We start from the raw sequence: 57,671 nt of genomic DNA, 5'->3' as shown, positions 1-57,671 counted from the left end.
CCGCCCGGCCCCGGCAGCGAGGAACTGGACCCATGACACTGCCGCACGGACCGGACCACCCGTCCCGGGCCCTGCCCGACCCGGCCACCGTGGACCCCGCGGTGCTGGCCACCCTGCTCGCCCGGCACGGCTGGGTCCGACGCGGCGGCCCCGCCGCCCGGTACGGACGCTGGACCCCGCCGGACGACGAACCCGGTACCAGCCTGCTCGTCCCCGCCGGCGACGGCTTCGACGACGCCGTGGAACTCCTCACCGACGCCGTCACCGCCCTCTCCCGCTCCCGCACCCCCTCCGCCCGCTCGATCCTGCTCGCCCTCGCCGTCCCCGGCGACGAACTGCGCTGGCGCCGCGAACTGCCCGGCCCCCTCGATGCCACCCCCTGGGACGACGCCGAGCGGCTCCAGCGGGCGGCGCGCGCGATGCTCGCCGCCGGGGCCAAGGCCGGCCGGACCACCGCCGCCTACTTCGGCGCCCGGCTGGACGGCCTCGCCGGGGACTTCCTGGACCGGGTCCTGGTCGTCGAACAGGGAGTCGTCGAGCAGGGCGCCGCCCTGACCGCCTACACCCCCGCCCCCGAGGGCCGGGCCGCCGTCACCACCCTGGTCCGCGCCTTGGAGGCGCTGCGCGAGGCCGTCGACTACCGCCGGGTCAGCGGCGGGCCCGAGGCCCTCGAGAACGCCGTCCAGTCCGGGGTCAGCCGCGAACTCGTCCAGGCCGTCGAGGATCTGGTGCGCGGCGCGACCGCCGCCCGGCTCACCGTCGCCTGGTCGCCCGCCGCCGGAACTCCGGGCGGATTCGGCGACCGCCGGATCGACCTCGACTTCTCGCCCGGCGACCTGCCGGCCCTGGCCGAGGCCGCCGACCTGCTGGAGCGGATCGAGCCCGCCGTCGACGTCACCGTGGTCGGCGTGGTCGTCCGGCTCAAGCGCGCCGACCTGTCCGGTCCCGGCGCGGTCCGGCTGCGGGTGCTCGGCGGCGCCGACGTCCGCGAACTCAAGCTGCGCCTGCCCGACCCCGACTACCGACTCGCCGCCGAGGCCCACCTCTCCGGTGTCCCGGTCCGGGTCTGCGGCCGGCTGGAGCGGCGCGACGGCTTCCGCCGGCTGACCCGGGCCCACGGCCTTGAGCTGTGCGGTTGGGAGGAGGGCGACCGCGAGCAGCTGCTGAAGGGGCTCCAGGACGGGGGAGAGCGGACGTAGGTGCGCGGTGCGGGTGGCGCTCTCGGTACCATCGTCACGCGCAGCGCAGTGTTGCGTCCTCTGAATCCAGCACGTCAGGAGAGACCGGTGACGGACGTCCGGGTAATCATCAGCCGCGAACCCGATCGGGAAGAGCGCGTGGTGACGACGGGCACTACGGCCGCCGAGCTCTTCGCCGACGACCGCTCGATCATCGCCGCCCGCGTCGGCGGCCAGCTCAAGGACCTCGCCTACGTCCTCCAGGACGGCGACGAGGTCGAGCCGGTCGCGATCGGCAGCAAGGACGGCCTCGACATCCTGCGCCACTCCACCGCGCACGTCATGGCCCAGGCCGTGCAGCAGCTCTACCCGGAGGCCAAGCTCGGCATCGGCCCGCCGGTCAAGGACGGCTTCTACTACGACTTCGACGTCGAGAAGCCCTTCCACCCCGATGACCTCAAGGCCATCGAGAAGAAGATGCAGGAGATCATCAAGCGCGGGCAGAAGTTCTCCCGCCGCGTGGTCACCGACGAGGCCGCCCGCGAGGAGCTGGCCGCCGAGCCGTACAAGCTGGAGCTGATCGGCCTCAAGGGCTCCGCCGCCACCGCCGGCGAGGGCGCCGACGTCGAGGTCGGCGCCGGCGAACTCACCATCTACGACAACCTGGACGCCAAGTCCGGCGACCAGTGCTGGGGCGACCTCTGCCGCGGCCCGCACCTGCCCAGCACCCGGCACATCCCGGCGTTCAAGCTGATGCGCAACGCGTCCGCCTACTGGCGCGGCAGCGAGAAGAACCCGCAGTTGCAGCGCATCTACGGCACCGCCTGGCCGACCAAGGACGAGCTGAAGGCCCACCTGGACTTCCTCGTCGAGGCCGAGAAGCGCGACCACCGCAAGCTCGGCAACGAGCTCGACCTCTTCTCCATCCCCGAGGAGATCGGCTCCGGCCTCGCCGTCTTCCACCCCAAGGGCGGCATCATCCGCCGCGCCATGGAGGACTACTCGCGCAAGCGGCACGAGGAAGAGGGCTACGAGTTCGTCTACACCCCGCACGCCACCAAGGGGAAGCTCTTCGAGAAGAGCGGCCACCTGGACTGGTACGCGGACGGTATGTACCCGCCCATGCAGCTCGACGAGGGCGTGGACTACTACCTCAAGCCGATGAACTGCCCGATGCACAACCTGATCTTCGACGCGCGCGGCCGTTCGTACCGTGAACTGCCGCTGCGCCTCTTCGAGTTCGGGACGGTGTACCGCTACGAGAAGTCGGGTGTCGTGCACGGCCTGACCCGTGCCCGCGGCTTCACGCAGGACGACGCCCACATCTACTGCACCCGTGAGCAGATGGCGGAGGAGCTCGACTCCACGCTGACCTTCGTGCTCAACCTCCTCCGCGACTACGGTCTGACCGACTTCTACCTGGAGCTGTCGACCAAGGACCCGGTGAAGTACGTCGGCAGCGACGAGACCTGGGAGGAGGCCACCCGCGTCCTGGCGAGCGTGGCCGAGAAGCAGGGCCTGCCGCTGGTTCCGGACCCGGGCGGCGCGGCCTTCTACGGCCCGAAGATCTCGGTGCAGGCGAAGGACGCCATCGGCCGCACCTGGCAGATGAGCACCATCCAGCTCGACTTCAACCTGCCGGAGCGCTTCGACCTGGAGTACACCGCGGCGGACGGCTCGCGTCAGCGGCCGGTCATGATCCACCGCGCACTGTTCGGCTCGATCGAGCGCTTCTTCGCGGTGCTGCTGGAGCACTACGCCGGTGCCATGCCGCCGTGGCTGGCCCCGGTCACCGTGACCGGCATCCCGATCACCGACGAGCACGTGCCGTACCTGCTGGAGGTCGCGGCCGAGCTCAAGAAGCACGGGATCCGGGTCGAGGTGGACACCTCGGACGACCGCATGCAGAAGAAGATCCGCAACGCCCAGAAGAGCAAGGTTCCGTACATGCTCATCGCCGGCAACGACGACGTCGAGGCGGGTGCCGTCTCCTTCCGCTACCGCAACGGCGAGCAGAAGAACGGCGTTCCGGTGGCGGACGCGGTCCAGGAGATCATGGACGCGGTGAAGAACCGCATCCAGGTGTGACGCCGTAGTCGGACCATCACGCGCGAGGCAGGCTCTCGAAGAGTCTGCCCCGCGCGGCTTTGCAACCACGGTTGGGCGAATATGCTGATCAGCATGACGACTGAGCCGGAACTGCAGCGGGGCGTCGGTGAGCCGGACGGCTTCCGCCGCCTGTGGACCCCCCATCGGATGGCGTACATCCAGGGTGAGAACAAGCCCACCGGCCCGGCTCCGGACGACGGTTGTCCGTTCTGCTCGATCCCGTCGCTGAGCGACGAGGACGGGCTGATCATCGCCCGGGGGAGTGCCGTGTTCGCGGTGCTGAACCTGTACCCGTACAACGGCGGGCACCTGATGGTGGTCCCGTACCGGCACGTGGCCGACTACACCGACCTGGACGAGGCGGAGACGGCCGAGCTGGCCGATTTCACCAAGAAGGCGATGACCGCGCTGCGGGCCGCCTCCGGGGCACACGGGTTCAACATCGGGATGAACCAGGGGACGGCGGCGGGCGCCGGGATCGCGGCGCACCTGCACCAGCACGTGGTGCCGCGCTGGGGCGGGGACACCAACTTCATGCCGGTGGTCGGCCACACCAAGGTGCTGCCGCAGCTGCTGGCGGACACCCGGAAGATGCTGGCCGAGGTCTGGCCGCAGGACTGAGCCGGACGCCCGCACGAAAGCCCGTACGAAAGGGGCCTGCCACCGAACTCCTCGGTGGCAGGCCCCTTTCGGTACGTCGAGGCCGGGATCAGTCGGCGCTGAACTCGTCGACCTTGTACGGGCGGCTGCCCTGCGCCTCGGACTTGATGATCGAGGTGCGGTTCTTGAAGAAGCGGTCCGCGTCCAGGTCGTGCTCCTGGAGGAACTCCAGCGTCGCGGTGTGCACCGCGTTGAGCACCGGGACGGAGGCGTTGAGCGCGTTGTCGACCATGGAGCGGTTGTTCCAGGCGGTGGCGACCCAGGAGTGCCGCAGTCCGAAGGGTTCGGGCAGGCCGAGGCCGCCGCCGAGCCAGCCGAGCAGGCCGGGCATCCGGTAGAAGGGGGCGCGGACGGCCTGGCGGACCACCTCGTCGTTGTCGATCAGCGGGAGCTTGACGGTGCGCTCCTCCCAGAACTTCACCGTCTTGGCGACCGACTTCTCCTTGTCCTTGGGCTTGTCGAAGAAGACGCCCTTGACCGGGCCGAGCGCGTAGCCGGCCACCGAGATGCTCAGCACGTTGGCCAGCAGGGTCACCGTGACGGTGAACGTGATGACCAGCTTGCCGTCGTGGGTGATGAACTGGGTGGCCAGGTAGTGCCGGGGGCCGCCGGGGAAGGTCTGCTTGTCGGCGATGCTCTGCACGGCGAAGTCGCGCATCCGGTCGCCGTCCATGTCGGCGCTGCCGGGACGGCTGATCTCGTCGGCGCCCTCGCTGATGTCGAAGACCACCCACTGCTTGATGTTGACGTTGGGGATGCCGCTGTTGGCGACGTGGCTGACGCCGAGGCCCTTGAGGTGGGCGGAGATCCGGCGGACCAGGTCCCAGGGGTGGAAGGCGCGGAAGTCGACGTGGCCCTCGGCGGGGTGCAGGGTGTCGGCCAGGCGCCACTCGCCCCAGCGGCGGCCGGCGCCGAGGATGCCCTTCGGGCCGGCGTAGTGGTGGACGTTGGTCTCCTGCTCGGCGTCCAGGCGGCCGAGCTTGTCGCGCAGGTCGTTGGCCTTCTTGTCCAGGTCGTCGCGGGGGACGGCCTTGGCCACGGTGGCGGCGACCGCGCTGCCCTCGACCAGGTCCTGCCAGCGGGTGCGCAGGTCCTTGGCGAAGCGTTCGACGATCCGGCGGGCGAGGTACCAGCCGATCACCGGGGCGAGCATGGTGATCCGCAGATAGATGCCCAGGGCGCCGGCCGCCGGCGGGCGCAGCACGAGCAGGACCGCGAGGGCGGCGGCCGCGATCAGGGCGAGGCCGCCGTAGACGTCGGCGCCGCGGGTGTTGTCCCGCTTGAGCCAGGCGCGCAGTTGGAAGGCGCCGAGCCAGATCAGCGCGCCGGGGAGGAAGAGCAGGCCGGTGACCACGGTGACGGTGCTGAGCTGCCGGTCGCGGGCGGTGCGCAGTTCCTCGGCGGCCAGGCAGTGTTCGACGACCTGGCGGGAGTCGACACCGAAGGAGGGGACGAGGGGCTTGCGGTCGCCGCCGAGGGCGCGGGAGATCAGCGCCTTGCTGAAGGCCTCGCCGAGGTTGGGGCGGAGGAGGGCGAAGCGGCCCTTCTTCGCCGTGACGTCGGTGACGGCCGTGACGAAGTCCTTGATCTCGCCGTCCCGGTAGGCGGCCGAGGAGAGCGCCTGGGTGACGGCGGTCTGCGGGCCGGCGTCGGTCCGGGGTATCTGCGCACCCGGGGTCATGTCGAGTGTGGTCACGGTGGCGTCCCCTCCTCCCCTTGTCAGCGGCAGGTTACCGTGCCGCGGCACCCCTGCGCGGATGATCGTCTGAAGTACCGTCACAAACCGTCACGATCGAGCCGTACCCGGCCTGAGAGGCATGATGCCCAGCTTCGGCCTGGTCGATACCCGCCCGGACCGAGCGTGTCGGGCTGGTGCAGGATGGACGGTGACGCCGATGAAGGGGGTTGCCGTGAGGGATCCGGTGCTGGTGTTCGACGGGGACTGCGCGTTCTGCTCGTCCTGCGTGCGGTGGGGGGAGAAGTACCTGCGGCAGACGCTGGCCTCGGGGGGCTGGGAGGCGGTGCCGTTCCAGTTCGCGGAGCTGTCGGAGCTGGACGCGCTCGCCGGCGGCCTGGGCGAGGTGTCGGCCGAGCGGGCCGAGCGCGAGGTGCTGTGGGTGACGCCGACCGGCCGGGTGTACGGGGGCGCGCAGGCGGTGGCGCGGTTGCTGATGCGCTCCGGGGGCGCGTGGGCGTACCTGGGGGCGGTGCTGACCCTCGCGCCGGTGCGGCCGGTGGCGGCCCTGGCGTACCGCTGGGTGTCGCGCAACCGGCACCGGATGCCCGGGGGCACGGCGGCGTGCGCGCTGCCCAACCGCAAGGCGGTCGCGCACCCCTAGGGCGCGCCCTCAGTCCGTGTAGCGCCCGGCCAGGGCGGTCGGCATGGGTTCGTGGCGCAGGTAGGCGCGGGAGAACTCGGCGGTGCCGTGGGTGAGCGAGCGCAGGTCGATCGGGTAGCGGACGAGTTCGAGTTCGGGGACCTCGGCGCGCAGCAGGGTGAGGTTGGGCCCGCCCGTCTCCGTGCCGAGGACCCGGCCGCGGCGGGCGGAGAGGTCGCCGAGGACGGCGCCGAGGTACTCGTCGGGCAGCAGGACGCTGACGGCGGCGACGGGTTCGAGCAGCCGGATGACGGCGTGCTCGGCGGCGTCGCGCAGGGCGAGGGCGGCGGCGTTCTGGAACGAGGCGTCGGAGGAGTCGACGGAGTGCGCCTTGCCGTCGGTGAGGGTGACCCGGACGTCGACGAGCGGGTAGCCGGTGGCGACGCCCTTGGCGAGTTGGGCTCGGACGCCCTTCTCGACGGAGGGGATGAAGTGCTTGGGGACGGCGCCGCCGACGACGTGTTCCTGGAACTCGAAGCCGGAGCCGGCCGGCAGCGGTTCGACCTCCAGGTCGCAGATGGCGTACTGGCCGTGCCCGCCGGACTGTTTGACCAGGCGGCCGTGGCCGGCGGCGGCGGTGCCGAAGGTCTCGCGCAGGGCGACCTTGGGTTCGACGGTGTCGACGTGGACGCCGTGGCGGGTGCGCAGCCGGTCGAGGACGACCTCGGCGTGGGCCTCGCCGGTGCACCAGAGGACGAGCTGATGGGTGTCGGGGTTCTGTTCCAGGCGTAGCGCCGGGTCCTCGGCGGTGAGCCGGGTGAGGGCCTGGGAGAGCTTGTCGTCGTCGGCCTTGCTGTGGGCTTCGACGGCGATCGGCAGGAGCGCCTCGGGGAGGGTCCAGCCGTCGAGTTCGACGGGGTGGCCGGGGTCGTGGACGGTGTCGCCGGCCCGGGCGGTGGTGAGTTTGGCGGCGCAGACGAGGTCGCCGGCGATGGCGTGCGGGACGGGGCGCTGGAGCTTGCCGAAGGGGCTGGTGAGGGCGGAGACGCGTTCGTCGCCGTCCTGGTCGGCGGTGTGGGCGGGGCCGACCAGGTGGATCTTGGTGTCGGGGCGCAGGGTGCCGGCGTACAGGCGCAGCAGGCTGATCCGTCCGACGTAGGCGTCGCCGGTGACCCGGACGACCTGGGCCGCGAGCGGGGCGTCGGGGTCGCAGTCGGGGGCGGGGCGGGTGCGTTCGGTGGGGTCGGGGAAGGCGTGCGCGATGAGGTCGAGGAGTTCGGCGGCGCCGAGGCCGCTCTCGCTGGTGGGGACGGCGGGGTGGAGGGTGCAGGCGAGGACTTCGCGGCGCATGCCGGCTTCGAGGGAGTCGGGGTCGAGGGTGTCGCCGGCCAGGTAGCGCTCCATGAGGGCGTCGTCCTGGCCGGAGATGGCCTCGACGAGGCTGTCGTGGGCGGGGCCGGTGTCGGGGAGCGGGGCGGCGTCGCCGTAGGTGTCGCCGGTGAGCAGGTCGACGCTGCCGTCGGGGTGTCCGTCGTGGAGGACGGGCAGGAAGAGCGGGCGGAGGGTGTCCGGGCCGAGCTCGAAGGCGTCGTGGCAGGCGGTGAGGATGTCGTCGAAGCCGGTGCGGGCGAGGTCGAGCTTGGCGACGGCGACGGCGCGCGGGATGCCCTCGGCGGCGCACTCGCGCCAGAGGGCACGGGTGGGGGCGGTGACCGGGTCGGTGGCGGAGACGACGAAGACGGCGGCGTCGGCGGCGTGCAGGGCGGCGCGCAGGTCGGCGGTGAAGTCGGGGTGGCCGGGCGGGTCGATCAGGTTGATCTTGACGCCCTTCCATTCGAGCGGGAGCAGCGAGAGCTGGACGGAGCGCTGCTGCTGCTGCTCGATCTCCTCGTGGTCGGAGACGGTGGTGCCGTCGGCGACGCGTCCGGCGCGGCCGATGGCGCCGGCGGCGATGGCGAGGGATTCGGCGAGGGTGGTCTTGCCCACACCGCTGGAGCCGATGAGGACGACGTTGCGCAGGTCCCGGGGGCCGGTGACGGCGGGCGCCTGGCCGGCACGTGCCGTGCTGCGGTCGGGCATCGGGGTCTCCTCCCGTAGCGCCGAGGCTGTCCTTCGCAGTCTAGGCGTGCCGTGCGGATCAGGCCGGACGAGCCTGCGGCGTCCGGGTGCGTGCATCGCCGGGCGGAGGGGGGAGCCACCGCGGAGCATCGGCGACCGACGACAACGCGGCGAGGTGCGGGCCCGGGCGTCGTGGGCCCGGCCCGGTCTGCACGGGGCGCCTGTGGTCGGGTGTCGCGCCGGAGCGTGTCTCCGGCGTGGCTACGATGGGTGCGCCGGGCGGGCTCATTCGTCCGGCCGTCTGCCGCGCGTGCTGCGCCAGGCGGGTACCTGGGAGATCGGAGCGGCTGGGAAGGCCATGCTCAACAAATACGCGCGTGCCTTCTTCACACGTGTCCTGACCCCGTTCGCCGCGTTCCTGATCCGCCTGGGTGTGAGCCCGGACGCCGTGACACTGATCGGTACCGCCGGTTCGGTGGCCGGTGCGCTGGTGTTCTTCCCGCGTGGGGAGTTCTTCTGGGGCACCATCACGATCACGCTGTTCATCTTCTCGGACCTGGTGGACGGCAACATGGCCCGTCAGCTGGGCCGGAGCACCAAGTGGGGGGCCTTCCTGGACTCCACGTTGGACCGGGTCGCGGACGCGGCGATCTTCGGCGGCCTGGCGATGTGGTACGCGGGCAAGGGCGACGACAACCTGCTCTGCGCGGTGGCGATCTTCTGCCTGGCGAGCGGTCTGGTGGTGTCGTACACCAAGGCGCGGGCGGAGAGCCAGGGCCTGCCGTGTGATGTGTCGGGGCTGGTGGAGCGGGCTGAGCGGCTGGTGGCCAGCCTGGTGGCGGCCGGGGTCGCGGGTCTGCACACGTTCGGGGTGCCGTACGTGGAGTGGCTGCTGCCGGTGGCGCTGTGGCTGGTGGCGGTGGGCAGCCTGGTGACGGTGTTCCAGCGGATGCTGACCGTGCGCCGGGAGGCGTTCGAGGCCGACCGAGCGGCGGCCGGGAGCTGATGGGGGGCGTTCTGCGGTGACGGACCGACTGGTGTACTGGGCGTACGCGCTGGGGTGGGCGGTGCTGAAGCACCTGCCGGAGCCGGTGGCGCGGGGGCTGTTCGACCGGCTGGCGGACTACGCGTGGCGTCGGCGCGGCAAGCGGGTGCTCCAGCTGGAGGCGAATCTGCGCCGGGTCCGTCCGGAGCTGGACGAGGCCGCGATGCGGTCGCTGTCACGGGCCGGGATGCGCTCGTACCTGCGGTACTGGATGGAGTCCTTCCGGCTGCCGGTGTGGAGCCGGGCCAGGGTCGCCCGGGACGTCCGGGTGGAGGGCTTCGAGAACCTGCGGGGGCCGATGGAGGCCGGGCGGGGCGCGGTGATAACGCTGCCGCACATGGGCAACTGGGACCTGGCGGGCACCTGGGTGGCGCAGCAGGGATACCCGTTCACCACGGTCGCCGAGCGGTTGAAGCCGGAGCGGCTGTTCGACCGGTTCGTCGAGTTCCGGGAGGGCCAGGGCATGGAGGTCCTGGCGCTGACCGGCGGTTCGGTGAACGTGATCGGCACGCTGGCGCGGCGACTGCGTGAGGGTCGGCTGGTCTGCCTGGTGGGGGACCGGGACCTGTCGGAGGCGGGCATCGGGGTGTCCTTCTTCGGTGAGGCGACCCGGATGCCGGCCGGGCCGGCGGCGCTGTGCCAGCGGACCGGGGCGGCGCTGTTGCCGGTGACGCTCTGGTACGACGGCCCGGTGCTGCGGGCGCGGATCCACCCCGAGGTGGTGGTGCCCGAGGAGGGCGACCGCAAGGAGCGGACCCGGGCGATGACCCAGGAGATGGCGGACGTGTGGGAGCGGGGGATCCGCGAGCACCCGCAGGACTGGCACATGCTGCAGAAGTTCTGGCTGGCCGACCTGCCGGTCCGTGAGACGGTGAGGACGCCTTCCGCGGTGCGCGCGGAGGCCGCCCCGGAGGCGGCGCCGGAGCCCGCGGCGGAGGCCTCCGGGTCCTGACCCGGAGTGGGGACCTCCGGGTCCGAGCCCGCGCCCGTACGACCAGTCCGAAGGAGCTTGAGGAACCCGTGAAGATCGGCATCGTCTGCCCGTACGACTGGGACGTCCCCGGTGGGGTGCAGTTCCACATCCGGGACCTGGCCGAGCACCTGATCGGTCTGGGCCATCGGGTCTCGGTGCTGGCGCCGGCCGAGGACGACGAGGCGCTGCCGCCGTACGTGGTCTCGGCCGGGCGGGCGGTGGCGGTGCCGTACAACGGGTCGGTGGCGCGGCTGAGCTTCGGCATCCTGTCGGCGGCGCGGGTGCGGCGGTGGCTGCGCGAGGGCCGTTTCGACATCCTGCACGTGCACGAGCCGTCCTCGCCGAGCCTGTCGATGCTGGCCGCCTGGTCGGCGACCGGGCCGATGGTGGGCACCTTCCACACCTCGAACCCGCGCTCGCGGGCGATGATCGCGGCCTCGCCGATCCTGCAGCCGGGCCTGGAGAAGATGCGGGCCCGGATCGCGGTGTCGGAGTACGCCCGGCGGACCCTGGTGGAGCACCTGGGCGGGGACGCGGTGGTGATCCCGAACGGCGTGGACGTCGGCTTCTTCGCCGGCGCCGAGCCGGACGAGCGCTGGATCGGCGGCGCGGCCGCGGGGGAGCCGGGCACGATCGGCTTCATCGGCCGGATCAACGAGCCGCGCAAGGGCCTGCCGACGCTGCTGGCGGCGCTGCCGGGGATCCTGGCCGAGCGGCCGGGGGTGCGGCTGCTGGTCGCGGGCAAGGGCGACGAGGAGGAGGCCGTCTCGGGTCTGGCGCCCGAGGTCCGCAAGCAGGTGGAGTTCCTCGGCATGGTCTCCGACCGGGAGAAGGCCCGGCTGCTGCGCAGCGTGGACCTGTACGTGGCGCCGAACACCGGCGGCGAGAGCTTCGGGATCATCCTGGTCGAGGCGATGTCGGCGGGCGCGCCGGTGCTGGCGAGCGACCTGGACGCGTTCAAGCAGGTGCTGGACGGCGGCGACGCCGGCGAGCTGTTCCCGGTGGAGGACGCGGACGCGCTGGCCCGTACGGCGCTGCGGCTGCTGGGCGACCCGGCCCGGCTGGAGGAGCTGCGCAAGGCGGCCTCGCGGCACGTGCGGCGGTTCGACTGGTCGACGGTGGGCGCGGACATCCTGGCGGTGTACGAGACGGTGACGGCCGGGGAGGCCGCGGTGGTCGAGGAGGACGTGCGCAGCGCCCCGAGTCGAAGGGCGCGCCGGTGACGAAAGCGATGAGTGACCAGCGACCGACGAAGGGGGGAGCGCCGGAGCGAAGAGCGTCGGCGCCGGGTCCGGAGCGCCCGGAGGCGAGCGGGCGAGTCACGTCCGGCGCGGCCGGTTCGGTCTGGCCAGGGACTGATCCGCGGACTGAGGGCGGGCCGGTCGGCGGACCGTCCGGCGGGCTGATCCGCAGCGGCGGGTCCCGCGGCCGGGCCGGATGTTCGTGGCGTTAGGGTCGGGCGACCGCACCACCGCGATTCATGGGGGCAAGGATGCCGCAGATCTCCGTCGACTACTCGTCCAGCCTGGCCGGCACCTTCGACCGGGTGCCGCTCGGCCTGGCGATCAACCGGCTCGCGGAGGAGACCATCGACGCGAAGCCGGAGTCGTGCAAGACGGTGTTCCGCCGGAGCGAGGTGCTCGTCGTGGGGACCACCGGGACTCCGGCCGACGCGCAGGTCTTCGTCGAGTTCCAGATCTTCCCCGGCCGCACGCCGGAGGCGAAGGCGGCGCTGAGCGAGGGTGTCCTGGCACTGCTGGCCGAGCACGTGAAGCCGGGGCCCGGTGTGCGGCTGTTCACGGCCGTGAACATCGCGGACATCGACCGGGAGAGCTACCGCAGCGCGACCGCCCAGGGGTGAGCCGGTGACACCCGGTAACGTAGCGGCCCGTGACTACCTGGATCTGGGCCGGCGTGGCCGTGGTGCTCTTCGGCATGTACCTGAGTTGGACGGCCGGCCGCTTGGACCGGCTGCACGCCCGGATCGACGCCGCGCGGGCGGCGCTGGACGCGCAGCTGGTCCGTCGGGCCTCGGTAGCGATGGAGCTGGCGACGTCCTCGCTGCTGGACCCGGCGGCCTCGCTGCTGCTGCTGGACGCGGCGCACGCGGCCCGGCAGGCGGAGGACGAGCAGCGCGAGGTGGCGGAGAGCCAGCTGAGCCTGGCGCTGCGGGCGGTGTTCGAGGAGCCGGAGCAGGTGGCGGCGCTGGTGGCCGAGCCGGGTGGCGAGGACGCCGTTCGTGATCTGACGGCCGCGGTGCGCCGGGTGCCGATGGCCCGCCGTTTCCACAACGACGCGGTGCGGGCGGCGCGGGCGGTGCGGGAGCACCGGCTGGTGCGCTACTTCCGGCTGGCGGGGAAGGCGCCGTTCCCGTTGGCCTTCGAGATGGACGATGCTCCGCCGCCCGCCCTCACCCCCGAGGGAGCGCCTGCTTAGGCTGTTCCCGGATACGGCCCGATTGTCGCATCCCGTCGTCCAGGCTGGACTTGGTGGCAGATGGAGGGGCCACCTGTTCCGCCTACCATAGGGCGATAGCACTGGTTTATCTTCGAGTGAGGTCTCACGTGTCCACCACCCCCACCACCGCAGACCAGCCGCAGATCGGTACCGCCCGGGTCAAGCGCGGCATGGCCGAGCAGCTCAAGGGCGGTGTGATCATGGACGTGGTCAACGCCGAGCAGGCGAAGATCGCCGAGGACGCCGGCGCGGTGGCCGTCATGGCGCTGGAGCGGGTTCCGGCCGACATCCGCAAGGACGGCGGCGTGGCCCGCATGTCCGACCCGAACATGATCGAGGAGATCATCGCCGCGGTCTCCATCCCGGTGATGGCCAAGTCCCGCATCGGCCACTTCGTCGAGGCCCAGGTCCTGCAGTCGCTCGGCGTCGACTACATCGACGAGTCCGAGGTGCTGACCCCGGCCGACGAGGTCAACCACTCCGACAAGTGGGCCTTCACCACCCCCTTCGTCTGTGGCGCCACCAACCTTGGTGAGGCCCTGCGCCGCATCGCCGAGGGCGCGGCCATGATCCGCTCGAAGGGCGAGGCCGGCACCGGCAACGTCGTCGAGGCCGTCCGCCACCTGCGCCAGATCAAGAACGAGATCGGCCACCTGCGCGCTCTGGACCACAACGAGCTGTACGCCGCCGCCAAGGAGCTGCGCGCCCCGTACGAGCTGGTCAAGGAGGTCGCCGAGCTCGGCAAGCTGCCGGTCGTGCTGTTCTCCGCCGGTGGCGTGGCCACCCCGGCCGACGCCGCGCTGATGCGTCAGCTGGGCGCCGAGGGCGTCTTCGTCGGCTCCGGCATCTTCAAGTCGGGCGACCCGGCCAAGCGCGCCGCCGCCATCGTGAAGGCCACCACCTTCTTCGACGACCCGAAGATCATCGCGGACGCCTCCCGCAACCTGGGCGAGGCCATGGTCGGCATCAACTGCGACACCCTCCCGGAGACCGAGCGCTACGCCAACCGCGGCTGGTAATCGCTCTCCTCGCTTCCGGGCCGGCCCGCCGCAGCGCCTCGGCGCGCGGCGGGCCGTGCCGCGCACTCCCGTAGTAACGATCGATTGAGGTTGAAGACCGTGAGCACTCCAGTCATCGGCGTCCTCGCCCTGCAGGGCGACGTCCGCGAGCACCTGGTGGCGCTGGCCGAGGCCGACGCGCTCGCCCGTCCGGTGCGCCGTGCCGAGGAGCTGGCCGAGGTCGACGCGCTGGTGATCCCCGGCGGGGAGTCCACCACCATGTCCAAGCTGGCGCTGCTGTTCGGCGTGATGGACCCGGTGCGCGAGCGGGTCGCCGCCGGGATGCCGGTCTACGGCACCTGCGCGGGCATGATCATGCTGGCCGACAAGATCCTCGACGGCCGGGACGACCAGGAGACCGTCGGCGGCATCGACATGACGGTGCGCCGCAACGCCTTCGGCCGTCAGAACGAGTCCTTCGAGTCCGGGATCGCCTTCAAGGGCCTGGACGACGCACCGGTGCAGGGCGTCTTCATCCGCGCCCCCTGGGTCGAGGCGGTCGGCGCGGGTGTCGAGGTGCTGGCCGAGCTGCCCGCCGCGGACGGTCCGGAGGCCCGGATCGTGGCGGTGCGTCAGGGCAACCTGCTGGCCACCTCCTTCCACCCGGAGCTCACCGGCGACCACCGCGTGCACGCCTACTTCGTGAAGATGGTCGAGGAGCACCTCGCCGCCCGGTAGGGCACCGGTAGCCGTGTGCGTCTTACCGGTGACGACACCGGTAAGATCTCATCTGTTTCATTTCCATTTGGCGACGTAAAGGAGCTGGCGATGTCCGGCCACTCTAAGTGGGCTACCACCAAGCACAAGAAGGCCGTGATCGACGCCAAGCGCGGCAAGCTCTTCGCCAAGATGATCAAGAACATCGAGGTGGCGGCGCGCACCGGCGGTCCCGACCCGGCGGGTAACCCGACCCTCTACGACGCCATCCAGAAGGCGAAGAAGAGCTCGGTCCCGATCGACAACATCAACCGCGCCGTCAAGCGCGGTGGCGGTCTGGAGGCCGGCGGTGCCGACTACCAGACCATCATGTACGAGGGCTACGGCCCGAACGGTGTCGCCGTCCTGATCGAGTGCCTCACCGACAACCGTAACCGCGCCGCCTCCGACGTGCGCGTCGCGATGACCCGCAACGGTGGCTCGATGGCCGACCCGGGCTCGGTGTCGTACCTGTTCACCCGCAAGGGCGTCGTGATCGTCCCCAAGGCCGACGGCGTGGACGAGGACAAGCTGTTCGAGGTCGTCCTCGACCAGGAGCCGGAGGAGATCAACGACCTCGGCGACTCCTTCGAGATCGTCTCGGAGGCCTCCAAGATGGTCGCCGTGCGCACCGCGCTGGTCGACGCCGGCGTCGACTACGACTCGGCCGAGGCCAACTTCCTCCCGAGCATGCAGGTCGAGCTGGACGTCGACGGCGCCCGCAAGATCCTCAAGCTGATCGACGCGCTGGAGGACAGCGACGACGTGCAGAACGTCTTCGCCAACTTCGACATCTCCGACGAGGTCGGTGCGCAGCTCGACGCCGAGTGATCACTGCGCAGTGATCGTCGGTGGGTGATCGTTCTCACTGCCCGGCCCGGTGGTCCCAGGACCGCCGGGCCGGTGTCGTCGGCGGGGTTGTCGGACCCGGACGGTAGCCTTCGCGCAGATCCTTCGCTGCGGGCCGAAGGGCGCGCCGGTGCCGAAAGCGACGAGCGACACGCGACGAAGGAGCGCCGGAGCGTGGGGGCACCTCCCAGCCGCCGGGCTGGGGGAGGGCGTCGGCATCGGGTCGGAGCGCCCGGAGGCGAGTAGCGAGTCACAGAGAGGCAGGGCGTGACGTGCGGGTGCTGGGTGTTGACCCGGGGCTGACCAGGTGCGGGCTCGGTGTGGTCGACGGCGCGCCGGGCCGGCCACTGCGGATGGTCGGGGTGGGCGTGGTGCGCACCCCCGCCGAGGCCGGGATCGGGCAGCGGCTGCTGCTGGTCGAGCAGGGGATCGAAGGCTGGCTGGACGAGCACCGGCCCGACCTGGTCGCGGTCGAGCGGGTCTTCGCCCAGCACAACGTCCGGACCGTGATGGGGACGGCCCAGGCCAGCGCGGTCGCGATGCTCTGCGCCACCCGGCGCGGCATCCCCGTCACCCTGCACACCCCCAGCGAGGTCAAGGCCGCCGTCACCGGCTCCGGACGGGCGGACAAGGCGCAGGTCACAGCCATGGTGCAGCGGCTGCTGCGGCTGGACGCCCCGCCCAAGCCCGCGGACGCCGCCGACGCGCTGGCGCTGGCCATCTGCCACATCTGGCGCGGTGGGGCGACGAACCGCCTGGAGGCCGCCGTCCAGGCCGCCCGCTCCACCTCCCGTTCCATGCCCCTGAAAGCCCGCTCCACTTCCGTGAAAGGCAGCATCCGGTGATCGCCTTCGTGCAAGGCCCTGTGGCGGCCATCTCCTCCGGCGTCGCGGTGGTCGAGGTCGGCGGGGTGGGCATGGCCGTGCAGTGCACCCCGAACACCCTGGCCGGCCTGCGACTGGGCGAGCCCGCCCGGCTGGCCACCTCGCTGGTGGTCCGGGAGGACTCGCTGACCCTGTTCGGCTTCGCGGACGACGACGAGCGCTCGGTGTTCGAGATCCTGCAGGCCGCGCCGGGCGTCGGCCCCAAGCTGGCGCAGGCGATCCTCGGCGTGCACAGCCCCGACGCGCTGCGCGCCGCGGTCGCCGGTGGGGACGAGAAGGCGCTGGTCGCCGTTCCGGGCATCGGCAAGGCGAAGGCCGCCAAGCTGCTGCTGGAGTACAAGGACAAGCTGGGCGCCCCGCACGGTGCGGTGCCCGCGCAGAAGCCGATCGCCAGCGGCCCGGCGCCGTGGAGCGAGCAGCTGCACTCCGCGCTGACCGGCCTCGGCTACGCCCCGCGCGAGGCGGACGAGGCGGTCGCCGCCGTCACCCCGGAGGCGGAGGCGCAGCAGAGGCCGGACGTCGGAGCGCTGCTCCGGCTGGCGCTGCGCGGCCTCAACCGCGCTCGCTGAATCCCCTGACGATCTGTCCTTTTGTCGACACCGGAGACTCTGGAGCCCGCGAGGATGTACGACTCGGAACCTGCGGACCGGCTGGTCACGGCCGCCGCCGACGGCGAGGACCAGGCGGTCGAGGCGGCGCTGCGCCCCAAGCTGCTGGAAGAGTTCATCGGCCAGGAGCGGGTGCGTGAGCAGCTGTCCCTGGTGCTCCAGGCGGCCCGCAAGCGCGGCAGCGCGCCCGACCACGTGCTGCTGAGCGGGCCGCCCGGGCTCGGCAAGACCACGCTGTCCATGATCATCGCCGCCGAGCTGGGCGCCCCGATCCGGATCACCTCCGGCCCGGCCATCCAGCACGCGGGGGACCTCGCGGCGATCCTCTCCTCGCTCACCGAGGGCGAGGTGCTCTTCCTCGACGAGATCCACCGGATGTCCCGGCCGGCCGAGGAGATGCTCTACATGGCGATGGAGGACTACCGGGTCGACGTGATCGTCGGCAAGGGCCCGGGTGCCACCGCCATCCCGTTGGAGCTGCCGCCCTTCACCCTGGTCGGCGCCACCACCCGGGCCGGCCTGCTGCCGCCCCCGCTGCGCGACCGCTTCGGTTTCACCGGGCACATGGAGTTCTACGCCCCGAACGAGCTGCAGCGGGTGGTGCGCCGCTCGGCCACGCTGCTGGACGTCGAGATAGACCCGGCCGGCGCGGCCGAGATCGCCGGGCGCTCGCGCGGCACCCCGCGCATCGCCAACCGGCTGCTGCGCCGGGTCCGCGACTACGCCCAGGTCCGGCACGACGGCCAGGTCACCGCCGATATCGCCGCCCAGGCGCTGGACGTGTACGAGGTGGACGCCCGCGGTCTGGACCGGCTGGACCGCGCGGTGCTGGACGCGCTGCTGCGGCTGTTCGGCGGTGGACCGGTCGGTTTGTCGACACTCGCGGTCGCCGTGGGGGAGGAGTCCGAGACGGTCGAGGAGGTGGCCGAGCCCTTCCTGGTCCGCGAGGGCCTTCTCGCCCGCACCCCGCGCGGCCGGATCGCCACCGCCGCCGCCTGGCAGCACCTCGGCCTGACTCCACCGGTCCAGACCCCGCCGGTCCAGACCACCCGCGGCGCGGCGGCGGCCCAGTCGGAGCTGTTCCGGGCGGACGGAAGTTGACGGGCCTGGGCTGAACGGGTGAGAGGTGCCCGCCGGTTCCCGCCCGGCCGGGCACCGCACGGCGGGGAGAAGTCAGGCGAGAAGTCCGGGGAAACTGTGCAGGCGGAGGGTCGCCACTTTCGGCGGCAGGATGCGATGCTTGGCGTTGTCCGATCAGTTCGGGGTCGCCTAGACTCCGCCGGACCGCCCCTCTCACCTGACGGGCCGACCCATACCACACAGGCCGCCGGTCGGCGGCCCGTAAAGGACCCTGGCTGCAGTGAACCTCATCATCCTTCTCCTCCCGATCATCGCGATCGTGCTCATGTTCCGGTCGCAGAAGAAGCGCCAGTCGCAGATGCAGCAGATGCAGACGTCGCTGGAGCCCGGGGCGGGGGTGCGCACCATCGGCGGCCTGTATGCCCAGGTGAAGGCGGTCAACGACGAGACCGTCGAGCTGGAGATCGCTCCCGGCGTGGTCACCCACTTCACCAAGAGCGCCATCGCGGCCGTCCTGGACCCCCAGGAGTACGACGCGATCATCAACGGCCGCCCCGCCGAGGACGAGCTGCCCGAGCCCGAGGACGCGGACGCGGACGCGGACGCCGCGCCGGTCGAGGACAAGCCGCTGACGCTCACCAAGGACAGCGCCGAGAAGGGCGATGCCGAGGGCGGGGCTGCCGCGAGCAAGTAGTACGGCCGGGCAATCGCCCGGCCGCGCGGCGCAGTGCCGCGAGCCCACAGGACCTCAGGGCCGCAGAACCGCCATGTCCCCGTCCCGCCACGAGCCGGACGGGGGTCCGGTCGGGGAGGTGGCATGGACAGGGAGAAACGAGCAAGGTGGCAACACCCAAGTCGCGCCCGCGCGACGGCTACCCAGGACGGGCGCTGGCCCTCATCCTGGTCGTCACCGTCGGACTGGTCGCCCTCATGTTCGGGACGGGCAACACCAAGCCCCGGCTCGGAATCGACCTCGCCGGTGGCACCAGCATCACGCTGACCGCGAAGTCGACCGATCCCAAGGCGGTCAGCAAGTCCAACATGGACATCGCCGTCGGGATCATCGAGCGCCGGGTCAACGGAATGGGTGTCTCCGAGGCGGAGGTCCAGACCCAGGGCTCGGACACGATCATCGTGAACATCCCCAAGGGCGGCGACCGGCAGAACGCGGCGGACCAGGTCGGTACCACCGCGAAGCTGTTCTTCCGCCCGGTCCTGGCCGTGGCGCCCAGCGGTGTGACCCCGCCGGCGCCCACCGGCACCCCGTCCGCCGCCACCGGCAGCCCGAGTGCCGCCCCCTCGGGCAGCGCCACCCCGTCGGCCACCGCCTCGGCCTCGGCCGGTGCGAGCTCCTCCGCCAGCCACGCGCCGACCGCCTCCGCGAGCGCCACCAAGCAGGGCCGCGCCGTCGGCGAGGCCCTGGCCGCCGAGGCTGCCAGCCCGTCGGCCGCCGCCACCGGCGCGAGCACCGCCCCGTCCGCCGCCGCCACCGGCTCCGCGGCCCCGGCCGCCAGCGGTGCCCCGAGCGCCCCGGCCACCCCGCCGAGCGCCGCCGACCTGAGCGCCGCGATGACCCAGGGCACCGTTCCGCCGGAGCTGCAGGCCGCCTTCGCCAACCTCGACTGCTCCAAGCCCGAGGTCCGCAGCGCCGAGACCGGCGCCGAGGACAAGGCCATGGTGGCCTGCTCCCAGAAGCCCGAGCACGGCTACTACGAGAAGCTGGCCCTCGGCCCGGTGGCCGTGAAGGGCTCGGACGTCTCCAAGGCCCAGCCCACCCTCGACACCCAGACCGGTGGTGGCTGGCAGGTCCAGCTGCAGTTCAACGGCACCGGCACCGACGCCTTCGCCAAGGTCACCGGCCAGCTGGCCACCCAGACCCCGCCGGCCAACCAGTTCGCCATCGTGCTGGACAACCAGGTCGTCTCGCACCCGCAGGTCAACGGCCCGATCCCGGGCGGCAGCGCGGTCATCACCGGACAGTTCTCCCAGGCCGAGGCGCAGGACCTGTCCAACGTGCTGAGCTACGGCGCCCTGCCGCTGGAGTTCACCAAGAGCGACATCACCACCGTCTCCCCGGCGCTGGGCAGTGACCAGCTCAAGGCCGGCCTGGTCGCCGGCGCGATCGGCATGCTGCTGGTGGTCGCGTACTCGCTGGTCTACTACCGCGGCCTCGGCCTGGTCTCGATCGCCGGTCTGGTCGTCTCGGCGGCCCTGACCTACTCGATCATGAGCCTGCTCGGCGGCGGGATCGGCTTCGCGCTGAACCTGCCGGCGGTCTGCGGTGCGATCGTCGCCATCGGCATCACCGCCGACTCCTTCATCGTGTACTTCGAGCGCATCCGCGACGAGGTCCGGGAGGGCGCCCCGCTGCGTTCGGCGGTCCAGCGGGGCTGGCCGCGCGCCCGGCGCACCATCCTGGTCTCGGACTTCGTGTCCTTCCTCTGTGCCGCCGTGCTCTACGTGGTCTCGGTCGGCAAGGTCCAGGGCTTCGCGTTCACCCTGGGTCTGACCACCGCGCTCGACGTCGTGGTGATCTTCCTCTTCACCAAGCCGCTGATCACGCTGCTGGCCCGGCGCAAGTTCTTCGCCAACGGTCACCCGTGGTCCGGACTGGACCCGAAGCGGCTGGGCGCCCGCCCGCCGCTGCGCAGCAACCGTCGCCGTAGCTCCTCCTCTGCCGCCGTGAAGGAGGCCTGACACCGTGTCACGCTTCTCCAATCTGGGCCACCGGCTCTACCAGGGCGAGGTCAGCTTCGACTTCGTCGGGCGCCGTAAGCTCTGGTACTCGATCTCCGGTGTGATCGTGCTGGTCGCGGCGATCGGCCTGGCCATGGGCCTGCACCTGGGCATCGAGTTCAAGGGCGGCTCGGTCTACACCGTGACCAAGCCGGGTCTGACCGTCTCGCAGGCGCAGGAGAAGGCCGACCAGGTCGTCTCCTCGCACCCGCTGGTGCAGTCGACCGACAACAACAAGATCCGCATCCAGGTCAGCACGGACGAGTCGAAGAGCTCCGACGAGGTCCGCTCGCAGCTCGCCGAGAAGATCGGTGTGCCGCTGGACACCGTCGAGGCCCAGGTCATCGGCCCCAGCTGGGGCAAGCAGATCTCCGACAAGGCGCTCACCGGCCTGATCATCTTCATGGTCCTGGTGACGGTCTACCTGGCGATCGCCTTCGAGTGGCGGATGGCGGTGGCCGCCCTGGTCGCCCTGATCCACGACCTCCTGATCACCATCGGTGTGTACGCCCTAGTGGGCTTCGAGGTCACCCCCGGTACGGTGATCGGGTTCCTGACCATCCTCGGCTACTCGCTCTACGACACGGTCGTCGTCTTCGACACCGTGAAGGAGAACACCAAGGACCTCACCAAGCAGAACAAGCGCACCTACAGCGAGGCGGCCAACGCCGGCCTCAACCAGACCCTGGTGCGTTCGCTCAACACCACCGTGGTGGCGCTCCTCCCGGTCGCCGCGCTGCTGTTCATCGGCGGCGGCTTCCTGGGCGCCGGCACCCTGAACGACATCTCGCTCGCGCTGTTCATCGGCCTCGCGGCCGGTGCCTACTCCTCGATCTGCGTCGCCACGCCGCTGCTGGCGCAGCTCAAGGAGGAGCAGCCGGAGATGAAGGCCCTGCGCAAGCGGGTCCTGCAGCACCGGGCCGCGGCCGCCAAGGCCGAGGGCTCGGACGCGGTGCCGTCGGACGAGGGTGCGGACGGGGACCAGCCCGCGGGTATGGTCGGTCAGCGCGGTCGGGCGGCCGGTGCCGCGCGGCCCAAGGGCCGTCCGTCCACCAAGCGCTGATTCCGACCCGACCCTAAGGACACCACCGTGACCACCGCCGACATCGCACTGGCCGAGCTGCTGAACAGCCGGATCCGGGACGTCCCGGACTACCCGAAGCCGGGTGTGCTGTTCAAGGACATCGCGCCGCTGCTCGCCGACGCCGAGGCGTTCGCTGCCCTGACCCGGGCGCTGGCCGACCGGGCGAAGGAGCTCGGGGCGACCAAGGTGGTGGGCCTGGAGGCGCGTGGCTTCGTACTGGCGGCCCCGGCGGCCTTCGCGGCCGGGCTCGGCTTCGTGCCGATCCGCAAGCAGGGCAAGCTGCCCGGCGAGGTGTTCCGGCGCTCGTACGAGCTGGAGTACGGCTCGGCGACGCTGGAGGTGCAGTGCGACGCCTTCGAGCCCGGTGAGCGGGTGCTGGTGGTGGACGACGTGCTGGCCACCGGCGGCACCATCGGGGCCTCGCTGGACCTGGTGAAGGAGGCCGGCGGCGAGCTGGTGGGCGTCGTGGTGCTGATGGAGCTGGGCTTCCTGGACGGCCGCGAGCGGCTGGCCGGGCACCTGGGCGGCGCCCCGCTGGAGACCCTGGTCACGGTCTGAGGGACGGGCCCGGAGACGGGCCGGAGGGACGGCGGTCGGATCATCCGACCGCCGTCCCTCCGTTTACGGGCCCGGCCGGATGAACACCGGGCCGCCCGGCTCGGTACCATGAAGATTCATCCCCTTCCGGTTGCGTCCGGTCCGCACGGGCCCCGGCAGGGGTCGGCCCCGGTGCCCCGAGGAGTGTCCTTGCCCGACGAGGTTGTGCCCACGGCCGAAGCGGCCACCCCCGAAAACCGTCCCACGCCCTCGGGGGCCACCCCGGCACGCCCGACGCCGACCTCCTCGCGCCCGCTCGCCCCGCTCGGCCGCGGCTCCGGTACCGGCGGCGGCATGCGCGCCCGGCTGGCCCGTCTCGGCGGCCAGCGCTCCAGCGTGCTGAACCCCGTCCTGGAGCCGCTGTTCCGCTCGATCCGGGCGAACGACCCCAAGGCCGACCCGGCGCTGTTGCGCGACATCGAGCGCGCCTACGCCGTCGCCGAGAAGTGGCACCGCGGGCAGAAGCGCAAGAGCGGCGACCCGTACATCACCCACCCGCTGGCCGTGGCGACCATCCTCGCCGAACTCGGCATGGACGCCGCGACGCTGATGGCCGGGCTGCTGCACGACACCGTCGAGGACACCGACTACGGCCTGGAGACCCTGCGCAAGGACTTCGGCGACCCGGTGGCCCTGCTGGTCGACGGCGTCACCAAGCTCGACCGGGTCAAGTTCGGCGAGGCCGCGCAGGCCGAGACCGTCCGCAAGATGGTCGTGGCGATGGCCAAGGACCCGCGCGTCCTGGTGATCAAGCTGGCCGACCGTCTGCACAACATGCGCACCATGCGCTACCTCAAGCGGGAGAAGCAGGAGAAGAAGGCCCGCGAGACGCTGGAGATCTACGCCCCGCTGGCGCACCGGCTGGGCATGAACACCATCAAGTGGGAGCTGGAGGATCTCGCCTTCGCGATCCTCTACCCCAAGATGTACGACGAGATCGTCCGACTGGTCGCCGAGCGCGCCCCCAAGCGGGACGAGTACCTGGCGACCGTCATCGACCAGGTCCAGTCGGACCTGCGCGGCGCCCGGATCACCGCCTCCGTCACCGGCCGGCCGAAGCACTACTACTCGGTCTACCAGAAGATGATCGTCCGGGGCCGGGACTTCGCCGAGATCTACGACCTGGTGGGCATCCGGGTCCTGGTCGACACCGTCCGCGACTGCTACGCGGCGCTGGGCACCATCCACGCGCGGTGGAACCCGGTGCCGGGGCGGTTCAAGGACTACATCGCGATGCCCAAGTTCAACATGTACCAGTCGCTGCACACCACGGTGATCGGTCCCGGCGGCAAGCCCGTCGAACTCCAGATCCGCACCTTCGACATGCACCGGCGGGCCGAGTACGGCATCGCCGCGCACTGGAAGTACAAGCAGCGCGCGGTCGCCGGGGCGTCCAAGGTGCGCACCGACACCCCGACCCAGGTCCGCAAGGACGACAAGGCCGGCGCCGTCAACGAGATGGCCTGGCTGCGGCAGCTGCTGGACTGGCAGAAGGAGACCGCCGACCCGGGCGAGTTCCTGGAGTCGCTCCGCTTCGACCTGGCCAGCAACGAGGTCTTCGTCTTCACCCCCAAGGGTGACGTGATAGCCCTGCCGGCCGGGGCGACCCCGGTCGACTTCGCCTTCGCGGTGCACACCGAGGTCGGCTACCGGACCATAGGGGCCCGGGTCAACGGACGGCTGGTGCCGCTGGAGTCGACCCTGGAGAACGGCGACACCGTCGAGGTGTTCACCTCCAAGGCGGAGAACGCCGGCCCGTCCCGGGACTGGCTGGGCTTCGTCAAGTCGCCGCGCGCCCGCAACAAGATCCGCGCCTGGTTCTCCAAGGAGCGCCGGGAGGAGGCGATCGAGCACGGCAAGGAGGCGATCGTCCGGGCGATGCGCAAGCAGGGCCTGCCGATCCAGCGGATCCTGACCGGCGACTCGCTGGTCACCCTGGCCCACGAGATGCGCTACCCCGACATCTCCTCGCTCTACGCCGCCATCGGCGAGGGGCACGTCGCCGCGCAGAACATCGTCCAGAAGCTGGTCCAGGCGCTCGGCGGCGAGGAGGGCGCGACCGAGGACCTCGCCGAGACCGCGACCCCGACCCACGACACCCGCCGGGCGGTCCGCCGCCGGGCCAAGGGTGATCCGGGCGTGATCGTCAAGGGCGTCGAGGACGTCTGGGTCAAGCTCTCGCGTTGCTGCACCCCGGTGCCGGGCGACCCGATCGTCGGCTTCGTCACCCGCGGCAACGGCGTCTCGGTGCACCGCGCCGACTGCGTCAACGTCGAGTCGCTGAGCCAGCAGCCCGAGCGGATCATCGAGGTCGAGTGGGCGGCCACCCAGTCCTCGGTGTTCCTGGTGGCCATCCAGGTCGAGGCGCTGGACCGCTCCCGCCTGCTCTCGGACGTCACCCGGGTGCTCTCCGACCAGCACGTCAACATCCTGTCGGCGGCGGTCCAGACCTCCCGGGACCGGGTGGCGATGAGCCGCTTCACCTTCGAGATGGGCGACCCCAAGCACCTGGGCCACGTGCTCAAGGCGGTGCGCGGTGTCGAGGGCGTGTACGACGTCTACCGCGTCACCTCCGCCCGCAAGTGACGGCGGCATGAGGAAGGCCCCCGGGGTGCTCCCCGGGGGCCTTCCTCGTTTCGAACCTCAGCAGGCCTCAGCAGGCCCCAGATGGTCCAGCCGGCTCAGCCGCTGAACTCCTCCTGGCTCTTGTGCGCCTGCTCCAGCAGGGTCTGCACGCCCGCCAGCTCGGACTCCAGCTTGGCGGCCCTGGCGGTGTTTCCGGCCGCACGGGCCTTGTCCAGGTCGGCATGGATCTTGTCGGCCTTGGCCTGGAACAGGCCCACCATGCCGGCCGCGCGGGCCTTGGCCTCCGGGTTGGAGCGCTTCCACTCGGCGTCTTCGGCCTCGCGGATCGCCCGCTCGACCGCGTTCAGCCGGCCGTCCAGCTTCGGACGGACGTCGCGCGGCACGTGCCCGATCGCCTCCCAGCGCTCGTTGACGTCGCGCAGCGCGGCCTTGGCGGCCTTCAGGTCGGTGATCGGCAGGATCGCCTCGGCCTCGCCCGCCAGCGCCTCCTTGAGCTTCTGGTTGGCGACCTGCTCGGCGTCCCGCTCGCTGAACACCGAGGAACGGGCCTGGAAGAAGACGTCCTGAGCGCCGCGGAACCGCGCCCACAGCTCGTCCTCGATGTCGCGCTGCGCCCGGCCGGCGGCCTTCCAGCGCGCCATCAGGTCGCGGTACGCGGCCGCGGTGCTTCCCCACTCGGTGGACGAGGACAGCGCCTCGGCCTCGGCGACCAGCGCCTCCTTGGTCTGCCGGGCCTGCTCGCGCTCGGCGTCCAGGGTGGCGAAGTGTGCCTTGCGGTGCTTGGAGAAGACCGAGCGGGCGTGCGAGAAGCGGTGCCACAGCTCGTCGTCGCTCTTGCGGTCCAGCCGCGGCAGGCCCTTCCAGGTGTCCACCAGGGCGCGCAGCCGGTCCCCGGCCTCCCGCCACTGGGTGGACTCGGCGAGCTGCTCGGCCTCGGAGACCAGGGCCTCCTTGGCGGAGCGGGTCTCGTCCTGGGCCTTGGCGCGGGCGGCCTTGCGCTCCTCCCGCCGGGTCTCGATCTCACCGGCGAGCGTGTCCAGCCGCTTGGCCAGCGCGTCCAGGTCGCCCACCGCGTGCCCCTCGACCACCTGCGCGCGGAGGTGCTCCAGCGCGGTCTGGGCGTCCTTGGCGGCCAGGTCGGTGGTGCGCACCCGCTTCTCCAGCAGGCCGATCTCCACCTCGATGCCCTGGTACTTGCGCTCGAAGTAGGCGAGGGCCTCCTCGGGCGAGCCGGCCTGCCAGGAACCCACGACGCGTTCGCCGTCGGCGGTCCTGACGTACACCGTGCCCTGCTCGTCCACACGGCCCCACGGGTCGCTGCTCATAGCGCGTCCTCCACATGACGTCGCGCCCGCGCCGGGGCGGCGCGCGTCCGTCGTCCACAGTTGATGTGCGGCGGACCGATGAGTCCGCCGTCCCCGTCCGCCGTGTCCTGCTGCCGCGGGTGACGGCTTGGCGGGTCCGGGCACCCTATACAACGCCAACATAGGCGACCAGGCCCGGTGCTGTCCGCATCCGGGCCGGGCGATTTCGGTCCGGGGCCGGGCGGGGGCGCCTGGAGCGCCCGCCGCCGGTGGCCCCGGGATCGGTCAACCCTTGGACACGGTAACCGAGTTGAAAGTGACGTCGGCCATCGGGTGGCCGTCCGGGGCGCCCTCCAGGGTGCCCGCGGCGGCGATCTTCTGGACCACGTCCAGGCCACCGGTGATCTTGCCGAAGGGGATGTACTTCGGGGGCAGCTGGGTGTCCTTGTAGACCAGGAAGAACTGGCTGCCGTTGGTGTCCGGGCCGGAGTTGGCCATCGCCACGGTGCCCGCGGGGTAGGTGGCGCCGGTCAGGTTCTCGTCCTTGAACTTGTAGCCGGGCCCGCCCATGCCGCCCGGGACGGTCGCGCTGGCGGTCGGGTCGCCGCACTGGAGCACGAAGATGCCGTCCGTGGTGAGGCGGTGGCACTTGGTGTGGTCGAAGTACTGCTCACCGGCCAGGAAGCTGAAGGAGTTCACGGTGTGCGGCGCCTTCGCCGCGTCCAGCGTGATCGTCACCTTGCCGCAGTTGGTGTCCAGCGCCATGGTGTACGAGCCGCTCGGGTCGATCGACATGGCCGGCTCGGTCTTGAACTGCTTGCCGTTGGGCGCGCCCGGCGCCGGGGCGGCGCAGCCCTCGACCGGCTTGCGGGTCGGGGTGGTCGACTCGGTGGGCACGGCCTGGGTCGGCGCGGCCTGGGCGGAGGAGGCGGCCGAAGCGCTCTTGTCCTTGTCCGAGCCGAACGCGCCGGTGGCGAACAGCGTGCCGCCGCCGGCCAGCACCACGACGGCGAGCGAGGCGCCCATGATCGTGTTGCGGCGCTTGCGGGCGGCCGCCACCTCGGAACGGCGCTGCATCTGGCGCTCGTACTTCTCGCGGGCGAGCTGCCGCCGCCGCTGTTCGCTGCTGACCACCGGCCGTGTCTCCTGAGGATGTGCGGAAAGAGTGGATGGATTCCGAAGCGGATCATCGCATCCATCGGCGGCCAAGTGTAGGGACCGGGCCCGTAAGAACGGGGTGAACCAGTCGGACGGCCCGGCCCGCCACCGCTATCTGGTTCGCAACCGGACCCGGCCCGCCGGTAGGCTGCCCTTACACATCACTACTGGTAGCCATCGCAGCTTGTCGCCGCACACCCGAAGGACGCGCGTGTTCATCGCCGGATTCCCCGCTGGAGCCTGGGGCACCAACTGCTACCTGGTCGCGCCGGCGGCGGGCGAGGAGTGCGTCATCGTCGACCCCGGCCACCAGGCCGCCCGCGGCGTCGAGGAGCTCATCCGCGAGCACCGGCTCAAGCCCGTCGCCGTGCTGCTCACCCACGGCCACATCGACCACGTCGCCTCGGTGGTCCCGGTCTGCGGCGCCCGCGGCGTCCCGGCCTGGATCCACCCCGAGGACCGGTACATGATGTCCGACCCGGAGAAGGCGATCGGCCGCTCCCTGGGCACCCAGCTGATGGGCGAGCTCACCGTCGGCGAGCCCGACGACGTGCGCGAGCTCACCGACGGCAGCGTGCTGGAGCTGGCCGGCCTGCAGCTCACCGTGGACCACGCCCCGGGCCATACCGGGGGGTCGGTGACCTTCCGGACGCCCGGTGCCGAGGACCTCCCCCCGGTGCTGTTCTCGGGCGACCTGCTGTTCGCCGGCTCCATCGGGCGTACCGACCTCCCGGGCGGGGACAGCGAGGCGATCATGCGCTCGCTGGCCCGGGTGTGCCTGCCCCTCGACGACACCACCGTGGTTCTCTCCGGCCACGGCGGACAGACCACCATCGGCCGCGAGCGCGCCACCAACCCCTACCTCCGACAGGCAGCAGGGGCGGCCGGCGCCCCGGCTTTCCCGCGACGAGGAATGTGACGGAAGAGAAGTTGAGCACCTTCACCGCCCCCAAGGGCACCTACGACCTGCTGCCCCCCAGCTCCGCGACCTTCCTGGCGATCCGCGAGCGCATCGCCGCGCCCGCCCGCCGGGCCGGTTACGGCTACATCGAGACCCCGGTCTTCGAGGACGTGAAGCTGTTCTCGCGCGGTGTCGGCGAGTCCACCGACATCGTCACCAAGGAGATGTTCTCCCTCACCAAGCGCGGCAAGGAGGACCTCGCGCTGCGCCCCGAGGGCACCGCCTCGGTGCTGCGCGCCGCGCTCCAGGCCAACCTGCACAAGCTGGGCAACCTGCCGGTCAAGCTGTGGTACTCCGGCTCGTACTACCGCTACGAGCGCCCGCAGGCCGGCCGCTACCGTCAGTTCTCCCAGGTCGGCGCCGAGGCGATCGGCGCCGAGGACCCGGCGCTGGACGCCGAGCTGATCATCCTGGCCGACGACGCCTTCCGCTCGCTGGGGCTGAACAACTACTCGCTGCTGCTCAACAGCCTCGGCGACAAGCAGTGCCGCCCGGTCTACCGCGCCGCCCTGATCGAGTTCCTGGCCGGCCTCGACCTGGACGAGGAGACCCGCCGCCGCGCCGAGATCAACCCGCTGCGCGTCCTGGACGACAAGCGCGAGTCGGTGCAGGAGCAGTTGGTCGGCGCCCCGATGCTGCGCGACTTCCTCTGCGAGGACTGCAAGGCGTACGACGAGAAGGTCCGCGAGCTGCTCACTGCCAACGGCGTGGCCTTCGTCGACGACCCGAAGCTGGTCCGCGGCCTGGACTACTACACCCGCACCACCTTCGAGTTCGTGCACAACGGCCTCGGCGCCCAGTCCGCGATCGGCGGCGGCGGTCGCTACGACGGCCTGTCCGAGATGATCGGCGGCCCCGCGCTGCCGTCCGTCGGCTGGGCCCTCGGCGTGGACCGCACCTACCTGGCCCTGGAGGCCGAGGGCGTCGTCCTCGACCTGCCGGCCGCCACCTCCGTCTACGCCGTCGCGCTCGGCGAGGAGGCCAAGAACATCCTGTTCGCCAAGGTGACCGAGCTGCGCCGGGCCGGCGTCGCCACCGACCTCGCCTTCGGCGTCAAGAGCATCAAGAACGCCATGAAGTCCGCCGACCGGTCCGGTGCCCGCTTCGCCCTGATCGCCGGGGACCGGGACCTCGCCGAGGGCGTCGTCCAGCTCAAGGACATGAGCACCGGCGAGCAGACCCCTGTCGCCCTCGACGAACTCGTCACCACCCTGAAGGAGAAGCAGCTGTGATCCGCACGCACGACGCGGGCACGCTCCGCCCGGAGCACGCAGGCACCACCGTCACCCTGGCCGGCTGGGTCGCCCGCCGCCGCGACCACGGCGGCGTGGCCTTCATCGACCTGCGCGACGCCTCCGGCACCGTGCAGATCGTGGTCCGCGACCTGGACTCGGTGCACGGCCTGCGCGCCGAGTACTGCGTCAAGGTCGTCGGCGACGTCCGGGTCCGCCCCGAGGGCAACGAGAACCCGGAGATCCCGACCGGCGCCGTCGAGGTCGTGGTCAGCGGGATCGAGGTGCTCTCCGAGGCCGCCCCGCTGCCCTTCCCGGTCGCCGAGTACGAGCCGGGCACGGTCAACGAGGAGGTCCGGCTGCGTTACCGCTACCTGGACCTGCGCCGTGAGGGGCCGGCCAAGGGCCTGCGGCTGCGCTCGAAGGTCAACAACATCATCCGCCGGGTGATGGAGGAGAACGACTTCCTCGACATCGAGACGCCGTACCTCACCCGCTCCACCCCCGAGGGCGCCCGCGACTTCCTCGTCCCGGTCCGCCTGCAGCCCGGCCACTGGTACGCGCTGCCGCAGTCGCCCCAGCTGTTCAAGCAGCTGCTGATGGTCGCCGGCATGGAGCGCTACTACCAGATCGCCCGCTGCTTCCGCGACGAGGACTTCCGCGCCGACCGCCAGCCGGAGTTCACCCAGCTGGACATCGAGGCCTCCTTCGTCGACCAGGAGGACATCCTGGCCCTCGGCGAGAAGATCATCGGTGCCGTCTGGCGCGAGGTGCACGGCTACGAGATCCCCAACCCGCTGCCGCGGATGACCTACGCGGACGCGATGGGCCGCTACGGCTCCGACAAGCCGGACGTCCGCTTCGGCCAGGAACTCACCGACCTCACCGAGTACTTCAAGGGCACCGAGTTCCGCGTCTTCCAGGCCCCGTACGTCGGCGCCGTGGTCATGCCGGGCGGTGCCTCGCAGCCGCGCAAGCAGCTGGACGCCTGGCAGGACTGGGCCAAGGCGCGCGGCGCCAAGGGCCTCGCCTACGTGCTGATCGACGCCGAGACCGGCGAGCTGCGCGGCCCGGTCGCCAAGAACCTCTCCGAGGAGCACCTGGCCGGCCTCGCCGCCGCGGCCGGCGCCAAGAACGGCGACGCGGTCTTCTTCGCGGCCGGCAAGGAGCGCGCCTCGCAGGAGCTGCTGGGCGCCGCCCGTCTGGAGATCGGCCGTCGCTGCGAGCTGATCGACGAGTCCAAGTGGGCCTTCCTCTGGGTCGTCGACTTCCCGATGTTCGAGCCGATCGAGGACGACAAGGGCCAGTTCCAGGGCTGGCACGCGGTGCACCACCCGTTCACCGCCCCGACCGCGGAGTCGCTGGCCACCTTCGACACCGACCCGGGCTCGGCGCTGTCCAACGCCTACGACCTGGTCCTCAACGGTTCGGAGCTGGGCGGCGGTTCGATCCGTATCCACCAGCGGGACGTCCAGAAGCGGGCGTTCGACGCGATCGGCCTCTCCGAGGAGGAGGCGGCCTCGCAGTTCGGCTTCCTGCTGGACGCCTTCAACTACGGCCCGCCGCCGCACGGTGGTGTCGCCTTCGGCCTCGACCGGATCGTCACCCTGCTGGGCGGGTACGACACCATCCGCGACGTCATCGCCTTCCCGAAGACGTCCACCGGTGGTGACCCGCTGACCGGCGCCCCGACCCCGATCACCCCGGCGCAGCGCCGCGAGGCCGGCGTCGACGCCCAGCCGAAGGTCCGTGAGGACGCCAAGGCGGAGGCGCAGCCCAAGGGCTGACGAAGCGTCATCCGCTAACCTTCAACGGCCCCGGACGGTCCACCCACCGTCCGGGGCCGGTCCACAACGGCGTGAGACGCAGGGAGGGTTGATCGTGCAGGTCACCCAGGTCGCGACGAGAGTCGAGAATCCACAGGACGCCCCGGCGACCAGGCGGGTCCACATGGCCGCGTTCCCCGGCCCGGACGAGGCCGATCTGGTGGACGCGCTGCGCCGCGATCCCGCCTGGCTGCCCGGGCTGTCGCTGGTGGCGGTGGACGAGTCCGGCCTGGTGATCGGGCACGCCCTGCTGACCCGGCTGCGGGTCGGCGACGGCGGGGGCGGCGGTGACGCGGTGGCGCTCGCGCCGGTCGCGGTCGCGCCCGAGTGGCAGCGCAAGGGCGTCGGCGAACTCGTCGTCCGGGCCGCGCTTTCGGCGGCCGAGCAGGCGGGGGAGAAGCTGGTGGTCGTCCTCGGCGATCCGCGCTACTACGGCCGGTTCGGCTTCACCCCGGCCGGGCGGCACGAGGTCACCGGCCCGTTCGAGGTGCCGGAGGCGTACTTCCAGGCGCTGCCGCTGGCGGCGTACGACGGCGGCCCGCGCGGGCTCTGCCGCTATCCGGAGCCCTTCGTCGCGGTCTAGCCAGGGCCGGTCCGGGGGCGTGTCCGCTCGTTCCTTCCCTTCGACCTGCGAGGCCACCGTTCTGCGCCTACGGTGAAAGGTCATCGGCAGTAGTCGGACGGAGGACCCGAGGGTGACCACCGAGCAGCGGACCGCGAAGCCGGAGCGACTGGCGAGGAGATCGTACGAGCGGGAGCTGCTGCGACTGCAGCAGGAGCTGGTGAAGCTCCAGGAGTGGGTGCGGGTCGAGGGGGCCCGCGTGGTGGTGGTCTTCGAGGGGCGGGACGCGGCCGGCAAGGGCGGCGCGATCAAGCGGGTCACGGAGTACCTGAACCCGCGCATCGCCAGGGTCGTGGCGCTTCCCACCCCGACCGAGCGGGAGAAGACCCAGTGGTACTTCCAGCGGTACGTCGAACCCCTGCCGGCCGCGGGGGAGATCGTGCTGTTCGACCGCAGCTGGTACAACCGGGCCGGGGTCGAGCGGGTGATGGGCTTCTGCACCGACGAGGAGTACTGGCAGTTCCTGCACCAGTGCCCGACCTTCGAGCAGATGCTGATCGAGGCGGGCATCCTGCTGCGCAAGTACTGGTTCTCGGTGAGTGACACCGAGCAGGAGCGGCGGTTCCGGGACCGGCTGGAGGACCCGATGAAGCGCTGGAAGCTCTCCCCGATGGACGTCGAGTCGATCAAGCACTGGGAGGACTACTCGCGGGCCAAGGACGAGATGTTCCTGCACACCGACACCCCGGACTCGCCCTGGCACGTGGTGGAGAGCGACGACAAGCGCCGGGCCCGGATCAACATGATCGCCCACCTGCTCTCCACCGTGCCGTACCACGAGATCACCCCGCCGAGGATCGAGCTGCCGCCCCGCCCGGCCCCGCGCGGTTACCAGCGGCCTCCGCGCGACATGCAGAAGTACGTCCCGGACCACGCCGCCGGGCTGGACTAACGGGTCGTCCGGACGGACGCGTGGTGTTGCCACCGCCGTCCGCCGCACGGGCAAGGGTGTCGGCGGCCTCGCATAGGCTTCCGGTGTGGACGAACCGGACCTCTTCACCGCCGCCGCCGAGGAACGCCAGAGCAAGGAGCCCGGGCGGGCACCCCTGGCCGTACGGATGCGCCCGCGCACCCTGGACGAGGTGGCCGGGCAGCGGCAGCTGCTGAAGCCCGGGTCCCCGCTGCGGCGGCTGGTCGCGAACTCGCGCGGGCCCGCGGCCACCAGTTCGGTGATCCTCTGGGGGCCGCCCGGCACCGGCAAGACCACCCTCGCCCATGTGATCAGCCAGGCCGTGGAGGGCCGCTTCGTCGAGCTGTCCGCGATCACCGCCGGGGTCAAGGAGGTCCGGGCGGTGATCGACGGCGCCCGGCGGGCGGTCGGCATGTCCGGCAAGGAGACGGTGCTCTTCCTGGACGAGATCCACCGCTTCTCCAAGGCCCAGCAGGACTCGCTGCTGCCGGCCGTGGAGAACCGCTGGGTCACCCTGATCGCGGCCACCACCGAGAACCCGTACTTCTCGGTGATCTCCCCGCTGCTGTCCCGCTCGCTGCTGCTCACCCTGGAGTCGCTGACCGACGAGGACATCCGGGTGCTGCTGCGCCGCGCGGTGGCCGACGAGCGCGGCCTGGAGGGCGCGCTGGAGCTGACCGCGGAGGCCGAGGACCACCTGGTGCGGCTGGCCGGCGGGGACGCCCGGCGGGCGCTCACCACGCTGGAGGCGGCGGCCGGGGCGGCGCTGGAGAAGGGCGAGGCGAGCATCACGCTGGCCACCACCGAGACGGCCGTCAACCAGGCGGCGGTGCGCTACGACAAGGACGGCGACCAGCACTACGACGTGGCCAGCGCGCTGATCAAGTCGATCCGCGGCAGCGACGTGGACGCCACCCTGCACTACCTGGCCCGGATGATCGAGGCGGGGGAGGACCCGCGGTTCATCGCCCGGCGGCTGATGATCTCGGCCAGCGAGGACGTCGGCCTGGCGGATCCGACGGCACTGCAGACGGCGGTGGCGGCGGCCCAGGCGGTGGCCCTGATCGGCTTCCCGGAGGCCCGGATCATCCTGTCCCAGGCGGCGATCGCGCTCGCTCTGGCGCCCAAGTCCAACTCGGCGTACCTGGCGATCGACGCGGCGCTGGCGGACGTCCGGCAGGGCCTGGCGGGGGCGGTGCCGCCGCACCTGCGGGACGCCCACTACGGCGGTGCGGGCAAGCTCGGCCACGGCAAGGGCTACCAGTACCCGCACGACCTGCCGGAGGGCATCGCGGCCCAGCAGTACGCGCCGGACGCGGTGCACGGCCGGGAGTACTACCAGCCGAACCGGCGCGGCGGCGAGGTCCGGTACGCGGACACCGTGGAGTGGACGCGCGGTCGGCTGCGGGGGGAATAGGGACCGTCGTCGCTATGTACAATGGCCATCTGCCTTCGGGCAGCGGTCAGGGCTTGGCCGTCATGAGCCTGCCTAGCAGGTGAGTGAGAAGTCCTCCCATTCGTGGGAGGAAGGAGTCACGTCCCGGGACGGCGGTGTGGGGAAACCCGAACCGACCGGCCACACCAGCGGGACAACGCTCAGAGGCTTTCTGGCCTCCAGGAGCGTCGCGCACCGTTTCGGTGTCGCGTGCAGCCCACCAGCCTCGGTTCGGTGGGCCACACGCGTGCTTGCACTTTGTGCCCGGCTCCGGAGAGCGGCTGATCCCTTCGCGCAGGCGTCGGGGTTTTCTCCGGGTCGCGACATGCGACCTCCGTCAACACCTGGTGAAAGCCGTATTCGTAAGCAAGGAAGGTTTGGTTCATGGCGAACCAGAAGCGTCCCAAGGTCAAGATCGCTCGTGCGCTCGGCGTGCCGCTGACCCCGAAGTCCGTCAAGTACTTCGAGGCCCGCCCGTACCCGCCCGGCCAGCACGGCCGTGGTCGCAAGCAGAACTCGGACTACAAGGTCCGTCTGCTCGAGAAGCAGCGTCTTCGCGCCCAGTACGACCTGAGCGAGAAGCAGCTGTCGCGTGCGTTCGACCGCGCGAAGAAGGCCGAGGGCAAGACCGGTGAGGCGCTCGTCGCCGAGCTGGAGACCCGTCTGGACTCGCTGGTGCTGCGTTCGGGCATCGCCCGTACCATCTACCAGGCCCGCCAGATGGTCGTCCACGGCCACATCGAGGTCAACGGTGGCAAGGTCAACAAGCCGTCGTTCCAGATGAAGCCGGGCTACGTGGTCACCGTCCGCGAGCGCAGCAAGGAGAAGGTCCCCTTCCAGGTCGCCCGTGAGGGTGGCTACGCGGGTGAGGGCCAGACCCCGAAGTACCTCGAGGTCAACCTGAAGGCCCTGGCCTTCCGCCTGGACCGTGCGCCGCAGCGCAAGGAGGTCCCGGTGATCTGTGACGAGCAGCTGGTCGTCGAGTACTACTCGCGCTGACCCGCGCTCGGTTCCGCGGTTCGCGGAACCACCAGCGAGCCCCCGTCGCCTTTCGAGGCGGCGGGGGCTCGCTGCTTCTCGCCCGGGGCCTGGAGGCCGGGGCCCTAGAGGTCCTCGCCGGTCATCGCGGCGACCAGCCGCAGGTGCGGGCGGGCCTCCTCGGCGCGGCCCTGGCGCTCGAGGGTGCGGCCGAGCATCAGCCGGGCGTAGTCCTCGGCCGGGTCGAGGTCGAGGATCCGGCGCAGTTCGGCCTCGGCGCGGCCGAGCTGGGCGGAGTGGTAGTAGCTGCGGGCCAGCAGCAGCCGGACGGAGAGGTTGGCCGGCTCCTCGGTCAGCACGCCTTCGAGCATGCGGGCGGCATCGGCGTACGCCTTGGACTCGAAGTAGAAGTTCGCGAGGCGGTACTCGTCGTGGACGGCCATGGTGCTCCTTCCGGGTGGTTACTTGCCTCCTCAAGCAATGGACAAGTTTCAACTATTCCGCACCGGCGAGGGAGCCGGCGCGGGCGGCACCGAGAAGGGGCCCGGGCCCGGCTCCGGGCCGTCCGTGGAGTCCCCGCCGCCGAGCGCCCGGGAGACGGCGGCGTCCAGGTCCAGCCGGGTGCCGGCCCGGTAGCAGTCCTCGTACTCCTGCTCGGTCAGCCCGGCCCGGGCCCGCTCGGCGCACTCCTGGTGGGTGCCGAAGAAGGAACGCGAGCCCAGGAAGGGGTTGCCGACCGCGCGCCAGATCCGGTGCGCGGCGCCCTGCAGCACCCGGGCCTCGCACAGGTCGGCCGGCTCGCCCGGGCCGTCCGGCTCGGTCTCCAGCAGCGCCAGCAGGTCGATCCCCAGCACGATGCCGAGCAGGTCGCGGAAGAGGCGGTTCAGCCGGACGCACTCCCTGGCCAGGGCCCGGGCCGGCTGGACCGCGCCGTCCAGGTAGTGCGAGTACGCCGTCGCGTACAGCGCGTAGGCGTACGCCCACTGCTCGCCGTGCTGCTCGCACACCTCGCGGGCCTGGCCGAACCAGAGCTCGCCGCTGTCCAGGTCGCCCTGGAACAGGTAGGCCAGGCCCAGCTCGATCATGGCCATCACGACGTTGCTGTTGAGCTCGCCGATGGTCCGGTAGTGCCAGAGCGCCTCCTCGAACAGCTCGGAGGCGCGCCCCGGGTCGTCGCCGATCAGGGCGACGCAGCCCTGGCGGTGGACGGCGTAGGCGAGCGCCCGGTCGTCGCCGGTGTCCAGGGCCTGGCGGCGGCACTCCTCCAGCGCCGGACGGGCCGAGCGGAGGTCGCCCTGCAGGGTGGCCATGTAGCCCGTCACCCAGAGGGCCTTGGCCCGGACCTCGGTGGGTTCGCGGTCCAGGGCGAGCGCGCGGTTCAGCCAGTGTCGGCCCTCGCCGAGGTGGCCGCAGCCGACCCAGTAGAACCACAGGGTGCCGGCCAGCAGCAGGGCGATCTGCTCCTCGCCGGGCTCGGCGAGGCAGAACTCCAGCGCGGCGCGCAGGTTGGTGTGGGCGAGCCGGGTGCGCTCGGCGGTCTCGGCCTGCCGGGGGCCGAACCACTCGACCTCGCCCCAGGTGGCGACGCCCAGATACCAGTCCCGGTGGCGGCGCAGGAGCCGCGGCTCCCCGCCGGCGGCGCGCAACCAGTGGCCGCCGTACTCGCGCAGGGTGTCCAGCAGGCGGAAGCGGACGCCGAAGGCGCTGTCCTCGCGCAGCACGACGGACTTGGCGACGAGTTCGTCGAGCAGGTCGAGCACTTCCTCGGGCTCGATGCCGTCGCCGGCGCAGACGTACTCGGCGGCCTCCAGGCCGAAACTGCCGGTGAAGACCGACAGGCGGGCCCAGAGTAAACGTTCCTGCACTGTGCAGAGCTCATGGCTCCAGCCGATCGTGGTGCGCAGGGTCTGGTGTCGGGGCAGGGCTGTCCGGCAGCCCCCGGTGAGCAGCCTGAAGCGGTCGTCCAGCCGGGCGGTGATCTGCTCCACCGACAGCGCCCGCAGCCGCCCGGCGGCCAGCTCCACGGCCAGCGGGATGCCGTCCAGCCGGCGGCAGAGCAGGCCGACCGCCTCCGCGTTGGCCTCGGTCACCTCGAAGGGGGGCAGCACCGCCCGGGCCCGGTCGGCGAACAGCTGCACCGCGTCCGGCAGCACGCCCGCCGGCCTGTTCGGCGGCGGGCCGACCGGCAACGGCGCCAGGGTCCGCACGTGCTCGCCCGAGGTCCGCAGAGCGGAGCGGCTGGTGGCCAGTACCCGCAGCCCGGGCAGCGCGCGTAGCAGCGCGTCGGTCAGCTCGGCGCAGGCCTCCACCAGGTGCTCGCAGCCGTCCAGCACCAGCAGTAGGCGGCGCCCGGCCAGCCGCTCGCCCAGGACGTCCAGCGGCGGGCGGGCGGTGCCGTCGGTCAGCCGCAGCGCCTCCAGGACGGCGTGGCCGAGCAGCAGCGGGTCCTGCACCGGGGCCACGTCCACCAGCCAGGTGCCGTCCGGGAAGGCGCCGGCCGCCCGGGCCGCGGCACGCAGCGCGAGCCGGCTCTTGCCCACCCCGCCGGGCCCGGTCACGGTCACCAGCCGGGCGCCGGCCAGCAGCCCCGCCAGCTCGGCCAGTTCCCGCTGCCGCCCGACGAAGCCGGTCACCTCGGCGGGCAGCCGGCCGGGCTCCGGCTCGCGCGGCCACGCCTCGGGCTGTGCTGTCCAGTCGCCGGCCAAGCGCTGCTCCCCGTCGTTCCGGGCCCGGACCGTCGCGGTCCGGACGTGCGTCGGGCCGTACGGGCGACGGCCCGCCTGGCAGAACGAGGTGACCGGCCGGTAGGTTACGCGCGCTGTTCGCACACCCGGGCGAGGCCACGGGCGACAACCCGGTCCGGAAACCGGGCGTGGGCGCGATAGGGTTCGGTCTGGAGAACAGCAAGGCGAGGGAGCGCGCAGAAGTGTCCGTGGGAGAGCTGGCCGGATTGCTCGTCGCCGTGTTCTGGGCGGTCCTGGTCACCCTGCTCGCCGTGGTGCTGGTCCGCCTCTCCCGGGTGCTGAAGGAGGCCACCGTCCTGGTCTCCGCGGTCACCGAGCAGGCCGTGCCGCTGCTGAGCGAGGCGGGCGCCGCGGTGCGCAGCGCCAACGAGCAGCTGGAGCGGGTCGACGAGATCACCGCCAACGTGCAGGACGCCGCCGCCAACGCCAACGCGCTGTCCTCCACCGTGGCGGCCACGCTGGGCGGACCGCTGGTCAAGGTCGCGGCCTTCAGCTACGGCGTCCGCAAGGCCGTCGCCAAGCAGCAGGGCGCACTGCCGACCGTGCCGACGCAGCCCGGTGAGCGCGAGGAGCTGGCCCGGCTGATCAGGGCCGAGGTGCGCGCCGCGACCGCACCCAGGAACGGCCTGCTCTCCCGGGTCCGGCGCGTGGTGAGAGGCTGACGACATGGCACGCATCTTCTGGATGGCGGTCGGCGCCGGCGCCACCGTCTGGGCCATGAAGAAGGCCAACGAGGCCGCGCAGCGGCTCACCCCGGACAGCCTCTCCGGCACCGCCGCGCGCGGTGCGCTGCACCTGGGCGACCTCGCCAAGCAGTTCGCCCAGGACGTGCGGGCCGGCATGACCGAGCGCGAGGAGCAGCTGAAGGACGACCTCGGACTGCGCGGCACCGCCGTCGTCGAGCCCCGCAACACCCGCCGGGTGCTGCGCGGCGAGCCGCAGTACCGAGCTATCTCGGCGGCGCCCGGCAGCCCGGCCGCCGCCCTGCCCCCGCCTCGCGGTCCCCGCACCGCGCCCGAAGCCATCGAAGAGACGCCCCGCCGCGCCCTGCCGCCGCGGGGCGGTACCCCGAACCGGAAGGACCACTAATGGAGTCGGCTGAGATCCGCCGCCGCTGGCTGCGCTTCTTCGAGGAGCGCGGCCACACCGTCGTTCCGTCGGCGTCCCTGGTCGCCGACGACCCCACCCTGCTGCTCGTCAACGCCGGCATGGTGCCGTTCAAGCCTTACTTCCTGGGCGAGGTCAAGCCGCAGTTCTCGCGCGCCACCAGCGTCCAGAAGTGCGTGCGCACCCTGGACATCGAGGAGGTCGGGAAGACCACCCGGCACGGCTCCTTCTTCCAGATGTGCGGCAACTTCTCCTTCGGCGACTACTTCAAGGAAGGCGCCATCAAGTTCGCGTGGGAGCTGCTCACCACTCCCGTCGCGGACGGCGGCTACGGCCTGGAGAAGGAGAAGCTCTGGATCACCGTCTACAAGGACGACGACGAGGCCGAGCAGATCTGGCGTGACGTCATCGGCGTGTCCGCCGAGCGGATCCAGCGCCTCGGCATGAAGGACAACTTCTGGTCGATGGGCGTCCCCGGCCCGTGCGGCCCGTGCTCGGAGATCAACTACGACCGCGGCCCCGCGTACGGCGAGGAGGGCGGCCCGGCCGTCAACGGCGAGCGCTACCTGGAGATCTGGAACCTGGTCTTCATGCAGTACGAGCGCGGCCACGGCGACGGCAAGGACGGGTTCGAGATCCTCGGCGACCTGCCGAGCAAGAACATCGACACCGGCCTCGGCCTGGAGCGCCTCGCCGCCATCCTGCAGGGCGTCGACAACCTCTTCGAGATCGACACCAGCCGGATGATCCTCGACCGCGCCGCCGAGCTCACCGGCCACACCTACGGTGCCGACCGCAAGTCGGACGTCTCGCTGCGCGTGGTCACCGACCACATCCGCACCGCGCTGATGCTGGTCGGCGACGGCGTCACCCCCGGCAACGAGGGCCGCGGCTACGTGCTGCGCCGCATCCTGCGCCGCGCCATCCGCAACATGCGCCTGCTGGGCGCCACCGAGCCGGTGGCCAAGGAGCTCATCGACGTCGCGATCAAGGCGATGGCCCCGCAGTACCCTGAGCTGGAGAGCGACCGCAAGCGCATCGAGACGGTCGTCATCGGCGAGGAGGCCGCCTTCCTGCAGACCCTGAAGGCCGGCACCAACCTGCTGGACGCCGCGGTCACCGAGACCAAGCAGTCCGGCGGCGTGGTGCTCTCCGGCGAGCAGGCGTTCAAGCTGCACGACACCTACGGCTTCCCGATCGACCTCACCCTCGAGATGGCCGAGGAGCAGGGCCTCCAGGTGGACGAGTCCGGCTTCCGCCGTCTGATGCAGGAGCAGCGGGACCGCGCCAAGGCGGACGCCAAGGCCAAGAAGATGGGCCACGCCGACGTCGCCGCGTACCGCGACGTCGCCGACAAGTCGGGCGCCAGCGTCTTCACCGGCTACACCCTGACCGAGGGCGAGGCCACCGTGGTCGGCCTGCTGGTGGACGGCGTCCCGTCGCCGGCCGCCTCCGAGGGCGACGAGGTCGAGATCATCCTCGACCGCACCCCGTTCTACGCCGAGGGCGGCGGCCAGCTCGCCGACCACGGCCGGATCCGGCTGGAGTCCGGCGCGGTGGTGGAGATCCGCGACGTGCAGCAGCCCGTCCCGGGCGTCACCGTGCACTCGGGTGGCGTGCTGTTCGGCGAGGTCGTGCTGGGCGCCTCGGCGTACGCCACGATCGACACCGAGCGCCGCCGGGCGATCGCCCGTGCCCACTCGGCCACCCACCTGACCCACCAGGCGCTGCGCGACGCGCTCGGCCCGACGGCCGCCCAGGCCGGTTCGGAGAACGCCCCGGGCCGCTTCCGCTTCGACTTCGGCTCGCCCGCCGCCGTTCCGGGCAGTGTGCTGGTGGACGTCGAGCAGAAGATCAACGACGTGCTGGGCCGCGAGCTGGACGTCACCGCCGAGGTCATGACGATGGACCAGGCCCGCAAGGCCGGCGCCATCGCGATGTTCGGCGAGAAGTACGGCGACGAGGTGCGGGTCGTCTCGATCGGCGACTTCTCCAAGGAGCTGTGCGGTGGCACGCACGTCGGCAACACCGCCCAGTTGGGCCTGGTGAAGCTGCTCGGCGAGTCCTCGATCGGCTCCGGCGTGCGCCGCGTGGAGGCGCTGGTCGGCGTCGACGCGTACAAGTTCCTGGCCCGTGAGCACACCGTGGTCTCCCAGCTCACCGAGCTGGTCAAGGGCCGCCCGGAGGAGCTGCCGGAGAAGATCTCGGGCATGCTCGCCAAGCTCAAGGACGCCGAGAAGGAGATCGAGCGCTTCCGCGCCGAGAAGGTGCTGGCCGCCGCGGCGGGCCTGGCCGACTCGGCCGAGGACGTGCACGGCATCGCCGTGGTCGCCGCCCAGGTCGCCGACGGCGTGGGCGCGGACGAACTGCGCAAGCTGGTCCTGGACGTGCGCGGCCGCCTGGGCTCGCGCCCGGCCGTGGTCGCCGCGTTCACCGTGGCGGGCGGCCGCCCGCTGACCGTGATCGCCACCAACGAGGACGCCCGCGGCCGCGGCATCAAGGCCGGCGAGCTGGTCCGGACCGCCGCCAAGACCCTCGGCGGCGGCGGTGGCGGCAAGGACGACGTCGCCCAGGGCGGCGGGTCCAACCCGGCCGCGGTCGGCGAGGCCATCGCCGCGGTGCGCGGCCTGGTCGCGGAGCGCGCCTCCTGATGACGGAGCAGGAGCCGAGGCCCTTCCGGCGTGGACGGCGGATCGCCGTCGACGTCGGCGACGCCCGGATCGGGGTCGCGTCCTGCGACCCCGACGGGGTGCTCGCCACGCCGGTGGAGACCGTCCCGGCCGGAGTGAAGTCGCAGGCCCGGATCGCCGCGATCGTCGAGGAGTACGACGCGATCGAGGTGATCGTCGGGCTGCCGCGCTCGCTCAGCGGCAAGGAGGGGCCGGCGGCGGAGAAGGTCCGGGCGTACGCCGCCCGGCTGGCCAACCGGCTCTACCCGGTGTCGGTGCGGCTGGTGGACGAGCGGATGACGACCGTCACCGCGACCCACGGGCTGCGCGCCTCGGGGGTCAAGGCGAAGAAGGGCCGCTCGGTGGTCGACCAGGCCGCCGCGGTGGTGATCCTCCAGACCGCCCTTGAGTCCGAACGGGTGAGCGGACGCCCGCCCGGTGAGAATGTCGAGGCGGTCGGCTGACCGGCCTGCTCTAACGTCCCGTTGAGGGGTCCGTGCGGACGCGTCCGCACGGACCCCTTTTCGTTCGATTCCGTGTCCGTTTCTGGTCGGTACAGATCGATGCAGATTGATGTAGATCGATGTGAGCGACTCGGGGCGACTTGGAGCGACTCGGACTGATTCGGAGCGATTCGGGACCGCCGAGGGGGCGCGAGCCATGACCGACCAGGACTTCCACCCGGGGCTCACCCCAGGGCACCTGGGCGCGCCGGTGCTGGAGCCGGAGGGTCGTCCCCCGGGCGCGCCCCGGCCGCGCTCCGATGCGCCGGATCCGCACCGACGGCGCAACGAACTGGCCTGCGGGCTCACCGCGCTCGCGCTGATCGCCGTGTTCGGCGGGATCGGACTGACCGCCTACACCTGGTTCCAGGGACACCGCACCCCCCCGGCCGCCGCCGACTACGCGGGGCAGGGCAGCGGCAGCGTCCAGGTCTCGGTGCCGGAGGGCGCGGGCCTGTCCCAGATCGCCTCCGCGCTGGTCCGCAACGGGGTGGTGGCCAGCTCGCTCGCCTTCACCAGGGCGGCGAAGGGCAGCGCGGCCGCCGCCGGGCGGATCCAGCCCGGGACGTACACCCTGAAGCAGAAGATGTCGGCGATCTCGGCGCTGGCCGTCCTGATCGACCCGGCCAACGCCAACGGCCTCACCATTCCCGAGGGTTGGCGCGGCTACCAGATCTACGCGGCGATCGACAAGAAGCTGAAGCTGCCCGAGGGCACCACGCAGAGGACGGCCAAGGAGCAGGGCGCCGAGCTTGGCCTGCCGGACTTCGCCAACGGCAGCCCGGAGGGTTACCTGTTCCCCGCGACGTACAGCGTCACCGACGGGACCACCGCGCTGGACATGCTGAAGCAGATGGTCGACCGGGCCGGCAAGGAGTTCAGCCGGGACGACGCCAACGTCGTGGCGCAGACCCTCGGGCAGAGCCTGTACGGGCTGGTCACCGTCGCCAGCATGGTCCAGGGCGAGGCCGACAACACCGAGGACATGGGCAAGGTGGCCCGGGTCATCTACAACCGGCTGGCCAAGGGCATGCCACTGCAGCTGGACTCCACCATCAACTACGCGCTCGGCCGCTCGACCCTGAACACCACGGTCTCCGACACCAAGCTGGCCTCCCCGTACAACACCTACCTGCACCCCGGGCTGCCCCCGTCGCCGATCTCCAACCCCGGGCGGCAGGCGATCATGGCGGCGCTGGACCCGACGCCGGGGGACTGGCTGTACTTCGTGACCGTGAAGCCGGGGGACACCCGCTTCACCGACAGCTTCGAGGTGCAGCAGCGCAACGTGGCGGAGTTCAACGCCGCCCGGGCCGCGGCGAAGCCGAGCCCCACGGGCCCCGGGCCGGCCGCCCCCACGGCCTCGACCACGGGTGCGGCGACGCCGTGACGGTCCGGTGTGTCGACGGTGAGGTCGCTCACTGACGGTATGTCCGCCCGGGCGGGGGTACGGCTGCGGTACGGTAACGTCTCTTCCCAGGCGCTGCGCTAGCACGCCGGTTCGAGAATCAGCCGGGACGGAGTTGTCCCGGACGGCCGGTCCGATCCTCCGGTCGTCACCGTCGGTTAAGGGGATCAATGACCGATCTGGGTCGGGGCTACGGCCCCCAGGGCGAGCCGTGGCACCCCGGTGATCCCGGGTACGGCGGCGGGCAGCCGGTCCCCGGCCAGCAGGACGGCCAGTGGCAGCAGCAGTACTCGCAGCAGGGTCAGCAGGTCCAGCAGCCGTACGGGGGCGTGCAGCAGCAGGCGTATCAGCAGCAGATGCAGCAGCAGGGATACCCCGAGGGGTACCAGCAGCAGGGTCACCCGCAGCAGATGACGGCGCCGCAGCAGCAGGTGCCGCAGCAGGGCTTCGAGCAGGGCTACCCCCAGCAGCAGATGCAGCGGGGACACCCGCAGCAGATGACGGCGCCCCAGCAGCAGATGCCGATGCGGCAGGGCATGCCGCAGCAGCAGATGCAGCAGGGTCACCCGCAGCAGATGACGGCGCCCCAGCAGCAGATGCCGATGCAGCAGGGCATGCCGCAGCAGCAGGTTCAGCAGCAGCCCGCCCAGCAGCAGGTTCAGCAGGCGCCGCAGCAGGCCCGGCCGGCCGCGCCCGCCTCCGGCCCCGGTCCGGACGGGATCGACTGGGAGGCCGAGGCCGCCGCGCTGGAGTCCGGCGCCGGCCCGGTCGGCGGCGCGTACGAGCCCGCGGCCGAGGAGTGGGACGGCCACGAGGACGGGCAGTACGAGGACGGGCACTTCGAGGACGACGGGTACGTCGAGGAGCACGCGGAGGTCGAGGAGACCGGCTTCCTCGGCGAGCAGGACGACTCCCGCGAGGCCAAGAAGAAGCGCAAGGAGAAGGGCAAGAAGGCCGGTCGCCGCAACGGCGGCGCCTGCCTGCTGGTCGCGCTGGTGCTGCTCGGCGCCGTGGGCGGCGCCGGCTGGTGGGGCTACGGCTTCTACCAGAAGAACTTCGGCCCGCCGCCGGACTTCACGGGTGACGGCAGCGGTTCCGTCCAGGTCGAGGTCAAGCAGGGCGCGGTCGGCGGGCAGATCGGTCTGGCGCTGAAGAACGCCGGTGTGGTCAAGAGCGTCGACGCGTTCACCAAGGCCTGCAACGCCGACACCAAGTGCGGCACCATCCAGCCCGGCTTCTACGGGATGAAGAAGGAGATGTCGGCGGCCGCCGCGCTCAAGGAGCTGCTGGACCAGGCGGGCGGCGCGGCCATCGTGATCCCGGAGGGCAAGAACTCCTCCGAGATCTTCGCGATGATCGACACCAAGCTGAAGCTGCAGAAGGGCGCCACGGCGAACGTCGCCAAGGCCCAGGTGAACGACCTCGGCCTGCCCGGCTACGCCCAGGGCAACGTCGAGGGCTTCCTCTGGCCGACCCGCTACAACATCGCCGACGGCATGAAGCCCGAGGAGTTGCTCAAGCAGATGGTGAAGAACGCCACCGACAAGTACGCGAGCCTGGACGGCCAGGCCGCCTCGGTGGGCCTCAAGAACGCCTACGAGGTGATCACCGAGGCCAGCATCCTGCAGCGCGAGGGCAACAACACCGCGGACTTCGCCAAGATGGCCAAGACCATCCAGAACCGCCTGGCCAACGAGCCCGAGACCCACCACCGCCTCGGCATGGACACCACGCTGCAGTACTCGCTGGGCCGCAAGGAGCTCACCAAGAGCGACATGGACAACGCGTCCAACAAGTACAACACCTACGTCAACCCCGGCCTGCCGCCGACGCCGATCTCCAACCCCGGCGACGACGCGATCAACGCGGTGCTGCACCCGGCGGACGGCAAGTGGCTGTACTTCATCGCGATGTCCCCGACCGAGACCCGCTTCGCCGAGACGGCCAAGGAGCACTACGCGAACGTCAAGGAGTACTGCCTGGCGGCCGGCAACGGCTTCGACGAGGCCCGCGGTCACTGCACCACCAAGTAGCCCTGGCCAGACGGTAGTTCACGGAGAGGTAGCGTTGACCAGCAAGCACCGGGCGGCCGTCCTCGGTTCGCCGATCGCCCACTCGCTCTCGCCGGACCTGCACCGGGCCGCCTTCGCGGCGCTCGGGCTGGACGGCTGGTGCTACGACCGCTTCGAGATCGACGAGGCCGGCCTGCCCGGCTTCGTCGCAGGGCTGGACGAGGCCGAGTGGGCCGGGCTGTCGCTGACGATGCCGCTCAAGCGGGCGGTCATCCCACTGCTGGACGAGGTCAGCGCGACGGCCCGCTCGGTGGACGCGGTCAACACCGTGGTGTTCACCGCCGACGGCCGGCGCACCGGGGACAACACCGACGTCCCCGGGCTGGTGAACGCGCTGCGCGAGCGCGGCATCACCGAGGTGTCCGCCGCCGCCGTGCTGGGCGCCGGGGCCACCGCCTCCTCGGCGCTGGCGGCGCTCGCCCAGGTCTGCACCGGCGAGGTGGCGGTCTACGTGCGCAGCGCCGAGCGGGCCCGGGAGATGGCCGAGCTGGGCGAGCGGCTGGGCGTGGTCGTCCGCACCGCCGACTGGGAGCGCGGGGCGGAGGCGCTGGAGCGGCCGCTGACCGTCTCCACCACGCCGGTCGGTGCCACGGACGGCTTCGCGACCGGGCTGCCCGCCGCGCCGGGGGCGTTGTTCGACGTGCTGTACCACCCGTGGCCGACGGCGCTGGCCGCCGCCTGCGCCGAGCGCGGGTCGACCGTCCTGGGCGGGCTGGACCTGCTGGTGCACCAGGCGGTGCTGCAGAGCGAGGCCTTCACCGGGCGGACGCCCGGACCGCTGGCGGCCATGCGCGAGGCGGGCGAGAAGGCGCTGGCGGGGCGCTGAGTCGAGGCGTGCGGCCGGGCCACGGCCGGATGGTGACCGGTTGCTGTCCGTCACGCGGACTGTGACCCCGGGTGCCGCTGGGGCATGAAAGGATTCAGGCACAAGGCACGCCCGGGGCGGGCCGCGGCGGTGCCGTGGGCCGGTCCGCTGATGAAGGAGCTCCGTTGGGTACGTTGCGCTGGCTGACGGCGGGGGAGTCGCACGGCCCCGCACTCGTCGCGACGCTGGAAGGCCTGCCCGCCGGTGTACCGGTCACCACCGCCGTGGTGGCCGACGCGCTGGCGCGCCGCCGGCTCGGTTACGGCCGCGGGGCGCGGATGAAGTTCGAGCAGGACGAGGTGACCTTCCTCGGCGGCGTCCGGCACGGTCTGACCATGGGCAGCCCGGTGGCGATCATGGTCGGCAACACGGAGTGGCCGAAGTGGGAGCAGGTCATGTCGGCCGACCCGGTCGACCCCGAGGTGCTGGCGGGCCTGGCCCGCAACGAGGCGCTGACTCGGCCCCGGCCCGGCCACGCCGACCTGGCTGGCATGCAGAAGTACTCGATCGACGAGGCCCGGCCGATCCTGGAGCGCGCCAGCGCCCGGGAGACGGCCGCCCGGGTCGCGCTGGGCGCGGTCGCCCGCTCGTACCTGAAGGAGACCTGCGGGATCGAGATCGTCAGCCACGTGGTCGAGCTGGCCGCCGCCAAGGCGCCGGCCGGCGTGCTGCCGCTGCCCTCGGACGAGGCCCGGCTGGACGCCGACCCGGTGCGCTGCCTGGACGCGGACGCCTCGAAGGCGATGGTCGCCGAGATCGACCAGGCCCACAAGGACGGCGACACCCTCGGCGGCGTGGTCGAGGTGCTCGCGTACGGCGTGCCGGTGGGCCTCGGCTCGCACGTGCACTGGGACCGCCGGCTGGACGCTCGGCTGGCCGCCGCGCTGATGGGCATCCAGGCGATCAAGGGCGTCGAGGTCGGCGACGGCTTCGAGCTGGCCCGGGTGCCGGGCTCGAAGGCGCACGACGAGATCGTCCCCACCCCCGAGGGCGTCAAGCGCACCTCCGGCCGCTCCGGCGGCACCGAGGGCGGCCTGTCCACCGGTGAGGTGCTGCGGGTGCGCGCCGCGATGAAGCCGATCGCCACCGTGCCGCGGGCGCTGCAGACCCTGGACGTGCGCACCGGCGAGCCGGCCAAGGCGCACCACCAGCGCTCGGACGTCTGCGCGGTGCCGGCCGCCGGCATCGTCGCCGAGGCGATGGTCGCGCTGGTGCTGGCCGACGCGGTGAACGAGAAGTTCGGCGGCGACCACGTGTCGGAGACCCGCCGCAATGTGCAGAACTACCTGGAGCACCTGATCATCCGATGATCACTCCTGTTGTGGTGCTGGTCGGCCCGCCCGGCAGTGGCAAGTCCACCGTCGGGCGGGCCCTGGCCGAGCGCCTGGGCGTCGGATTCCGGGACACCGACGCCGACATCGAGGCGCTGGCCGGCAAGCCCATCCCGGAGATCTTCATCGACGAGGGCGAGCCGCACTTCCGCGAGCTGGAGGTGGCGGCCGTCCGCGCCGCCGCCAGCGGGTACGGCGGGGTGCTGGCGCTCGGCGGTGGCGCGGTGATGGCCGAGGCCACCCGGGAGCTGCTGCGCGAGCTGCCGGTGGTCTTCCTGGAGGTCCCGCTGGGCGACGCGGTCAAGCGGGTCGGCCTGGACGCCCCGCGCCCGTTGCTGGCCGTCAACCCGCGGGCCCGCTGGCGCGAGCTGATGGAGGCCCGCCGCCCCCTCTACCTGGAGGTGGCCACCGCCGTGGTCGACACCGCCGGCCGCACCCCCGGGCAGGTCGCGGACGCCGTACTGGAAGCACTGGAGCTGAAGACCCCCCATGACTGACAACATCGTCAGGATTCACGTCGGCGGCAGCGCCGGCCACGACCCCTACGACGTGCTGATCGGGCACCAGCTGCTCGGTGAGCTGGCGCCGCTGATCGGACCCCCCCACATGGGGACAAGAGGGGCGAAGCGGGTCGCGATCATCCACCCGGAGGCGCTGGCCGCCACCGCCGACGCCATCCGCGACGACCTGGCCGGCGAGGGGTACGAGGCGATCGCGCTGCAGGTGCCCAACGCCGAGGAGGCGAAGAGCGTCGAGGTCGCCGCGTACTGCTGGTCGGTGCTCGGACAGACCGGCTTCACCCGCAGCGACGTCGTCGTCGGCCTCGGCGGCGGAGCCACCACCGACCTGGCCGGCTTCGTCGCCGCGACCTGGCTGCGCGGGGTGCGCTGGATCTCCATGCCCACCACGCTGCTCGGCATGGTCGACGCGGCCGTCGGCGGCAAGACCGGCATCAACATCGCCGAGGGCAAGAACATGGTCGGCGCCTTCCACCCGCCGGTGGGCGTGCTGGCCGACCTCGGCACCCTGGAGACCGTGCCCAAGCACGACTACGTCTCCGGCCTCGCCGAGGTCATCAAGTGCGGATTCATCGCCGACCCGGCCATCCTCGACCTGATCGAGGCCGACCCGGAGGGCGCCAGGACCCCGGCCGGCCCGCACACCGTCGAGCTGATCCGCCGGGCCATCCAGGTCAAGGCCGACGTGGTCTCCGGCGACCTCAAGGAGTCCGGTCAGCGGGAGATCCTCAACTACGGCCACACCCTGGGCCATGCCATCGAGCGCAACGAGCGCTACAAGTGGCGGCACGGCGCGGCGATCTCCATCGGCATGGTCTTCGCCGCCGAACTCGGCCGTCTGGCCGGGCGGTTGGACGATGAGACGGCCGACCGGCACCGCACCGTGCTGGCCTCGGTCGGCCTGCCGCTGAGCTACCGGGCGGACGCCTGGCCGAAGCTTCTGGACGCGATGAAGATCGACAAGAAGTCGCGCGGCGACCTGATCCGCTTCATCGTCCTGGACGGCCTCGGCAAGACCTCCGTGCTGGAGGGCCCGGACCCGTCGCTGCTGGTGGCCGCCTACGCGGAGGTCTCCTCGTGACCCGGGTGATGGTGCTCAACGGCCCCAACCTCGGTCGGCTGGGCAGCCGCGAGCCGGACGTCTACGGCGCCACCTCGTACGCCGGACTGGTCGAGCGCTGCACCGCGCTGGGCAAGGAGTTCGGCTTCGAGGTCGAGGTGCACGAGACCAACTCCGAGCAGCAGATGGTGGAGTGGCTGCACGAGGCGGCCGACGGGCAGGTGCCCGTGGTGATCAACCCGGGTGCGTTCACCCACTACTCGTACGCGATGCGGGACGCCGCCGCGCAGCGGACCGCGCCGCTGATCGAGGTGCACATCTCCAACCCGTACGCCCGGGAGACCTTCCGGCACAACTCGGTGATCGCCGCGGTGGCCTCCGGTACCATCGCCGGCTTCGGGATCGGGTCGTACGAGCTGGCGCTGCGGGCGCTGGCCGAGCAGCTCACCTCGCGGTGAGCTTCGGTCGACCCGAATCGGCTTCGGCTGACGCGAGTTGATCCGGACGGACCTGACCTGATCTGAGCTGACCCGGGCGGCCTGCGGGTTGACGTGAGCTGATGTCGGCCGAGGTCAGAGCGGGTGGGGCGAGCCGGCGGCCCGGCGGCGGACTGTGCCCGCCGCCGGGCCGCCGTGTAGTGTCCCCGCTGAGAGGTGTCGGGAGGTGCCGTGACGCAGTACGCCGGAGGTGGGCAGGTCCCGCCGCGTCCCGCCGCTCCGCCGGTGCCACCGGGGGGCGGTACGGGGGTGTCCCCGTCGGGGACGCCGTTTCCGCCTCCTCCGCCTCCGTCGGTTCGGCCGCCGGCCGCTCCGGCGCCTTCCGCCGGTCCGGCGCCTTCCGCCGGTATTGTGCCCGCCCCGGCTCCCGGGCCGGTGCCCGCTCCGGTTCCCGCCGCCGTGCCGGTGCCCGCTCCGGTTCCCGCCGCCGTGCCGGTGCCCGCCCCGGCTCCCGCCGCCGTGCCGGTGCCACCGCCTCCGGTCGCGCCCGCACCCGCTCCTGTACCTGCTCGGACACCGGCGCCCGCTCAGGCACCGGCACCCGCTCGGGTACCCGCCGCGCCCGCTCCGGCACCCGCTCGGGCCGCGGCGCCGCAGCCCGCGCCGAGTGCGCCCGTGCCGGCCGGGGGTACCGGGCACTTCGTGCTGCCCACCGGTACTCCCGTCCAGCTCCCCGCCCACCCGCTGCAGCGACACGCGCCCGCCGGGCCGATCGCCGTGCTGCTGATCGGCCCCGCCGGGGCGGGCAAGACCACCGTCGCCCGGTACTGGGCCGAGTGCCGGGCCACCCCGACCGCCCACATCAGCCTGGACGACGTCCGCGAGTGGGTGCAGTCCGGCTTCGCCAACCCGCAGTCCGGCTGGAACAACGCCTCCGAGGCCCAGTACCGGCTGGCCCGCCGCACCTGCGGCTTCGCCTGCCGCAACTACCTGGCCAACGGCATCTCCTGCATCATCGATGACGCCGTCTTCCCGGACCGCCCGGCGATCGGCCTCGGCGGCTGGAAGCGGCACATCGGGCCAGGCATGATCCCGGTCGTCCTGTTGCCCAGCCTGGACTCGGTGCTGCAGCGCAACGCCCGCCGCAGCGGCAACCGGCGGCTCGGCGACGAAGAGGTGGCGCGGATCCACGGCCGGATGGCCGGCTGGTACAACTCCGGGCTGCCGATCATCGACAACTCCTACCTGGACATCGCCGGGACGGCCGCCGAGCTGGACCGGGTGATCCTGGCCCGGCTGATGGGCATGCCGGTCCGCTGACGGGCGCCCTCGCTGATCTGTGGCCGCGCTGACCTGCGGCTTCGTGGAGCTGTCGGCGGCGGCTGCGATGATGGACCCCGTCCTGCCGTACTACTTCTGGGGGAGCTGGCGCCCGTGCCGGAAGGCCACATCATCCACCGCCTCGCCGTAGAGAACCGGAAGGCCTTCGGCGACCGCCCGGTCCAGGTCTCCAGCCCGCAGGGCCGGTTCGCCGACGAGGCCAAGGTGATCGACGGGCAGCTGCTCACCGGCGCCGAGGCCACCGGCAAGCACCTCTTCCTCGGCTTCGAGGAGGGCGCCTGGGTGCACGTCCACCTGGGCCTCTACGGCGGCTTCACCTTCGGCACCGGCCCCGCACCCGACCCGGTCGGTCTGATCCGGCTGCGGCTGGCCAACGACGACGGCTACGCCGATCTGCGCGGCCCCAACACCTGCAAGCTGATCACCGACGCCGAGAAGGCCGCCGTCGCCGCCCGGCTCGGCCCCGACCCGCTGCGCGCCGACGCCGACCCGGAGGCCGCCTGGCGCCGGATATCGGGCAGTCGGACGACCGTCGCCGCGCTGCTGATGGACCAGAAGGTGCTGGCGGGCGTCGGCAACGTCTACCGCGCCGAGGTGTTGTTCCGGCACAACATCAACCCGCACCGGGCCGGCCGCGACCTCAGCCGCCGCGAGTGGGACGCGATCTGGGCCGACCTGGTCGCCCTGATGCACGAGGGCGTCGCCGCCGGCCGGATCGACACCGTCCGCCCCGAGCACACCCCCGAGGCGATGGGCCGCCCGCCCCGGGTGGACGACCACGGCGGCGAGGTCTACGTCTACCGCCGCGCCGCGATGCCCTGCCTGGTCTGCGGCGCGGACGTCCGGACCGAGGAGCACGCCGCCCGCAACCTGTTCTGGTGCCCGACCTGCCAGACGGCCTGACCAGCTGATCCGCCCGCCGGCCGGGTGCGGGGAGCAGGCGGATGGATCGGTGCGAAGTGCCGCTCACCGTGCCAGGCACCACGGTGGGCGGCCAGGTGGTGCAGGCCGACAGCATCGGGGGGCGCAGCGCCTTCACCAGCCCGAGCCGGTGCCGAGACCTCGTCAGGTCCGGCCGCCGCGCGGTCCCGCCGTCACCCGCGAGCCGGAACTCGCCGCGCTGACCGGGGCGTTGGGGCGGGGCGTTGGGCCGGGCCGAGGAGGGCGGCCTCGGCGGCACATCGTACTCATCCGGGCGGCTCCTGGTGCCGCTTCGCGCGGGACGGGCGGCCCCGACTGTCGGTCAGCCCGCGGCGGCGGTGGGCTCGTGGTGCTCGGCGGCGGCGCACTCGTCGAGGAGGGGGCGCATGCTGTCGTCCACGAGCCGGTAGCGCACCACGCGTCCGTCCTTCTCCCCGGTGACCACGCCCGCTGTGCGGAGCAGCCGCAGGGCCTGGGAGACGGCGGGGTCGCGCATGCCGGTGGCAACCGCCAGGTCGGTGACGGCGAGCGGCCCGGCCCGGTGGAGGGCGAGCAGCAGGGCGAGCCGTCCGGGGTCGGAGAGCAGGGAGAACCGCTCGGCCCAGGACCGGACGTGCGCGGTGTCGCCGATGGCGGCGATGGCCTCGCAGACCCGGTGCCCGTCGATGGTGCGGTGGCCCGCGCGGTCGGCCGGTACGAGATGCATGCGTACATTCTTGCAGGCAGGGGCCTGTGATCCTGAACACCTGCACAGGTGCGCAACCTTGCGAGGGTGGCGCCGGACCCCTACGGTGTTCCCCGCCGTGGTGCTCGGGAAGACCGGTGACGGACCCTCAGGGGTCCCAGTCCGGAGCGGCCCTCGCCACTGTGATCGGGGGAGAGTTGTCCGAACCCACATGCCACTGGGCGTCTCGTGCGCCTGGGAAGGCGGGTCCGGAAGCCCCGTAAGCCAGGAGACCGGCCACGGCATCTCACGAAGTCTTTCCACGAGGTGCTGGAGCGTGATCCGAAGATGACCCTGCCCGAAACCGCCACTCCTGCTGAGGCGGCCCCCTCCGTCCTGCCCACCTTCAGGTGGAAGCGCGAGGACACCATACGTACGGCCGGGCTGATGGGGGTGATCCTGGCCATGCACGTGGTGGCCTTCGGGACGCTCATCTTCCTGGTCGCGCCCCACAACTACGCGGTCGGTACCCAGGTCTTCGGGGTGGGCCTGGGTATCACCGCGTACACCCTCGGCATGCGGCACGCCTTCGATGCCGACCACATCGCGGTGATCGACAACACCACCCGCAAGCTGATGGCGGACGGCAAGCGGCCGGTCTCGGTCGGCTTCTGGTTCGCCCTCGGACACTCCTCGATGGTGGTTCTCATGGCCGCCCTGGTGGCGGGTGGCGCCCAGCTGGCGAACACGCTGATGGACGACGAGTCGACCACCCACAAGTGGCTCGGGATGGTCGGCACCACCACCTCCGGCGTCTTCCTCTACCTGATCGGCGCGCTCAACCTGGCGGCGCTGATCGGCATCATCAAGGTGTTCCGGGCGATGCGGGCCGGGCAGTACGACGAGGCGGAGCTGGAGCAGCACCTCGACTCGCGCGGCTTCATGGCCCGGGCGCTGAACCGGGCGACCCGCTCGATCACCCGGCCCGGGCAGATGTTCCCGGTGGGCATGGTGCTGGGCCTCGGCTTCGACACCGCGACCGAGGTCACCCTGATGGTGATGGCCGGCTCGGGTGCGGCGGCCGGGCTGCCCTGGTACGCGATCGTCTGCCTGCCGCTGCTGTTCGCGGCCGGGATGAGCCTGTTCGACACCCTGGACGGGACGTTCATGAACTTCGCGTACCAGTGGGCCTTCTCCAACCCGGTGCGCAAGGTGTACTACAACCTGACCATCACTGGGCTGTCGATCGCGGTGGCCTTCATCATCGGCACCATCGAGCTGGTCGGGGTGCTGCACGAGAAGCTCGACCTGACCGATCCGGTCACCGGGTTCATCGCGGACATCTCACTGGACAACGTCGGGTACGCGATCGCCGGGCTGTTCGTGGTGGTGTGGGCGATCGCGATCGCGTACTGGAAGCTGGCCGGCGTCGAGAAGCGCTGGACGCCCGCCGAGTAGCCCGTCGGGCACGCTGCCGCGAGCAGCAGCGTGCCCGCGACGGCGAGCCCGGCGCCGACCACCTGGACCGGGCGCAGCCGCTCCTTTACCGCAACGCGGGGGAGCGGGTGCTGCGGTTGACCATGGTGGTGTCGGTGCCGCCGCCGCGCTGAGGCCGCTTGTCGCAGGCCGAAACGGTGCCTCCCCGGGGTGGGGCGGCGCCGTTTCGGCCTGTCGTCAGTGCCGGTTGCCGTAGCGGCGGTGGAACCGTTCGACCCGGCCGGCGGTGTCGGGCACCCGCGACCGGCCGACCTTGTCGCGGAAGACGACCGGGCGGTAGTCGGGGTGGATTCCGGACTTCACGGGTGGGCTCCTTCGGGGGTGTTCGTCAGCGCTCTTCGCGGAAGTCGACGTGCCGGCCGGTGGCCGGGTCGTACTTGCGCAGGACCAGCCGGTCCGGGTCGTTCCGGCGGTTCTTGCGGGTCACGTACGTGTAGCCGGTGCCGGCGGTGGAGCGGAGCTTGATCACGGGGCGCAGTTCACTGCGGGTCACGGGGTGTCCTCCCGGGGGCCTGGGGTGCCGGGTTCGACGGGCTGGGCCGAACCTGTATCGAAATGGAAGTCGTTTTCACCCGGTTTAACGTGGGCTCCGTCCTGCCCATTCCCGGACGCCGGGGGAGCGTCCATGTCCGCCCGCCGCGCGGCCGCCGCCCTCGACCGGCGCCCTGAGGGGCGAAAATCGGCCGGCCCCGCTCCCGGGAGTCCCCCGGTTCGTTCGCCACCGGCTCGCCGGGTCTCGGGGGGTGGGCCCGTGCCCCCTCGGCGGCGCTCGGCGGGCGGTTTGGGGTGGGGGTTCGTAGGCTCGACGCATGGTGGATGCGTACGCGGGTCGGCGGGAGCGGGTGAGGGAGCACTGCAGTGCGGCCGGGGCCGATGCGGCGATGGTCACCCGGGCGGCGAACGTGCGGTATCTGACGGGCTGCGCGCCCTGTGGGGCGACCTTGCTGCTGACCCGGGAACGGGCGCTGCTCGCGTTGCCGGACGACCTGCCGCCGGACGACACGGGGGAGCACCTGATCGTCGCGGACGTCACCCAGGTGCCGGTGTCGGCCGGGGCGGACACCGCGCTGGCCGCCGCGGCCGCCGCCGCGCGGCTGGGGGTGCGGGACCTGGCGGTGGAGGAGCACGACCTGTCCGTCACCCGGCACCGGGCGGTGGGGGGCCTGGTGGAGGGCGCCCGGCTGGCGGACCTCGGCCAGGTGGTGGAGCGGCTGCGGGTGGTCAAGGACGAGCATGAGATCGCCGACCTGCGGATCGCCGCCGAGATCGCCGACCAGGCGCTCGGCGAGCTGCTGGAGTCGATCCTGGTCGGCCGTACCGAGCGGCACCTCGCGATGGAGCTTGAGCGCCGGATGATCGACCACGGGGCCGACCGGGCCGCCTTCCCGGTCTCGGTCGGCACCGGCAACCACTCCGGCCAGCCCGCCCACCAGCCCACCGACCGCCGGGTGGAGGAGGGCGACTTCCTCACCGTGGTGATGGGCGCCCAGTACCGCGGCTACGGCATCTCGACCGCCCGGACCTTCGTGATCGGCGCCGCCCCCGAGCCCTGGCAGGTGGAGCTGCACCGGCTGGTGTTCCGCGCTCAGCGGGCCGGCCGGGAGGCGCTCGGGCCGGGTGTGGAGCAGTGCGTACCCGACCGGGCCGCCCGGCAGGTCCTGGAGGCGGCGGGCCACGCCGAGACCTCGCCGCACCCGGTGGGGCACGGCATCGGGCTGGAGATCCGGGAGGCGCCGCGCCTCGGTCCGTCGGACATGGGTAAACTGGACAGCCGCGTGCCGGTCACCGTCGGCCCAGGGGTGCACCTCCCGGGCAAGGGCGGGGTCCGGATCGAGGACACGCTCGTCGTGCGCCCCCTCGAGGAGGGCGGGCCCGAGCTGCTCACCATCACCACCAAGGAGCTCCTCGCCCTGTGACGGCGGCCCCCGAGGCCGTCGGCGGCAGGACGCAAACCCTTGGTTCCTTGACAGCTATATCCAGGAGTAAGTGCGCCCGTGGCTTCCACGAACGATCTCAAGAACGGCATGGTCCTCAAGCTGGAGGGCGGCAAGCTCTGGTCCGTCGTCGAGTTCCAGCACGTCAAGCCCGGCAAGGGCCCGGCCTTCGTGCGTACCAAGCTCAAGGAGGTCCTGACCGGCAAGGTCGTCGACAAGACCTTCAACGCGGGCACCAAGGTCGAGACGGCCAACGTGGACAAGCGCGGCATGCAGTTCTCGTACAAGGACGGCGAGAACTTCGTGTTCATGGACATGGACACCTACGACCAGCTGACCGTCGAGCCGGCCGTCGTCGGCGACGCCGCCAAGTACCTGCTGGAGGGCTTCGAGGCCCTGGTCGCCACCAACGAGGGCGCGGTCCTGTACATCGAGCTCCCGGCCGCCGTCGAGCTGGTCATCGCCGAGACCGAGCCGGGCGTCCAGGGCGACCGCTCCACCGGTGGCACCAAGCCGGCCACCCTGGAGACCGGTGCCGAGATCCAGGTGCCGCTCTTCATCACCACCGGTGAGAAGGTCAAGGTCGACACCCGCGACGGCAGCTACCTCGGCCGGGTGAAGTAAGTCCGTGTCGGCCGCACGTAGCAAGGCCCGTACCCGGGCCTTCCAGATCCTCTTCGAGGCCGACCACCGCGGGGTCGACCCGCAGCAGGTCCTCGCCGACTGGGTGGCCCGCGCCCGCGAGCCGAAGCCCGACGAGGGCACCCCGCAGGTGGGCGAGTACACCATGGAGCTCATCGAGGGGTACGTCCAGCACGCTCGTCGCATCGACGAGCTCATCGAGCAGTACGCGGTGGGCTGGACCCTCGACCGCATGCCGATCGTGGACCGCAACGTCCTGCGGCTCGGCGCGTACGAGCTGATCTGGGAGGACGGCGTCCCGGACGCGGTCGTCCTGGACGAGGCCGTCGAGATCGCCAAGGAGTTCTCCACGGACGACTCCCCGGCCTTCGTGAACGGTCTGCTCGCCCGCTTCCTGGAACTGAAGCCGAGCATCCGCCGGTAATCGGTGATGCCCCGCAGACGGCCGCCGGACCCGAGATCTCGGGTCCGGCGGGCGGGGGGGGCACCGGGGCCGCGCCCGGGGGGCCCCGCCGGCGGGAAGTGGTGGGCGACAAGCCCCGAAAGTGTAGGGGCG

The 57,671-nt window shown here is 71.9% G+C and carries 54 protein-coding genes and 1 riboswitch; of the genes, 44 read left to right on the top strand and 10 right to left on the bottom strand.

What is annotated here, in order from left to right:
• Positions 1-32: 32 nt before the first annotated feature.
• The 3 genes from ABZW30_RS06215 to ABZW30_RS06205 all read left to right on the top strand — a co-directional run bounded on the left by ABZW30_RS06215 (position 33) and on the right by ABZW30_RS06205 (position 3,908).
• Entirely contained in the window at positions 33-1,199 is a 1,167-nt protein-coding gene (locus ABZW30_RS06215) for a hypothetical protein (RefSeq protein ID WP_355669849.1), read from the top strand.
• Positions 1,200-1,286: 87 nt separating this feature from the next.
• Positions 1,287-3,266, top strand: coding sequence for a threonine--tRNA ligase (gene thrS, locus ABZW30_RS06210; RefSeq protein ID WP_355669848.1), 1,980 nt, complete (start codon positions 1,287-1,289; stop codon positions 3,264-3,266).
• Positions 3,267-3,347: 81 nt separating this feature from the next.
• Positions 3,348-3,908 carry an HIT domain-containing protein gene (locus tag ABZW30_RS06205; protein ID WP_355669847.1) on the top strand — a complete coding sequence of 187 codons (561 nt, stop codon included), beginning with the start codon at positions 3,348-3,350 and terminating at the stop codon, positions 3,906-3,908.
• Between the two features lie 88 nt (positions 3,909-3,996).
• Here the strand turns inward: ABZW30_RS06205 and ABZW30_RS06200 are convergent, their stop codons facing one another.
• Positions 3,997-5,643 carry a hypothetical protein gene (locus ABZW30_RS06200; protein ID WP_355669846.1) on the bottom strand — a complete coding sequence of 549 codons (1,647 nt, stop codon included), beginning with the start codon at positions 5,641-5,643 and terminating at the stop codon, positions 3,997-3,999.
• Positions 5,644-5,842: 199 nt separating this feature from the next.
• Between ABZW30_RS06200 and ABZW30_RS06195 the strand changes: the two genes are divergently transcribed.
• Complete coding sequence (locus tag ABZW30_RS06195) at positions 5,843-6,286, top strand: DUF393 domain-containing protein (RefSeq protein WP_355669845.1); 444 nt, start codon at positions 5,843-5,845, stop codon at positions 6,284-6,286.
• Positions 6,287-6,295: 9 nt separating this feature from the next.
• On the opposite strand, the gene ABZW30_RS06190 is transcribed toward ABZW30_RS06195, so the two are convergent.
• Positions 6,296-8,344, bottom strand: a complete 2,049-nt coding sequence (locus tag ABZW30_RS06190; RefSeq protein WP_355669844.1) for an elongation factor G-like protein EF-G2 — start codon at positions 8,342-8,344, stop codon at positions 6,296-6,298.
• 337 nt (positions 8,345-8,681) lie between these two features.
• Here ABZW30_RS06190 and pgsA point away from each other — a divergent pair, with 337 nt between their 5' ends.
• The 16 genes from pgsA (at position 8,682) to ABZW30_RS06110 (ending at position 24,976) form a co-directional block, all read left to right on the top strand.
• Positions 8,682-9,329 (top strand): phosphatidylinositol phosphate synthase, encoded by a 648-nt coding sequence (gene pgsA / locus ABZW30_RS06185; RefSeq protein WP_355669843.1) that lies wholly within the window; start codon positions 8,682-8,684, stop codon positions 9,327-9,329.
• A 16-nt stretch (positions 9,330-9,345) separates the two neighbouring features.
• Positions 9,346-10,320, top strand: a complete 975-nt coding sequence (locus ABZW30_RS06180) for a phosphatidylinositol mannoside acyltransferase (RefSeq protein WP_355669842.1) — start codon at positions 9,346-9,348, stop codon at positions 10,318-10,320.
• 68 nt (positions 10,321-10,388) lie between these two features.
• The gene (locus ABZW30_RS06175; RefSeq protein WP_355669841.1) at positions 10,389-11,564 is read left to right on the top strand and encodes a glycosyltransferase family 4 protein; all 1,176 of its coding nucleotides are present in this window, start codon (positions 10,389-10,391) and stop codon (positions 11,562-11,564) included.
• 269 nt (positions 11,565-11,833) lie between these two features.
• Positions 11,834-12,202: an isomerase gene (locus ABZW30_RS06170; protein ID WP_355669840.1), complete on the top strand. Its 369-nt coding sequence runs from the start codon at positions 11,834-11,836 to the stop codon at positions 12,200-12,202.
• A gap of 74 nt (positions 12,203-12,276) precedes the next feature.
• Positions 12,277-12,777, top strand: a complete 501-nt coding sequence (locus tag ABZW30_RS06165; RefSeq protein ID WP_355669993.1) for a hypothetical protein — start codon at positions 12,277-12,279, stop codon at positions 12,775-12,777.
• 128 nt (positions 12,778-12,905) lie between these two features.
• Entirely contained in the window at positions 12,906-13,817 is a 912-nt protein-coding gene (pdxS, locus tag ABZW30_RS06160; protein WP_031072591.1) for a pyridoxal 5'-phosphate synthase lyase subunit PdxS, read from the top strand.
• A gap of 99 nt (positions 13,818-13,916) precedes the next feature.
• Positions 13,917-14,534: a pyridoxal 5'-phosphate synthase glutaminase subunit PdxT gene (gene pdxT, locus ABZW30_RS06155; protein WP_355669839.1), complete on the top strand. Its 618-nt coding sequence runs from the start codon at positions 13,917-13,919 to the stop codon at positions 14,532-14,534.
• Between the two features lie 90 nt (positions 14,535-14,624).
• Positions 14,625-15,383, top strand: a complete 759-nt coding sequence (locus tag ABZW30_RS06150) for a YebC/PmpR family DNA-binding transcriptional regulator (protein WP_049651428.1) — start codon at positions 14,625-14,627, stop codon at positions 15,381-15,383.
• Positions 15,384-15,673: 290 nt separating this feature from the next.
• Positions 15,674-16,246 carry a crossover junction endodeoxyribonuclease RuvC gene (gene ruvC, locus ABZW30_RS06145; protein WP_355669838.1) on the top strand — a complete coding sequence of 191 codons (573 nt, stop codon included), beginning with the start codon at positions 15,674-15,676 and terminating at the stop codon, positions 16,244-16,246.
• Positions 16,243-16,854, top strand: coding sequence for a Holliday junction branch migration protein RuvA (ruvA, locus tag ABZW30_RS06140; RefSeq protein WP_355669837.1), 612 nt, complete (start codon positions 16,243-16,245; stop codon positions 16,852-16,854). The genes ruvC and ruvA overlap by 4 nt, the downstream gene beginning before the upstream one ends.
• A gap of 54 nt (positions 16,855-16,908) precedes the next feature.
• Positions 16,909-17,994 carry a Holliday junction branch migration DNA helicase RuvB gene (ruvB, locus tag ABZW30_RS06135; RefSeq protein ID WP_355669836.1) on the top strand — a complete coding sequence of 362 codons (1,086 nt, stop codon included), beginning with the start codon at positions 16,909-16,911 and terminating at the stop codon, positions 17,992-17,994.
• Between the two features lie 259 nt (positions 17,995-18,253).
• Complete coding sequence (gene yajC, locus ABZW30_RS06130; RefSeq protein WP_355669835.1) at positions 18,254-18,667, top strand: preprotein translocase subunit YajC; 414 nt, start codon at positions 18,254-18,256, stop codon at positions 18,665-18,667.
• A gap of 236 nt (positions 18,668-18,903) precedes the next feature.
• On the top strand, positions 18,904-20,670 hold the full coding sequence (secD, locus tag ABZW30_RS06125; RefSeq protein WP_355669992.1) for a protein translocase subunit SecD: 1,767 nt from the start codon (positions 18,904-18,906) through the stop codon (positions 20,668-20,670).
• A 4-nt stretch (positions 20,671-20,674) separates the two neighbouring features.
• Entirely contained in the window at positions 20,675-21,772 is a 1,098-nt protein-coding gene (secF, locus tag ABZW30_RS06120) for a protein translocase subunit SecF (protein ID WP_355669834.1), read from the top strand.
• Between the two features lie 27 nt (positions 21,773-21,799).
• A complete protein-coding gene (locus ABZW30_RS06115) occupies positions 21,800-22,351 on the top strand; it encodes an adenine phosphoribosyltransferase (RefSeq protein WP_355669833.1) in 552 nt (183 codons plus the stop codon).
• A gap of 189 nt (positions 22,352-22,540) precedes the next feature.
• On the top strand, positions 22,541-24,976 hold the full coding sequence (locus tag ABZW30_RS06110) for a bifunctional (p)ppGpp synthetase/guanosine-3',5'-bis(diphosphate) 3'-pyrophosphohydrolase (protein ID WP_355669832.1): 2,436 nt from the start codon (positions 22,541-22,543) through the stop codon (positions 24,974-24,976).
• A gap of 95 nt (positions 24,977-25,071) precedes the next feature.
• On the opposite strand, the gene ABZW30_RS06105 is transcribed toward ABZW30_RS06110, so the two are convergent.
• Complete coding sequence (locus tag ABZW30_RS06105; RefSeq protein WP_355669831.1) at positions 25,072-26,301, bottom strand: DUF349 domain-containing protein; 1,230 nt, start codon at positions 26,299-26,301, stop codon at positions 25,072-25,074.
• Between the two features lie 264 nt (positions 26,302-26,565).
• Positions 26,566-27,414: a peptidylprolyl isomerase gene (locus ABZW30_RS06100; RefSeq protein ID WP_355669830.1), complete on the bottom strand. Its 849-nt coding sequence runs from the start codon at positions 27,412-27,414 to the stop codon at positions 26,566-26,568.
• A 235-nt stretch (positions 27,415-27,649) separates the two neighbouring features.
• On the opposite strand from ABZW30_RS06100, the gene ABZW30_RS06095 reads away from it, so the two are divergent.
• From ABZW30_RS06095 to rpsD, 7 genes are all read left to right on the top strand, one after another.
• Positions 27,650-28,357: an MBL fold metallo-hydrolase gene (locus ABZW30_RS06095; RefSeq protein WP_355669829.1), complete on the top strand. Its 708-nt coding sequence runs from the start codon at positions 27,650-27,652 to the stop codon at positions 28,355-28,357.
• Positions 28,358-28,368: 11 nt separating this feature from the next.
• Positions 28,369-29,631, top strand: a complete 1,263-nt coding sequence (gene hisS, locus ABZW30_RS06090; RefSeq protein ID WP_355669828.1) for a histidine--tRNA ligase — start codon at positions 28,369-28,371, stop codon at positions 29,629-29,631.
• On the top strand, positions 29,628-31,418 hold the full coding sequence (gene aspS / locus ABZW30_RS06085; protein ID WP_355669827.1) for an aspartate--tRNA ligase: 1,791 nt from the start codon (positions 29,628-29,630) through the stop codon (positions 31,416-31,418). Before hisS ends, aspS begins: the two co-directional genes overlap by 4 nt.
• Positions 31,419-31,512: 94 nt before the next feature.
• Positions 31,513-32,040, top strand: coding sequence for an N-acetyltransferase (locus ABZW30_RS06080; protein ID WP_355669826.1), 528 nt, complete (start codon positions 31,513-31,515; stop codon positions 32,038-32,040).
• A 112-nt stretch (positions 32,041-32,152) separates the two neighbouring features.
• Complete coding sequence (gene ppk2, locus ABZW30_RS06075; RefSeq protein ID WP_355669825.1) at positions 32,153-32,971, top strand: polyphosphate kinase 2; 819 nt, start codon at positions 32,153-32,155, stop codon at positions 32,969-32,971.
• Between the two features lie 85 nt (positions 32,972-33,056).
• Positions 33,057-34,406, top strand: coding sequence for a replication-associated recombination protein A (locus ABZW30_RS06070; RefSeq protein ID WP_355669824.1), 1,350 nt, complete (start codon positions 33,057-33,059; stop codon positions 34,404-34,406).
• A 402-nt stretch (positions 34,407-34,808) separates the two neighbouring features.
• Positions 34,809-35,423, top strand: a complete 615-nt coding sequence (gene rpsD, locus ABZW30_RS06065; protein WP_270148363.1) for a 30S ribosomal protein S4 — start codon at positions 34,809-34,811, stop codon at positions 35,421-35,423.
• Between the two features lie 104 nt (positions 35,424-35,527).
• Here rpsD and ABZW30_RS06060 read toward each other — a convergent pair whose 3' ends face one another.
• Both ABZW30_RS06060 and ABZW30_RS06055 read right to left on the bottom strand, forming a co-directional pair.
• Positions 35,528-35,845 (bottom strand): tetratricopeptide repeat protein, encoded by a 318-nt coding sequence (locus ABZW30_RS06060; RefSeq protein ID WP_355669823.1) that lies wholly within the window; start codon positions 35,843-35,845, stop codon positions 35,528-35,530.
• 48 nt (positions 35,846-35,893) lie between these two features.
• Positions 35,894-38,107 carry a regulator gene (locus tag ABZW30_RS06055; protein ID WP_355669822.1) on the bottom strand — a complete coding sequence of 738 codons (2,214 nt, stop codon included), beginning with the start codon at positions 38,105-38,107 and terminating at the stop codon, positions 35,894-35,896.
• Between the two features lie 221 nt (positions 38,108-38,328).
• On the opposite strand from ABZW30_RS06055, the gene ABZW30_RS06050 reads away from it, so the two are divergent.
• From ABZW30_RS06050 to mltG (ABZW30_RS06030), 5 genes are all read left to right on the top strand, one after another.
• Complete coding sequence (locus tag ABZW30_RS06050; RefSeq protein WP_355669821.1) at positions 38,329-38,808, top strand: DUF948 domain-containing protein; 480 nt, start codon at positions 38,329-38,331, stop codon at positions 38,806-38,808.
• A 4-nt stretch (positions 38,809-38,812) separates the two neighbouring features.
• A complete protein-coding gene (locus ABZW30_RS06045; protein WP_355669820.1) occupies positions 38,813-39,235 on the top strand; it encodes a DUF6167 family protein in 423 nt (140 codons plus the stop codon).
• Positions 39,235-41,904, top strand: a complete 2,670-nt coding sequence (gene alaS / locus ABZW30_RS06040; protein ID WP_355669819.1) for an alanine--tRNA ligase — start codon at positions 39,235-39,237, stop codon at positions 41,902-41,904. Before ABZW30_RS06045 ends, alaS begins: the two co-directional genes overlap by 1 nt.
• Positions 41,904-42,386, top strand: a complete 483-nt coding sequence (ruvX, locus tag ABZW30_RS06035; protein WP_355669818.1) for a Holliday junction resolvase RuvX — start codon at positions 41,904-41,906, stop codon at positions 42,384-42,386. The genes alaS and ruvX overlap by 1 nt, the downstream gene beginning before the upstream one ends.
• A 196-nt stretch (positions 42,387-42,582) precedes the next feature.
• Positions 42,583-43,815, top strand: a complete 1,233-nt coding sequence (gene mltG, locus ABZW30_RS06030; RefSeq protein ID WP_355669817.1) for an endolytic transglycosylase MltG — start codon at positions 42,583-42,585, stop codon at positions 43,813-43,815.
• Between the two features lie 185 nt (positions 43,816-44,000).
• On the opposite strand, the gene ABZW30_RS06025 is transcribed toward mltG (ABZW30_RS06030), so the two are convergent.
• Complete coding sequence (locus ABZW30_RS06025; RefSeq protein ID WP_355669816.1) at positions 44,001-44,399, bottom strand: hypothetical protein; 399 nt, start codon at positions 44,397-44,399, stop codon at positions 44,001-44,003.
• Between ABZW30_RS06025 and mltG (ABZW30_RS06020) the strand changes: the two genes are divergently transcribed.
• The 8 genes from mltG (ABZW30_RS06020) to ABZW30_RS05985 all read left to right on the top strand — a co-directional run bounded on the left by mltG (ABZW30_RS06020) (position 44,370) and on the right by ABZW30_RS05985 (position 52,360).
• On the top strand, positions 44,370-45,866 hold the full coding sequence (mltG, locus tag ABZW30_RS06020; protein ID WP_355669815.1) for an endolytic transglycosylase MltG: 1,497 nt from the start codon (positions 44,370-44,372) through the stop codon (positions 45,864-45,866). The two genes, ABZW30_RS06025 and mltG (ABZW30_RS06020), sit on opposite strands and share 30 nt — an antisense overlap.
• Positions 45,867-45,900: 34 nt before the next feature.
• Positions 45,901-46,731, top strand: coding sequence for a shikimate dehydrogenase (locus ABZW30_RS06015; protein ID WP_355669814.1), 831 nt, complete (start codon positions 45,901-45,903; stop codon positions 46,729-46,731).
• A 164-nt stretch (positions 46,732-46,895) separates the two neighbouring features.
• The gene (gene aroC / locus ABZW30_RS06010) at positions 46,896-48,080 is read left to right on the top strand and encodes a chorismate synthase (protein ID WP_355669813.1); all 1,185 of its coding nucleotides are present in this window, start codon (positions 46,896-46,898) and stop codon (positions 48,078-48,080) included.
• Positions 48,077-48,598: a shikimate kinase gene (locus tag ABZW30_RS06005; RefSeq protein ID WP_355669812.1), complete on the top strand. Its 522-nt coding sequence runs from the start codon at positions 48,077-48,079 to the stop codon at positions 48,596-48,598. The genes aroC and ABZW30_RS06005 overlap by 4 nt, the downstream gene beginning before the upstream one ends.
• Positions 48,591-49,700: a 3-dehydroquinate synthase gene (gene aroB, locus ABZW30_RS06000; RefSeq protein WP_355669811.1), complete on the top strand. Its 1,110-nt coding sequence runs from the start codon at positions 48,591-48,593 to the stop codon at positions 49,698-49,700. The genes ABZW30_RS06005 and aroB overlap by 8 nt, the downstream gene beginning before the upstream one ends.
• Positions 49,701-49,708: 8 nt before the next feature.
• A complete protein-coding gene (gene aroQ / locus ABZW30_RS05995; protein WP_355669991.1) occupies positions 49,709-50,137 on the top strand; it encodes a type II 3-dehydroquinate dehydratase in 429 nt (142 codons plus the stop codon).
• 498 nt (positions 50,138-50,635) lie between these two features.
• A complete protein-coding gene (locus ABZW30_RS05990; RefSeq protein WP_355669990.1) occupies positions 50,636-51,436 on the top strand; it encodes an AAA family ATPase in 801 nt (266 codons plus the stop codon).
• 114 nt (positions 51,437-51,550) lie between these two features.
• On the top strand, positions 51,551-52,360 hold the full coding sequence (locus ABZW30_RS05985) for a DNA-formamidopyrimidine glycosylase family protein (protein ID WP_355669810.1): 810 nt from the start codon (positions 51,551-51,553) through the stop codon (positions 52,358-52,360).
• Between the two features lie 340 nt (positions 52,361-52,700).
• On the opposite strand, the gene ABZW30_RS05980 is transcribed toward ABZW30_RS05985, so the two are convergent.
• Entirely contained in the window at positions 52,701-53,084 is a 384-nt protein-coding gene (locus ABZW30_RS05980) for a metalloregulator ArsR/SmtB family transcription factor (protein WP_355669809.1), read from the bottom strand.
• Between the two features lie 81 nt (positions 53,085-53,165).
• Positions 53,166-53,359: riboswitch (cobalamin riboswitch) on the top strand.
• A gap of 31 nt (positions 53,360-53,390) precedes the next feature.
• Between ABZW30_RS05980 and ABZW30_RS05975 the strand changes: the two genes are divergently transcribed.
• Positions 53,391-54,500, top strand: a complete 1,110-nt coding sequence (locus ABZW30_RS05975) for a HoxN/HupN/NixA family nickel/cobalt transporter (protein ID WP_355669808.1) — start codon at positions 53,391-53,393, stop codon at positions 54,498-54,500.
• A 216-nt stretch (positions 54,501-54,716) separates the two neighbouring features.
• On the opposite strand, the gene ABZW30_RS05970 is transcribed toward ABZW30_RS05975, so the two are convergent.
• Entirely contained in the window at positions 54,717-54,842 is a 126-nt protein-coding gene (locus tag ABZW30_RS05970) for a hypothetical protein (protein ID WP_355669807.1), read from the bottom strand.
• 25 nt (positions 54,843-54,867) lie between these two features.
• Positions 54,868-55,032, bottom strand: coding sequence for a 50S ribosomal protein L33 (gene rpmG / locus ABZW30_RS05965; protein ID WP_355669806.1), 165 nt, complete (start codon positions 55,030-55,032; stop codon positions 54,868-54,870).
• 316 nt (positions 55,033-55,348) lie between these two features.
• On the opposite strand from rpmG, the gene ABZW30_RS05960 reads away from it, so the two are divergent.
• The 3 genes from ABZW30_RS05960 (at position 55,349) to nusB (ending at position 57,539) form a co-directional block, all read left to right on the top strand.
• Positions 55,349-56,455, top strand: a complete 1,107-nt coding sequence (locus tag ABZW30_RS05960; protein WP_355669805.1) for an aminopeptidase P family protein — start codon at positions 55,349-55,351, stop codon at positions 56,453-56,455.
• Between the two features lie 78 nt (positions 56,456-56,533).
• Positions 56,534-57,097: an elongation factor P gene (gene efp, locus ABZW30_RS05955; protein ID WP_355669804.1), complete on the top strand. Its 564-nt coding sequence runs from the start codon at positions 56,534-56,536 to the stop codon at positions 57,095-57,097.
• Positions 57,098-57,101: 4 nt separating this feature from the next.
• Positions 57,102-57,539: a transcription antitermination factor NusB gene (nusB, locus tag ABZW30_RS05950; RefSeq protein ID WP_355669803.1), complete on the top strand. Its 438-nt coding sequence runs from the start codon at positions 57,102-57,104 to the stop codon at positions 57,537-57,539.
• Positions 57,540-57,671: the final 132 nt, after the last annotated feature.

The sequence above is a fragment of the Kitasatospora sp. NPDC004669 genome, from assembly GCF_040609455.1.
Classification (GTDB): domain Bacteria; phylum Actinomycetota; class Actinomycetes; order Streptomycetales; family Streptomycetaceae; genus Kitasatospora.
The sequence above is the reverse complement of the archived record's forward strand: the minus strand, read 5'-3'. Positions and strand labels throughout refer to the sequence as shown.

Bases quoted from the DNA above. Each gene is read 5' to 3' on its own strand.
- ABZW30_RS06215 (WP_355669849.1), top strand. From the start codon at position 33: ATGACACTGCCGCACGGACCGGACCACCCGTCCCGGGCCCTGCCCGAC.
- ABZW30_RS06205 (WP_355669847.1), top strand. From the start codon at position 3,348: ATGCTGATCAGCATGACGACTGAGCCGGAACTGCAGCGGGGCGTCGGT.
- ABZW30_RS06195 (WP_355669845.1), top strand. From the start codon at position 5,843: ATGAAGGGGGTTGCCGTGAGGGATCCGGTGCTGGTGTTCGACGGGGAC.
- ABZW30_RS06190 (WP_355669844.1), bottom strand. From the start codon at position 8,344: ATGCCCGACCGCAGCACGGCACGTGCCGGCCAGGCGCCCGCCGTCACC.
- pgsA (WP_355669843.1), top strand. From the start codon at position 8,682: ATGCTCAACAAATACGCGCGTGCCTTCTTCACACGTGTCCTGACCCCG.
- ABZW30_RS06170 (WP_355669840.1), top strand. From the start codon at position 11,834: ATGCCGCAGATCTCCGTCGACTACTCGTCCAGCCTGGCCGGCACCTTC.
- ABZW30_RS06165 (WP_355669993.1), top strand. From the start codon at position 12,277: ATGTACCTGAGTTGGACGGCCGGCCGCTTGGACCGGCTGCACGCCCGG.
- ABZW30_RS06150 (WP_049651428.1), top strand. From the start codon at position 14,625: ATGTCCGGCCACTCTAAGTGGGCTACCACCAAGCACAAGAAGGCCGTG.
- ruvB (WP_355669836.1), top strand. From the start codon at position 16,909: ATGTACGACTCGGAACCTGCGGACCGGCTGGTCACGGCCGCCGCCGAC.
- secD (WP_355669992.1), top strand. From the start codon at position 18,904: ATGTTCGGGACGGGCAACACCAAGCCCCGGCTCGGAATCGACCTCGCC.
- ABZW30_RS06105 (WP_355669831.1), bottom strand. From the start codon at position 26,301: ATGAGCAGCGACCCGTGGGGCCGTGTGGACGAGCAGGGCACGGTGTAC.
- rpsD (WP_270148363.1), top strand. From the start codon at position 34,809: ATGGCGAACCAGAAGCGTCCCAAGGTCAAGATCGCTCGTGCGCTCGGC.
- ABZW30_RS06060 (WP_355669823.1), bottom strand. From the start codon at position 35,845: ATGGCCGTCCACGACGAGTACCGCCTCGCGAACTTCTACTTCGAGTCC.
- ABZW30_RS06045 (WP_355669820.1), top strand. From the start codon at position 38,813: ATGGCACGCATCTTCTGGATGGCGGTCGGCGCCGGCGCCACCGTCTGG.
- alaS (WP_355669819.1), top strand. From the start codon at position 39,235: ATGGAGTCGGCTGAGATCCGCCGCCGCTGGCTGCGCTTCTTCGAGGAG.
- ruvX (WP_355669818.1), top strand. From the start codon at position 41,904: ATGACGGAGCAGGAGCCGAGGCCCTTCCGGCGTGGACGGCGGATCGCC.
- mltG (WP_355669817.1), top strand. From the start codon at position 42,583: ATGACCGACCAGGACTTCCACCCGGGGCTCACCCCAGGGCACCTGGGC.
- mltG (WP_355669815.1), top strand. From the start codon at position 44,370: ATGCCGCAGCAGCAGATGCAGCAGGGTCACCCGCAGCAGATGACGGCG.
- ABZW30_RS06005 (WP_355669812.1), top strand. From the start codon at position 48,077: ATGATCACTCCTGTTGTGGTGCTGGTCGGCCCGCCCGGCAGTGGCAAG.
- aroB (WP_355669811.1), top strand. From the start codon at position 48,591: ATGACTGACAACATCGTCAGGATTCACGTCGGCGGCAGCGCCGGCCAC.
- aroQ (WP_355669991.1), top strand. From the start codon at position 49,709: ATGGTGCTCAACGGCCCCAACCTCGGTCGGCTGGGCAGCCGCGAGCCG.
- ABZW30_RS05980 (WP_355669809.1), bottom strand. From the start codon at position 53,084: ATGCATCTCGTACCGGCCGACCGCGCGGGCCACCGCACCATCGACGGG.
- ABZW30_RS05975 (WP_355669808.1), top strand. From the start codon at position 53,391: ATGACCCTGCCCGAAACCGCCACTCCTGCTGAGGCGGCCCCCTCCGTC.
- ABZW30_RS05960 (WP_355669805.1), top strand. From the start codon at position 55,349: ATGGTGGATGCGTACGCGGGTCGGCGGGAGCGGGTGAGGGAGCACTGC.